Annotated in this window: 66 protein-coding genes and 1 pseudogene (1 of these 67 running past the window's edge); 65 read left to right on the top strand and 2 right to left on the bottom strand. The window is 38.3% G+C overall.

Features of this window, described 5'->3' with window-relative positions; all coding sequences use genetic code 11:
- The 18 genes from PHO70_06105 to PHO70_06190 all read left to right on the top strand — a co-directional run.
- On the top strand, positions 1-1,358 hold a 1,358-nt coding region (locus PHO70_06105), incomplete at its 5' end, for a glutamate synthase subunit beta (GenBank protein ID MDD5432537.1).
- Between the two features lie 87 nt (positions 1,359-1,445).
- Complete coding sequence (locus PHO70_06110; GenBank protein MDD5432538.1) at positions 1,446-4,016, top strand: PEP/pyruvate-binding domain-containing protein; 2,571 nt, start codon at positions 1,446-1,448, stop codon at positions 4,014-4,016.
- Positions 4,017-4,034: 18 nt separating this feature from the next.
- Complete coding sequence (locus tag PHO70_06115) at positions 4,035-5,633, top strand: CTP synthase (protein MDD5432539.1); 1,599 nt, start codon at positions 4,035-4,037, stop codon at positions 5,631-5,633.
- A gap of 4 nt (positions 5,634-5,637) precedes the next feature.
- Positions 5,638-6,723, top strand: coding sequence for a glutamine-hydrolyzing carbamoyl-phosphate synthase small subunit (gene carA / locus PHO70_06120; GenBank protein ID MDD5432540.1), 1,086 nt, complete (start codon positions 5,638-5,640; stop codon positions 6,721-6,723).
- The gene (gene carB / locus PHO70_06125) at positions 6,716-9,934 is read left to right on the top strand and encodes a carbamoyl-phosphate synthase large subunit (GenBank protein ID MDD5432541.1); all 3,219 of its coding nucleotides are present in this window, start codon (positions 6,716-6,718) and stop codon (positions 9,932-9,934) included. Before carA ends, carB begins: the two co-directional genes overlap by 8 nt.
- A 118-nt stretch (positions 9,935-10,052) precedes the next feature.
- The gene (locus PHO70_06130) at positions 10,053-10,610 is read left to right on the top strand and encodes a biotin transporter BioY (protein ID MDD5432542.1); all 558 of its coding nucleotides are present in this window, start codon (positions 10,053-10,055) and stop codon (positions 10,608-10,610) included.
- Between the two features lie 105 nt (positions 10,611-10,715).
- Positions 10,716-11,189 (top strand): hypothetical protein, encoded by a 474-nt coding sequence (locus PHO70_06135; protein ID MDD5432543.1) that lies wholly within the window; start codon positions 10,716-10,718, stop codon positions 11,187-11,189.
- A 62-nt stretch (positions 11,190-11,251) separates the two neighbouring features.
- On the top strand, positions 11,252-11,896 hold the full coding sequence (locus PHO70_06140) for an HAD family hydrolase (GenBank protein MDD5432544.1): 645 nt from the start codon (positions 11,252-11,254) through the stop codon (positions 11,894-11,896).
- A gap of 254 nt (positions 11,897-12,150) precedes the next feature.
- Positions 12,151-12,723 carry a hypothetical protein gene (locus PHO70_06145; protein MDD5432545.1) on the top strand — a complete coding sequence of 191 codons (573 nt, stop codon included), beginning with the start codon at positions 12,151-12,153 and terminating at the stop codon, positions 12,721-12,723.
- A gap of 14 nt (positions 12,724-12,737) precedes the next feature.
- Positions 12,738-13,487, top strand: a complete 750-nt coding sequence (locus tag PHO70_06150; protein MDD5432546.1) for a CsgG/HfaB family protein — start codon at positions 12,738-12,740, stop codon at positions 13,485-13,487.
- A gap of 191 nt (positions 13,488-13,678) precedes the next feature.
- Positions 13,679-14,683 carry a tRNA 4-thiouridine(8) synthase ThiI gene (locus tag PHO70_06155; protein MDD5432547.1) on the top strand — a complete coding sequence of 335 codons (1,005 nt, stop codon included), beginning with the start codon at positions 13,679-13,681 and terminating at the stop codon, positions 14,681-14,683.
- 2 nt (positions 14,684-14,685) lie between these two features.
- Positions 14,686-15,717 carry an AmmeMemoRadiSam system radical SAM enzyme gene (gene amrS / locus PHO70_06160; protein MDD5432548.1) on the top strand — a complete coding sequence of 344 codons (1,032 nt, stop codon included), beginning with the start codon at positions 14,686-14,688 and terminating at the stop codon, positions 15,715-15,717.
- A complete protein-coding gene (locus PHO70_06165; protein ID MDD5432549.1) occupies positions 15,701-16,198 on the top strand; it encodes a hypothetical protein in 498 nt (165 codons plus the stop codon). Before amrS ends, PHO70_06165 begins: the two co-directional genes overlap by 17 nt.
- A 20-nt stretch (positions 16,199-16,218) precedes the next feature.
- Entirely contained in the window at positions 16,219-16,785 is a 567-nt protein-coding gene (locus PHO70_06170) for a TMEM165/GDT1 family protein (GenBank protein MDD5432550.1), read from the top strand.
- A 1-nt stretch (position 16,786) separates the two neighbouring features.
- On the top strand, positions 16,787-17,431 hold the full coding sequence (locus PHO70_06175) for a GNAT family N-acetyltransferase (protein MDD5432551.1): 645 nt from the start codon (positions 16,787-16,789) through the stop codon (positions 17,429-17,431).
- Positions 17,432-17,473: 42 nt separating this feature from the next.
- Positions 17,474-18,142 (top strand): MtnX-like HAD-IB family phosphatase, encoded by a 669-nt coding sequence (locus tag PHO70_06180; protein ID MDD5432552.1) that lies wholly within the window; start codon positions 17,474-17,476, stop codon positions 18,140-18,142.
- Between the two features lies 1 nt (position 18,143).
- Entirely contained in the window at positions 18,144-19,559 is a 1,416-nt protein-coding gene (locus PHO70_06185; GenBank protein MDD5432553.1) for an aspartate aminotransferase family protein, read from the top strand.
- 63 nt (positions 19,560-19,622) lie between these two features.
- The gene (locus PHO70_06190; GenBank protein MDD5432554.1) at positions 19,623-20,552 is read left to right on the top strand and encodes an arginase family protein; all 930 of its coding nucleotides are present in this window, start codon (positions 19,623-19,625) and stop codon (positions 20,550-20,552) included.
- 2 nt (positions 20,553-20,554) lie between these two features.
- Here the strand turns inward: PHO70_06190 and PHO70_06195 are convergent, their stop codons facing one another.
- The gene (locus PHO70_06195; GenBank protein ID MDD5432555.1) at positions 20,555-21,781 is read right to left on the bottom strand and encodes a DegT/DnrJ/EryC1/StrS family aminotransferase; all 1,227 of its coding nucleotides are present in this window, start codon (positions 21,779-21,781) and stop codon (positions 20,555-20,557) included.
- 109 nt (positions 21,782-21,890) lie between these two features.
- Here PHO70_06195 and PHO70_06200 point away from each other — a divergent pair, with 109 nt between their 5' ends.
- Together PHO70_06200 and PHO70_06205 are read left to right on the top strand one after the other, a co-directional pair.
- Positions 21,891-22,301, top strand: a complete 411-nt coding sequence (locus tag PHO70_06200) for an EamA family transporter (protein ID MDD5432556.1) — start codon at positions 21,891-21,893, stop codon at positions 22,299-22,301.
- Between the two features lies 1 nt (position 22,302).
- Positions 22,303-22,686, top strand: a complete 384-nt coding sequence (locus PHO70_06205) for an EamA family transporter (GenBank protein ID MDD5432557.1) — start codon at positions 22,303-22,305, stop codon at positions 22,684-22,686.
- On the opposite strand, the gene PHO70_06210 is transcribed toward PHO70_06205, so the two are convergent.
- On the bottom strand, positions 22,683-23,396 hold the full coding sequence (locus PHO70_06210; GenBank protein MDD5432558.1) for an acyloxyacyl hydrolase: 714 nt from the start codon (positions 23,394-23,396) through the stop codon (positions 22,683-22,685). The genes PHO70_06205 and PHO70_06210 overlap by 4 nt on opposite strands.
- 73 nt (positions 23,397-23,469) lie before the next feature.
- Here PHO70_06210 and PHO70_06215 point away from each other — a divergent pair, with 73 nt between their 5' ends.
- The 45 genes and pseudogenes from PHO70_06215 to PHO70_06435 all read left to right on the top strand — a co-directional run.
- Entirely contained in the window at positions 23,470-25,644 is a 2,175-nt protein-coding gene (locus tag PHO70_06215) for a heavy metal translocating P-type ATPase (GenBank protein MDD5432559.1), read from the top strand.
- A 22-nt stretch (positions 25,645-25,666) separates the two neighbouring features.
- Positions 25,667-26,401, top strand: coding sequence for an RnfABCDGE type electron transport complex subunit D (locus tag PHO70_06220; GenBank protein MDD5432560.1), 735 nt, complete (start codon positions 25,667-25,669; stop codon positions 26,399-26,401).
- Positions 26,402-26,411: 10 nt separating this feature from the next.
- Positions 26,412-26,759, top strand: coding sequence for a hypothetical protein (locus tag PHO70_06225; GenBank protein MDD5432561.1), 348 nt, complete (start codon positions 26,412-26,414; stop codon positions 26,757-26,759).
- A gap of 67 nt (positions 26,760-26,826) precedes the next feature.
- Entirely contained in the window at positions 26,827-27,243 is a 417-nt protein-coding gene (locus PHO70_06230) for a hypothetical protein (protein MDD5432562.1), read from the top strand.
- Positions 27,244-27,276: 33 nt separating this feature from the next.
- On the top strand, positions 27,277-28,047 hold the full coding sequence (locus tag PHO70_06235; GenBank protein MDD5432563.1) for a hypothetical protein: 771 nt from the start codon (positions 27,277-27,279) through the stop codon (positions 28,045-28,047).
- Between the two features lie 214 nt (positions 28,048-28,261).
- The gene (locus PHO70_06240; protein ID MDD5432564.1) at positions 28,262-28,666 is read left to right on the top strand and encodes an Rrf2 family transcriptional regulator; all 405 of its coding nucleotides are present in this window, start codon (positions 28,262-28,264) and stop codon (positions 28,664-28,666) included.
- A complete protein-coding gene (locus PHO70_06245) occupies positions 28,666-28,893 on the top strand; it encodes a phosphohydrolase (protein MDD5432565.1) in 228 nt (75 codons plus the stop codon). Before PHO70_06240 ends, PHO70_06245 begins: the two co-directional genes overlap by 1 nt.
- A gap of 1 nt (position 28,894) precedes the next feature.
- A complete protein-coding gene (gene hcp / locus PHO70_06250) occupies positions 28,895-30,184 on the top strand; it encodes a hydroxylamine reductase (protein ID MDD5432566.1) in 1,290 nt (429 codons plus the stop codon).
- A gap of 263 nt (positions 30,185-30,447) precedes the next feature.
- Entirely contained in the window at positions 30,448-30,837 is a 390-nt protein-coding gene (locus PHO70_06255; protein MDD5432567.1) for a response regulator, read from the top strand.
- A gap of 14 nt (positions 30,838-30,851) precedes the next feature.
- Positions 30,852-31,247 carry a class II SORL domain-containing protein gene (locus tag PHO70_06260; GenBank protein MDD5432568.1) on the top strand — a complete coding sequence of 132 codons (396 nt, stop codon included), beginning with the start codon at positions 30,852-30,854 and terminating at the stop codon, positions 31,245-31,247.
- A gap of 21 nt (positions 31,248-31,268) precedes the next feature.
- Positions 31,269-31,568: a hypothetical protein gene (locus PHO70_06265; GenBank protein ID MDD5432569.1), complete on the top strand. Its 300-nt coding sequence runs from the start codon at positions 31,269-31,271 to the stop codon at positions 31,566-31,568.
- Positions 31,569-31,656: 88 nt separating this feature from the next.
- On the top strand, positions 31,657-33,327 hold the full coding sequence (locus tag PHO70_06270) for a 2-oxoacid:acceptor oxidoreductase subunit alpha (protein ID MDD5432570.1): 1,671 nt from the start codon (positions 31,657-31,659) through the stop codon (positions 33,325-33,327).
- Positions 33,324-34,175 carry a thiamine pyrophosphate-dependent enzyme gene (locus tag PHO70_06275; GenBank protein MDD5432571.1) on the top strand — a complete coding sequence of 284 codons (852 nt, stop codon included), beginning with the start codon at positions 33,324-33,326 and terminating at the stop codon, positions 34,173-34,175. Before PHO70_06270 ends, PHO70_06275 begins: the two co-directional genes overlap by 4 nt.
- A gap of 2 nt (positions 34,176-34,177) precedes the next feature.
- Complete coding sequence (locus PHO70_06280; GenBank protein ID MDD5432572.1) at positions 34,178-34,819, top strand: MBL fold metallo-hydrolase; 642 nt, start codon at positions 34,178-34,180, stop codon at positions 34,817-34,819.
- A 1-nt stretch (position 34,820) separates the two neighbouring features.
- Entirely contained in the window at positions 34,821-34,982 is a 162-nt protein-coding gene (locus PHO70_06285) for a rubredoxin (GenBank protein MDD5432573.1), read from the top strand.
- Between the two features lie 9 nt (positions 34,983-34,991).
- Positions 34,992-35,495, top strand: a pseudogene (tpx, locus tag PHO70_06290) (thiol peroxidase).
- Positions 35,496-35,567: 72 nt separating this feature from the next.
- Positions 35,568-35,843 carry a 4a-hydroxytetrahydrobiopterin dehydratase gene (locus tag PHO70_06295; protein MDD5432574.1) on the top strand — a complete coding sequence of 92 codons (276 nt, stop codon included), beginning with the start codon at positions 35,568-35,570 and terminating at the stop codon, positions 35,841-35,843.
- A gap of 2 nt (positions 35,844-35,845) precedes the next feature.
- Positions 35,846-36,349, top strand: coding sequence for a type 1 glutamine amidotransferase (locus PHO70_06300; GenBank protein ID MDD5432575.1), 504 nt, complete (start codon positions 35,846-35,848; stop codon positions 36,347-36,349).
- 1 nt (position 36,350) lies between these two features.
- Positions 36,351-37,055 (top strand): FAD-binding oxidoreductase, encoded by a 705-nt coding sequence (locus tag PHO70_06305; protein ID MDD5432576.1) that lies wholly within the window; start codon positions 36,351-36,353, stop codon positions 37,053-37,055.
- 87 nt (positions 37,056-37,142) lie between these two features.
- Positions 37,143-38,336: a flavodoxin domain-containing protein gene (locus PHO70_06310; protein ID MDD5432577.1), complete on the top strand. Its 1,194-nt coding sequence runs from the start codon at positions 37,143-37,145 to the stop codon at positions 38,334-38,336.
- 9 nt (positions 38,337-38,345) lie between these two features.
- Complete coding sequence (locus PHO70_06315; GenBank protein MDD5432578.1) at positions 38,346-38,819, top strand: pyridoxamine 5'-phosphate oxidase family protein; 474 nt, start codon at positions 38,346-38,348, stop codon at positions 38,817-38,819.
- 4 nt (positions 38,820-38,823) lie between these two features.
- A complete protein-coding gene (locus PHO70_06320) occupies positions 38,824-39,300 on the top strand; it encodes a ferritin family protein (protein MDD5432579.1) in 477 nt (158 codons plus the stop codon).
- A gap of 33 nt (positions 39,301-39,333) precedes the next feature.
- Positions 39,334-39,570 carry a glutaredoxin family protein gene (locus tag PHO70_06325; GenBank protein MDD5432580.1) on the top strand — a complete coding sequence of 79 codons (237 nt, stop codon included), beginning with the start codon at positions 39,334-39,336 and terminating at the stop codon, positions 39,568-39,570.
- A 5-nt stretch (positions 39,571-39,575) separates the two neighbouring features.
- Positions 39,576-40,487 (top strand): FAD-dependent oxidoreductase, encoded by a 912-nt coding sequence (locus PHO70_06330; protein ID MDD5432581.1) that lies wholly within the window; start codon positions 39,576-39,578, stop codon positions 40,485-40,487.
- An 89-nt stretch (positions 40,488-40,576) separates the two neighbouring features.
- Positions 40,577-40,960, top strand: coding sequence for a response regulator (locus PHO70_06335; GenBank protein ID MDD5432582.1), 384 nt, complete (start codon positions 40,577-40,579; stop codon positions 40,958-40,960).
- Positions 40,961-40,973: 13 nt separating this feature from the next.
- A complete protein-coding gene (locus PHO70_06340; GenBank protein ID MDD5432583.1) occupies positions 40,974-41,387 on the top strand; it encodes a MazG nucleotide pyrophosphohydrolase domain-containing protein in 414 nt (137 codons plus the stop codon).
- Positions 41,388-41,455: 68 nt separating this feature from the next.
- Positions 41,456-41,896 (top strand): Rrf2 family transcriptional regulator, encoded by a 441-nt coding sequence (locus PHO70_06345; protein ID MDD5432584.1) that lies wholly within the window; start codon positions 41,456-41,458, stop codon positions 41,894-41,896.
- Between the two features lie 11 nt (positions 41,897-41,907).
- The gene (cysK, locus tag PHO70_06350) at positions 41,908-42,828 is read left to right on the top strand and encodes a cysteine synthase A (GenBank protein MDD5432585.1); all 921 of its coding nucleotides are present in this window, start codon (positions 41,908-41,910) and stop codon (positions 42,826-42,828) included.
- Positions 42,829-42,844: 16 nt separating this feature from the next.
- Positions 42,845-43,066: a NifU family protein gene (locus PHO70_06355; GenBank protein ID MDD5432586.1), complete on the top strand. Its 222-nt coding sequence runs from the start codon at positions 42,845-42,847 to the stop codon at positions 43,064-43,066.
- Between the two features lie 27 nt (positions 43,067-43,093).
- Positions 43,094-44,296: a homocysteine biosynthesis protein gene (locus PHO70_06360; protein MDD5432587.1), complete on the top strand. Its 1,203-nt coding sequence runs from the start codon at positions 43,094-43,096 to the stop codon at positions 44,294-44,296.
- Positions 44,297-44,317: 21 nt separating this feature from the next.
- Positions 44,318-44,725: an NIL domain-containing protein gene (locus tag PHO70_06365; protein MDD5432588.1), complete on the top strand. Its 408-nt coding sequence runs from the start codon at positions 44,318-44,320 to the stop codon at positions 44,723-44,725.
- A gap of 18 nt (positions 44,726-44,743) precedes the next feature.
- Entirely contained in the window at positions 44,744-45,544 is an 801-nt protein-coding gene (larE, locus tag PHO70_06370; GenBank protein ID MDD5432589.1) for an ATP-dependent sacrificial sulfur transferase LarE, read from the top strand.
- An 8-nt stretch (positions 45,545-45,552) separates the two neighbouring features.
- Positions 45,553-46,713, top strand: a complete 1,161-nt coding sequence (gene nifS / locus PHO70_06375) for a cysteine desulfurase NifS (GenBank protein MDD5432590.1) — start codon at positions 45,553-45,555, stop codon at positions 46,711-46,713.
- A 20-nt stretch (positions 46,714-46,733) separates the two neighbouring features.
- On the top strand, positions 46,734-47,774 hold the full coding sequence (locus tag PHO70_06380; protein ID MDD5432591.1) for an AIR synthase family protein: 1,041 nt from the start codon (positions 46,734-46,736) through the stop codon (positions 47,772-47,774).
- A complete protein-coding gene (locus tag PHO70_06385) occupies positions 47,767-48,723 on the top strand; it encodes a biotin--[acetyl-CoA-carboxylase] ligase (protein ID MDD5432592.1) in 957 nt (318 codons plus the stop codon). The genes PHO70_06380 and PHO70_06385 overlap by 8 nt, the downstream gene beginning before the upstream one ends.
- A 79-nt stretch (positions 48,724-48,802) precedes the next feature.
- A complete protein-coding gene (locus PHO70_06390) occupies positions 48,803-50,590 on the top strand; it encodes a TonB-dependent receptor (GenBank protein MDD5432593.1) in 1,788 nt (595 codons plus the stop codon).
- A gap of 149 nt (positions 50,591-50,739) precedes the next feature.
- Positions 50,740-51,033, top strand: coding sequence for a hypothetical protein (locus tag PHO70_06395; GenBank protein MDD5432594.1), 294 nt, complete (start codon positions 50,740-50,742; stop codon positions 51,031-51,033).
- 87 nt (positions 51,034-51,120) lie between these two features.
- Entirely contained in the window at positions 51,121-51,306 is a 186-nt protein-coding gene (locus PHO70_06400) for a hypothetical protein (GenBank protein MDD5432595.1), read from the top strand.
- A 77-nt stretch (positions 51,307-51,383) separates the two neighbouring features.
- Positions 51,384-52,490: a tRNA 2-thiouridine(34) synthase MnmA gene (gene mnmA / locus PHO70_06405; GenBank protein MDD5432596.1), complete on the top strand. Its 1,107-nt coding sequence runs from the start codon at positions 51,384-51,386 to the stop codon at positions 52,488-52,490.
- A gap of 5 nt (positions 52,491-52,495) precedes the next feature.
- Positions 52,496-53,413 carry a quinolinate synthase NadA gene (nadA, locus tag PHO70_06410; GenBank protein ID MDD5432597.1) on the top strand — a complete coding sequence of 306 codons (918 nt, stop codon included), beginning with the start codon at positions 52,496-52,498 and terminating at the stop codon, positions 53,411-53,413.
- Position 53,414: 1 nt separating this feature from the next.
- Entirely contained in the window at positions 53,415-54,041 is a 627-nt protein-coding gene (locus PHO70_06415) for an RluA family pseudouridine synthase (protein MDD5432598.1), read from the top strand.
- Positions 54,042-54,049: 8 nt separating this feature from the next.
- On the top strand, positions 54,050-54,793 hold the full coding sequence (locus tag PHO70_06420) for an undecaprenyl-diphosphate phosphatase (protein ID MDD5432599.1): 744 nt from the start codon (positions 54,050-54,052) through the stop codon (positions 54,791-54,793).
- A complete protein-coding gene (locus PHO70_06425; protein MDD5432600.1) occupies positions 54,790-55,689 on the top strand; it encodes a PfkB family carbohydrate kinase in 900 nt (299 codons plus the stop codon). The genes PHO70_06420 and PHO70_06425 overlap by 4 nt, the downstream gene beginning before the upstream one ends.
- Positions 55,690-55,702: 13 nt before the next feature.
- Positions 55,703-56,044, top strand: a complete 342-nt coding sequence (locus tag PHO70_06430; GenBank protein ID MDD5432601.1) for an MscL family protein — start codon at positions 55,703-55,705, stop codon at positions 56,042-56,044.
- A 13-nt stretch (positions 56,045-56,057) separates the two neighbouring features.
- Positions 56,058-56,243: the 5' end (the start) of a GatB/YqeY domain-containing protein gene (locus PHO70_06435; GenBank protein MDD5432602.1), read on the top strand. Its footprint extends 261 nt past the window's final position; 186 of the gene's 447 nt are visible here — the first part of the coding sequence; it begins with the start codon at positions 56,058-56,060; the stop codon falls past the right edge of the window.

The following is a 56,243-nucleotide window of genomic DNA, read 5'->3' on the forward strand; positions in this document are numbered from 1 at the left end:
TTTATAAAATGCGTTCAGAGAATCAATCTCAGGAACAGGCGTCACGCTGCATGGATTGTTCAACTCCATTCTGCCATTGGGCTTGCCATTTGGGTAATTATATTCCGGAATGGAATGATTATAGCTTTAATGGAAATTGGAAACAGGCATTTACCCTTTTGGATGCTACAAACAATCTTCCTGAAATAACCGGAAGGGTTTGCCCTGCGTTATGCGAATATGCCTGTGTTTTAGGGCTAAATGACGATCCTGTTACTATACGTGAAAACGAGCTTTCCATTATAGAAGCGGGTTTTAAAGCCGGGTTAATGAAGCCAAATCGCATAGAGCATAGGACAGGGAAGAAAATAGCTGTTGTTGGTTCCGGGCCTGCAGGTTTATCTTGTGCTGCCCAACTTAATAGGGCAGGGCACAATGTAATTGTTTTTGAGCGCGATAATAAGCCGGGGGGAATCCTGCGCTATGGGATTCCTGATTTTAAACTTGAGAAAAATATATTAGACAGGCGTATTAATATTTGGAAAGAAGAAGGGGTGGTTTTTAAAACAAATATAAATGTGGGGGTTGATTATCCGTCTGGAAAACTCTTAGAAGATTTTGACGCAGTTTGTTTAGCAGGCGGAAGCCGTGTGCCGAGGGACCTTAAAATAGAAGGAAGGGATTTGAAAGGGATTCACTTTGCAATGGATTATCTTTCGCAATCAAATAAACGCATAGCAAAAGAGAAATTTACGGAAAAAGATTTAATTGACGCTAAGGGTAAAAATGTGGTAATTATCGGAGGTGGAGATAGTGGAGCTGATTGCGTAGGGACTGCTCATCGCCAGAAAGCCTCATGTGTAGTACAGATTGAAGTTTTGCCTCAGCCTGCCAAATGCAGGATTAAAACGCAACCTTGGCCAAAGTATCCGCTTCTTTTAAAAGTTACCACCAGCCATGAAGAAGGTGGAGAGAGGCATTGGGCTGTACTTACAAAACGATTTATTGGCGAAAAGGGTATGGTAAAAAAGATTTCTTGTGTAAAAGTGGAATTTACTAAAGGAGCAGATAATACATGCTCTGTAATGAAAGAAATTCCCGGAAGTGAATTTGATATTAATGCAGATCTGGTTATCCTTGCAATTGGGTTTTTACATCCTGAGCAAAAAGGATTGCTTAAAGATTTAAATGTTAAGTTTGATTCTCGGGGGAATGTTTTAACAGACGATAAATATGCGACATCGGTTGAAAAGGTATTTTCCGCAGGGGATATGCATCGCGGTCAATCATTGGTAGTTTGGGCTATTTCAGAAGGAAGGCGATGTGCACATTTTATAGATAAATATTTGATAAAGGAAAGTCATTTACCGATTATTTAATACCCCGCGCCGCGGGTACCTCAGCATAAATGAATGCCGAGTATCCCGCTTCTGCGGGATATGCCCTTGTGGGCAAGAGGAGAAAGTATGATAAGCACGGGGATAAAAGGATTGGATAATGTAATTACCGGCTTAAGGCTTGGGGATAATGTGGTTTGGCAGATAGATGATATGAATGACTATATTGATCTTGTAAAGCCTTTTGTTCGCCAGGCCTTAAAAGAGAAAAAGAAAGTTATTTATATGAGGTTTGCAACTCATAAAGAGTTGCTCAAGCCTTCTTCCGAAATAAAAAGATATGAGCTTAACGCGCAAGCAGGTTTTGAATCTTTTACCGCCAAGGTAAATAGTATTATTACCGAGGAAGGCGAAGGTGCATATTACATATTTGATTGTTTATCCGAGCTTCTTTTATCATGGGCAACAGATCTTATGATCGGTAATTTCTTTATGGTCACCTGCCCATATCTTTACGAGCTTAAGACAGTTACTTATTTTTCTATAATGCGCAATAACCATTCTTTTAAATCTATTGCCCGTATACGTGAAACAACGCAGCTTCTTATGGATGTGTATCATTGCGAAGGCAATTATTATGTGCACCCTTTAAAGGTCTGGAATCGTTATACACCGACTATGTTTTTGCCTCATCAGAAAGAAGGCGAGAAGTTCGTCCCCATTACTGATAGTGTTAATGCCGTTGAGATACTTTCATATATCCGTGAGAAAGGTGCACAGAGCGCAAAGAGGAATCTTGATTACTGGGACCGGTTATTCCTTGAGGTAGAGTCATTAGTCAAAAGTAAGGCTACTACGAATCAGAAGAGCGAGATGATAGAGAAGCTTTGCAATCTGATGATCTCAAAAAATAAAAGGATTTTATCTCTTGCTATTAAGAATTTTTCTCTGGAAGAATTAATTGAGATAAAGTCAAGGTTAATCGGGACAGGCTTTATCGGAGGGAAAGCCGTGGGAATGCTTTTGGCGCGTAAGATCATAGAGTCCAAGTTTGCAAATTGGCAAAAGCTTTCCGAGCCGCATGATTCATTTTATATAGGATCCGATATTTTTTACTCTTTTATAGTGCATAACCGCTGGTGGAAATTGCATATGCAGCAAAAAAGCGAAGAAGGCTATTTTAATACCGCCAGGATCCTTAAAGAAAAGATGCTTTACGGGATTTTTCCTGATGAGATCATGGAGCGTTTCCAGCAAATCGTGGAATATTTTGGGTCATCTCCGATTATTGTCCGTTCGAGCTCTCTTCTTGAGGATGATTTCGGGAATGCGTTTGCCGGAAAATATGAGAGCGTTTTCTTGGCTAATCAGGGAAGCCCCGAGCAAAGATACATCCAGTTTGCCGAGGCTGTGAAGAAAATCTACGCAAGCACAATGAATGAAGATGCGCTTGTATATAGGAAGCAAAGAGGTTTAGATAAGCTGGATGAACAGATGGCGCTTTTAGTGCAGCGTGTCTCAGGGTCACATCATAAGCATTATTTCTTTCCTGACCTTGCAGGAGTGGGGGTTTCATATAATACCTATGTTTGGAATAGGGATATTGATCCAAAAGCAGGTATGCTTAGGATTGTCTTTGGCTTAGGGACAAGGGCGGTTAATCGCGTTGAAGGTGATTACCCGAGGATGGCTGCATTAAGTGACCCGTCGCGCAGGCCGTATGCAGAAAAAGATGATTTAAGAAAATATTCACAGCATAAAGTTGATCTTATAAATACAAAAGAAAATATTTTTGAGACTATTTCTTTTGAAAAGTTGGCGAATGAGAAATTTATTACAGATGTTAACAGTATAGCGGTAAGAGATGATGAATCTACGCAGTTTAGGAGAGATAAGGGTTTAGAGGATAAAGATTGCTGGATATTGACACTTGATAAAGCTCTGGAGAAAAAATCACTGGTAGATTCATTAAGAAAAATACTGGAAATTCTTGAAACAAGTTATGATTATCCGGTTGAAATAGAATTTACCATTAATTTTACCAAAAATAATGCTTTTAGGATAAATCTCCTGCAGTGCAGGCCGCTGCAGACTCGTGGTTTGGGGCCTAAGGTTAATATGCCGCAAAAAATAAACAAGAATGATATACTCTTCCAGTCGCAAGGGTATTTCTTGGGAGGGAATATTTCACAGAAAATTAGTTGGGTTATCTATGTTGACCCGCAGGAGTATTGTAAGTTAGGCCTGAATGACAAGTACGAGATTGCGCGTGTTATCGGGAATTTGAATAGGATTATTAAAGATAAGGAAGAGCTCCCTACGCTTCTTATGGGGCCCGGCAGGTGGGGTACAACAACTCCATCTTTGGGTGTTCCTGTTAAATTTGCGGAGATTAATAATGTAGCAGCTCTTGCTGAAATTGCTTTTTCAGCCGGGAATCTTATGCCGGAGTTATCCTTTGGAACGCATTTCTTCCAAGACCTGGTTGAGACAAATATATTCTATTGCGCTTTATTCCCCGAAAAAAAAGAAGTAGTTTTTAATAAAGCTTGGTTTAAAGATACAAAAAATTTATTTACCGAATTAATGCCTGAATCTGCTAAGTATGAAGATTTGATTGGGGTTTATGGTGTAGACAAGAGGGGTTTAAAGATCATGTCAGACGTAATATCGCAGAGGGTAGTATGTTTTTCAGTTTAAAGAGGAGGGGAGTTTAGTATGTCTAAATATATTTTTGTAACCGGCGGAGTTATCTCAAGCTTAGGTAAAGGCATTGCTTCTGCTTCAATAGGGAAAATTCTGGAAAGCCGCGGCCTAAAGATAGCAATCATGAAACTTGATCCCTATATTAATGTTGATCCCGGGACAATGAATCCTTATCAGCATGGAGAAGTTTATGTAACTGAGGATGGGGCAGAGACAGATTTGGACCTTGGGCATTACGAACGTTTTACCAATGCCCAGACTTCTAAATTTAATAATATTACTACAGGGCAAATTTATAATTGGGTGATTTCCAAAGAAAGAAGAGGGGATTATTTAGGTAAGACTATTCAGGTTATACCGCAGATTACCGATGCAATTAAGGAAAGGATTAAGGAATGCTCAGGAGTTTCCAAGGCTGATATTGTGATTGTTGAGGTGGGCGGAACAGTAGGCGATATTGAAAGCCTGCCATTTTTAGAGGCAGCACGGCAATTCAGGTTAGATATGGGGTATGACAATGTGCTATATATTCATCTGACTCTTGTGCCATATATAGAAGCAGCCGGCGAGGTAAAAACAAAACCCACCCAGCATAGCGTAGGCACCTTGCGTGAGATAGGTATTATTCCAGATATATTAATCTGCCGCACAGAAAAGCCGTTATCCGAGAGCGTTAAGGAAAAGATTTCTTTATTTTGCAATGTGAAGAAAGAAGCGGTTATTGAATCTCCTGACATGGAGTCAATCTATCAGATTCCTTTGGTATTTAAGAAACAGATTCTAGATGAGATAATCTTAAGCCATTTTAAATTGATTTGCAAATTCTCAGATTTAAAGGAGTGGGAAGGGGGCGTAGTAAACAGGGTGCTTACTCCCAAGAACAAGGTTACTATTGCCGTCGTGGGAAAATATATTGAGTTGCAAGATGCCTATAAGTCAATATACGAAGCGCTTATTCATGCCGGAATTCATAATGATACGAAAGTAGAGATAAAAAGAATTGATTCCGAGAGCCTTGAGAAATCGGAGATAGGGAAGATAATGCATGGAGTTTCCGGGATTCTTGTCCCCGGAGGATTTGGTTATCGTGGGATTGAGGGTAAGATTAAAGCGATTAAGTTTGCGCGCCAGAATAAAATTCCCTTTTTAGGTATTTGTTTAGGGATGCAATGTGCAGTAATTGAGTTTGCAAGGAATGTGTGTAATTTAAGCGGGGCAAATTCCACTGAATTTAAGAAGACAAAATATCCGGTAATTAGTTTGCTGGCAGAGCAGGAGGATATTGAAGATTTAGGCGGGACTATGCGTTTAGGCGCGTATCCCTGTAAAATTAAAAAAAATTCACTTGTTTTCAAAGCTTATGGTAGAATGCTCATCCAAGAGCGCCACCGCCACCGCTATGAATTTAATAATAAATACCGTAAAGCCTTTGAGAGTAAAGGCATGGTTTTCTCAGGAGTATACCCTAAGAAGAATTTGGTAGAGATAGTTGAGGTTAAGGGGCATCCTTATTTTATTGCAGTGCAGTTTCATCCGGAGTTCAAATCTAAGCCGGATAAGGCGCATCCTTTATTTAGGGATTTTATTAAGGCAGCATTAAATAAACTATAAGCATATGGAAATAATACTCGCATTAGAAGACGGGAGAATTTTTAGAGGCAAGTCCTTTGGCTCAACCGGTGAAAGATATGGGGAGGTGGTATTTAATACCAGCATGACCGGTTATCAGGAGATTATTACCGATCCATCTTATAAGGGGCAGATTGTGGCAATGACTTATCCTCTTATAGGTAATTATGGCGTTAACAAAGAAGATATTGAGTCGCGTAAGCCATTCTTGGAAGGTTTTGTGGTCAAAGAGTGCAGTAAAATTGCAAGTAATTGGCGTAGCAGCCAGTCTTTGCCCGATTACCTTAAAGAAAATAATATTTTAGGGATTGAAGGCATAGATACGCGTGCGCTTACTTTACATATTAGAAAAGCCGGGGCGATGAAAGCAGTGCTTTCAACCATAGATTTGGATGAGAAGAGTTTAATTAAGAAAGCTAAGAATTCCCCGGGGTTAGTAGGTATTGATTTAGTGCAGAAGGTAGCAGTAGAAAAAAAATATATCTGGCGGGGTGTTAAACAGGGAAGATACAAAGTCGTAGTGCTTGATTGCGGTTTAAAATATAACAGCTTACGGGAATTATCTAAACATAATTGCCAGGTTATTGTTTTACCGGCAAAGGCATCTGCTGAAGAAATCTTAAGCCTTAAGCCCGATGGGTTGCTTTTATCAAATGGCCCGGGAGACCCGGCTGCAGTTGAATATGTTATTAAAACCACGCGCAAGCTAATCGGGAAATTGCCGATTTTCGGTATTTGCTTGGGGCATCAGATGCTCGGGCTTGCGTTAGGCGGCAAGACTTATAAGCTCAAATTCGGCCATCACGGCGCAAATCATCCGGTTAAAGACTTAAAAACCGGGAAGGTTTCTATCACGGTGCAAAATCACGGATTTTGTGTAGATATAGATTCATTGGATAAAAGAGAAGTAGAGATTACCCATATAAATTTGAATGACCAGACTTTAGAGGGAATGCGGCTTAAAAAATTTCCGGTATTTTCCGTGCAGTTCCACCCGGAAGCTGCTGCCGGTCCGCATGACGCAGAATATTTATTTGGTAACTTTATCGCTTTAATGGAGAAACATGCCTAAAAGAAAAGATATTAAAACAATTTTGATTATTGGCTCTGGGCCCATTGTCATAGGGCAAGCCTGTGAATTTGATTATTCCGGAAGCCAGGCCTGCAAAGTATTAAGAGAAGATGGTTACAGGGTAGTTTTGGTAAATTCAAATCCTGCTACAATCATGACTGATCCCGAGCTTGCCGATAGGACATATATTGAACCTTTAACCGTTGAGGTGCTGGAAAAAATCATTGCTAAAGAAAGGCCTGACGCCCTTCTTCCTACATTAGGGGGCCAGACTGCTTTAAACCTTACTGTGGAATTGGCGGAGAAAGAGATTCTGAAAAAATATAAAGTTGAAACTATCGGAGCGAATATCAAGGCGATTAAAAAAGGCGAAGATAGGTTATTGTTTAAAGAAGCAATGCAGAAGATAGGCTTGGATTTACCTAAAAGCGATAAGGCCTATAATTTAAAACAAGCTGTTAAGGTTGCAAAAAAAATAGGTTTTCCTTTAATTATCCGTCCAAGTTTTACCTTAGGGGGGACCGGAGGAAGTATCGCTTATTCATTAAATGAATTTAAAGACTTAGCCCGGCGCGGCCTTGAGTCAAGCATGATTAGTGAGATTTTAATTGAGGAGTCGGCAATCGGCTGGAAAGAATTTGAGTTGGAGGTAATGCGCGACTTAAAAGATAATGTAGTGGTTATTTGTTCTATTGAAAATCTTGACCCGATGGGGATTCATACAGGAGATAGTATTACCGTAGCTCCCATCCAGACCTTAACTGATAGAGAATATCAGAAGATGCGGGATGCGGCAATTGCCTGCATAAGAGAAATCGGCGTTGAGACGGGCGGTTCAAATGTCCAATTTGCCGTTCATCCTAAAACCGGACGGATGGTAATCATTGAAATGAATCCAAGGGTATCTCGGAGTTCGGCATTAGCTTCCAAGGCAACAGGTTTTCCTATTGCTAAAATTGCAGCCAAACTCGCCGTAGGCTATACCTTGGATGAAATATCCAATGATATTACCAAAGAAACACCTGCCTGTTTTGAGCCGGCAATTGATTATTGTGTTGTGAAAATCCCCAGGTTTACCTTTGAAAAATTCCCGGAGGCGAAAGATATTTTAGGCGTGTCCATGAAATCAGTCGGAGAAACCATGGCAATCGGCCGCACATTTAAAGAAGCCCTGCAAAAAGGACTAAGGGGATTAGAAATCGGCCACAGCGGGCTGGATACTAAGTTAAAATATATGGAAATCTCCGATAAAAAAATAAACCACAGGTTAAAAGAAGCGAATGCATCAAGGATCTTTTATATTAAATATGCTTTACAAAAAGGTTATAGCGCCAAAAAAATAAATTCTCTTACCAAGATCGATCCTTGGTTTATTGAGAATATCAAACAGGTTGTTGATTTAGAGAATTCCTTGATAAAAGAATATTCTAAGGATAGAAAATTAAGTTTGGAATCATTACGTAAAGCAAAAGAGTTTGGTTTCAGCGACCGGCAGATTGCTGGGTTTACACATAGCGATGAAATTGCCGTGAGGAATTTACGTAAGAGAAGTAACATTAATGCTACTTTTAAATTAGTAGATACTTGTGCGGCAGAGTTTATTGCCCATACGCCGTATTACTATTCAACATACGAAGAGCAGGATGAGGTAGAGGTTACCAAAAAGAAGAAAATTATGATTTTAGGAGGCGGCCCAAATCGGATCGGCCAGGGTATTGAATTTGATTATTGTTGTTGTCATGCCTCCTTTGCCCTTAAAGAACTGGGTTATGAGACGATTATGGTAAATTCTAATCCAGAAACCGTTTCTACGGATTATGATACTTCGGATAAACTTTATTTTGAGCCGCTTACTTTTGAAGATGTGATGAATATCATTGATAAAGAAAAACCCGACGGGGTGATTGTGCAATTAGGCGGGCAGACCCCTTTAAACTTAGCCAGGCAGCTGGAAAAAGCAGGCGCAAAGATTATTGGGACTAGCGTTGGTTCCATTGACCGGGCGGAAAATAGGGATAAGTTTGCTAAAGTCCTTAATAAATTAAAGATTAGCCAGCCGGAAAATGGCTCAGCAATTTCAAAACAAGAAATAATAGAGACTGCTAATAGAATCGGCTTTCCAGTATTAGTCAGGCCTTCCTATGTTTTAGGCGGCCGGGCAATGAAGATAGTATATGATGCAAAAACTCTCTTAGGTTTTATCAAAGAAGCCCAAGAAGCATCGGCAGGGCATCCAGTTTTAATAGATAAGTTTTTAGAGGATGCGGTCGAAGTAGATGTGGATGCAATCTCCGATGGGAAGGCTACGATTATCGGCGGAATTATGGAGCATATTGAAGAGGCAGGGGTGCATTCAGGGGACTCAGCATGCGTTATCCCCGCCCATACTTTGGGAGATGAGATTATTGAGGAGATTAGAAAAGATACTTATGCTTTAGCAAAAGAATTGGGAGTCAGGGGTTTAATAAATATCCAATTTGCCATTAAGGGCGAGCAGGTCTATGTATTAGAGGTAAATCCTCGTGCCTCAAGGACTATCCCTTTTGTGAGTAAAGCCACGGGTGTGCCATTAGCTAAATTAGCGGCTAAAGTAATGGCAGGTAAGACTCTTAAGCAGTTAGGTTTAACTTCAGAGAAGAAAGTTGAGCATATTTCAGTCAAAGAGTCGGTTTTGCCATTTTCGCGTTTTTCCGGGGTGGATATATTATTGGGCCCGGAGATGAAGTCAACCGGAGAGGTAATGGGGATAGATTCTTCTTTTGGCAGGGCTTTTTATAAATCTCAGCTTGCTGCAAATCAAAATCTCCCCTTAAAAGGAAAGATTTTTATCAGTGTCAAGAATAGCGATAAGAGAGGTATTGTCTTTATCGCCAAGAAACTCTCGGATATGAATTTTGAGCTTATTGCTACGAGGGGTACATACAAGGCGCTAACTTCCAATAATATTAGAGTGCAGCTCGTTGGTAAAATTAACGAAGGCGATAGGCATATATTAGAGTTGATCAAAAAAGGAGATTTAAAATTAGTAATTAATACTCCATCAGGCCAGCGCGGCCAATCGGATATGAAGCCTATCAGAAGTTTAGCAGTTACTTATGGCGTGCCTTGCATTACTACAATCCAAGGGGCGCAGGCAGCTGTGAATGGTATAGAGGCTATATTAAAAGGCAGCTTCAAGGTAAAGTCTATTCAAGAATATCATAAAAGATAAGATTAAAGTGGCTTCTTCCTGGGTTATGTAAGGTTTACTAAGGGCATTCCCTTTTTGGCTATTTACTTCTGTTTTATTTTACGGTATAATCAAGTCCTAATAAAAGGAGAAATAAATTATGGAAAGTATCTTAAAGAAAGAAATTATTACTAATAAAATAATTTGTAAGACGTTGGGGGTTTTGTTTTTTGTGATTTTGACTGCTCTTGGTGCTTTTGTGCGCATACCTTTGCCTTTTACTCCTGTCCCTGTAACTTTACAGACATTGTTTGTATTATTAAGCGGTGCTTTTTTAGGAAGCTCACTTGGTTTTACCTCTCAAATAAGTTATCTCTTTTTGGGTGTTTTGGGTTTTCCTGTATTTACTCTGGCAGGAAGCAGCCTGCTTTATTTTCTTGGTCCGACCGGAGGGTATATTTTGGGTTTTATTCTAGCTAGTTACATGGTAGGAAGGTTGCTAAAGAAGCCTGGGAATATTACTAAAACTTTAATGGTATTTTCTTTCTGCAGTATTTGTATTTTGCTATGCGGTAGCCTTTGGATCAAATATTTATTAGGGGTTAGCTTTGCAAAAGCTCTTTATCTGGGTTTCGCTCCTTTTATTATCGGGGATTTATGCAAAGCTTGTATTGCCGCTCTTATTTATTCCGGTTTAAAGGGCCGTGTTGGTGCTTAAGTTTTCTGTGGACAAAAGCCTTAATTTATGTTAACTTATTTATAATTTTAACCCCCAATCCTATTGGATGGATTGAGGAGGGTTTGTGCCCAGAGGGAGGTGTACATGAAAAAGAATTCATTGTTTGTTTTAGGACTTGTGATTTTTTTCTTAGCTAGCGGAATTTCTTTTGCTCTTGCCCAAGAACAAGGGGGAGCAGTTGTGCCATCTCAAATTGAGCCGGAGATACAATGGATCTATGGGGATGTAGTGACGTTGGATGCTCAAAACAAGGCAATGACAATTAAATATCTTGATTATGAATCAAATCAGGAGAAAGAGATAGGTATCGTTGTTGATGATAAGACCACTTTTGAAAATGTAAAAACCTTTGATGAAATTAAGCCTAAGGATACAGTTAGCGTAGATTATCTTGCTAATCCCGACGGAAAGAATATCGCAAAAAATATAAATGTTGAGAAAGTAGATGCTTCTATGCAAAAAGAAGCTCCAGTTGAAACAACTCCTCAAGCACTCCCGCAGGAGACAGTTAAGCCAGAGGCTGCAAGCCCGGTAGCTCCTGATTCAACACAACAATAAATATTTATTCAAAGTTATTTTAATATCTAGGCAGGGGAGAAAAGCCCCTGCCTAAAATTTATATGCGGCCAAAAAATATTAAGTTAATTATTTTTGATTTAGACGGCACTCTTGTTGACGCGTATGGCGCTATAGTAGAGAGTTTTAATCATACGATGAAGTCGCTTGGGCTTCCAAAACAGAATCCTAAGACGATACGCCGTGCAGTTGGCTGGGGCGATGCTTTGCTTCTGAAGCCTTTTTTACCCGCTGATGAATTAGATAAGGGGGTTGCTATTTATCGCGCACACCATAAAAGGGCATTATTAAGGCACGCTCATTTATTCCCTTACGCTGAGAAATTACTAAGGTATCTTAAGAAAAAAGGTTATAAATTAGCAGTGGCAAGTAATAGGCCTACGAAATTTTCACGCATTCTGGTTCGCAGCCTGAAAATTGATGTGTTTTTTGATTATCTTCTTTGCGCCGATACTATTAATAATAGAAAACCGCATCCCGAGATTATTAACAGGATAAGAGAGAAATTTAAAGTTGGAGCAAAAGAGGCTGTGTTTGTTGGTGATATGACAATTGATGCCCAGGCAGGCAGGAGGGCAAAAGTTTTTTCCATAATCGTAACTACCGGTTCAAGCAGCCTTGCTGAAATTAAGAAAGAGAAGCCGCAGCTAATAATTAAAAAGATAAGTAGACTCTTTGAAGTTTTATAATTTTTGCGTCTGCCTTGTCTTGTTTCTCGCAGGGACGTTCGCTAAGCCCCAGCGTGGTTGGCTCACTCTCGAAAATTCTCGCTCTGCCTACATTCTATTTAGCGGGGCAACCTTGCCCGCTCGAATTTCCGGAAGCCCTGCTGCGAACCAAGCCAAGTCATCCGCTCTAAGGCTATCGATTATCTTTCGTTCGAAAAGGTTTGCTTGACGGTTTGCTCAGGTTTTGATAGAATACATTAATAAGAGGAGTGATTATGAAGAAGATTCTTTTAACATTGGTGGTATTTTTAGCTTTTGGTTTAACTTTCTCTTTTGCTCAAGAGAAAAAAGATGTAAAACCAGTTAAGGTTATTCTTTTAGTCTCAGAACAAAATATAGAAGGCCCTCAAAAAGCCTGGTGGGCAAGTGAAATTGATTTGTCTACAACCGAAGCAAAGGTGGCGACTAAACTTATTGAAGCGGGATTTGAAGTTTTAGAGCCCTCTATGTTAACAAAGGTTATTAAGCAAGATAAGGCATTTAGGCTGCTTAATTTCCCTCAGGAAAAATCTGTAAAATTAGGGAATCTTTCCAAGGCCGATTATGTAATATTAGGTAAGGCTATTGCCTCAAGCGGTGGAAATGTTCCTCAATCAAAAATGATTTCTTGTTTTGCGAATATTTCAGCGAAATTAATCCGGGTAAAAGATGGTAAGGTAGTTGCTTATCTTGATGCGTCTGGGAATTCCGCGCATATGGATGTAATTACCGGTGGAAGGGAAGCCTTGGCTAACGCCGGAGAAGATTTGGCAGCAAAAATTATTTCAGCTATTGGCAAGCAATCGTAAGGAGAAATACATAGATGAGAAAAATAATTTTATTTACAACACTGGTTTTAACAATTTCATTTTTTTCCGGTTGCGCTTCACTTGATTCTATGATGCAGCCGACAGCCCAAGTTGACAATAATGCGGGGGCAGCTCCTCTTCCGCCTTATTCCGGGCCGAAAGCAAGAGTAGCAATTGCTGATTTTGATGTTAAGGCAGCAAAAGCAGGCAGAGAAATAGGCACGGGCCTACGCGAAATGTTAGTAACCGCGTTAATTAATAGCAGCCGTTTTTCGGTTGTTGAACGACAGGCGCTGAATGCTATTATGCAGGAGCAGGAATTATCTGCTTCCGGGGCAGCTCAGGCAGGTGCGGGTGGCCCTCAAAGAGGGAAAATCAAAACTGCTGATTTGATTATTACTGCTGCAGTGACTGAATTTGAGCCAAATGCATCCGGTGGCGGTGCTGGCATTGGCGGCGGCGGCGGAGTTGGAAGCGGAGTTTTAGGCGGATTATTAGGAGCTTCTTTAAATAAATCTCACATGGCTTTGGATATCCGGATTATTGATGCGTCTACTTCGGAAGTCCTAGCATCTACACGTGTTCAAGGCCAGGCTTCGGATGTGGCAGGTGGTTTCATGGGTGGTTTCATGGGTGGTTGGGCTTTAGGTGGCGGGTTAGGCGCATATGCTAATACTCCAATGGAAAAAGCAATCCGTGTTTGTATTATTGAGGCAGTAAGGTATATATCGCAGACAATCCCGGCAAACTATTATAAATATTAACCTTATAATTATAGGATTAGACAATGGGAAAACGTAAACGTAGGGGAAAGTTGAACTGGCGCTCTAAAAAAGCCAACAAGGGAAGAAGGCCTAACTTAGGTTAGGTTTATTCGTTGGTTTTTAAGTTTAAATTGAGGGCTTTCAAAAAGAAAGCTCTCTTTTTATTTCTTTTTTAGCTGTCAAAACCAATTATGAAAGCAATTGCATTAATTTCAGGCGGGCTTGATAGTATCTTGTCTGCAAAGTTGATTAAAGAACAGGGTGTTGAGATTATCCCGGTAATCTTTAAGATTCCTTTTTGCCATCTTCAGAAGGCTCCTTCTAACGGAGTTAAAGATATTTCTTCTCTGATTTTTGAATGTTTAGGGGTTAAATTAAAATCCTTTGATATCAGTGAGGATTTCTTAAAATTACTTAAAGATCCAAGATATGGCTTTGGTTCAAATATGAATCCTTGTATTGATTGCAAAATACTTATGCTCAAGACAGCAAAAGAGTTGATGAAAGAGTTAGGAGCGGAATTCTTAATTACAGGGGAAGTCCTGGCGCAGCGGCCAATGTCGCAACACAGGCAGGCATTGGAGCTCATACCAAGGAAAGCAGGGGTTCATGATTTGGTGTTAAGGCCGCTTTCTGCGAAAAACTTTCCTCCGACAATCCCTGAATTAAAAGGTTGGGTCAACCGTGAAAAATTACTTAAATTCTCAGGGCGGGGAAGAAGGCCGCAATTGGAATTAGCAGATACTTTGGGTATCAGTGGGTTTAGCTGGCCGGGAGGAGGCTGCCTTTTAACCGACCCTCATTTCTCCTTAAGGCTTAAAGAATTAATTAATCATAGTGAATTAACCGTAGTTAATGCGGCTCTATTAAAATTTGGCCGGCACTTTAGGATTTCAGAAAAAACAAAGTTGGTAGTTGGAAGAGATGAAAAAGAAAACCTGGAGTTAGAAAAATTAGTTGAATCAAACGATTATCTGTTTTATCCTAATGAGAGCCTGGCAGGGCCAACTTCTTTAGCAAGGGGTTTGCTTAATGAAGAGTTGATTAAATTAAGCTGTCAGATAACCTGCTATCATTGTGATTTGGCAGGAAATGCTCAAGCGGAAATTTTATACCGTAAGGGTGCCAAAGGAGAAATCAAGAGTTTAGTTGTTGAACGGATTAGCAAAGATAAATTAGAGGCTTTAAGAATTTAGCTATGAAAAAAGAAGCGCTTCTCTATGAAACGCTGGAAAAAAATATCGTTCATTGTTTTTTATGTGCGCATCAATGCCGGATTGCAGAAGATAAATTTGGTTTCTGCGGGGTAAGGCAAAACCTCGCAGGCAAGCTTTTTACCTTTGCTTACGGAGAAGTAATTACGGCTCATGTTGACCCGATTGAGAAAAAACCCCTGTATCATTTTTTGCCCGGGACCAAAAGTTTTTCCGTTGCAACCATAGGATGCAATTTCCGCTGTAGTTTCTGCCAGAACTGGCAGATTTCTCAGCAGTCTTTCCGCGATGGAAATTTAGGAGGAGAGAAAATATTTCCTCAGGGGATTGTAGAACTTGCTTTAAAGAATAAATGTAGGAGTATTTCTTATACATATACCGAGCCGACAATATTCTTTGAGTACGCTTTTGAAACCGCAAAACTTGCCCACGAAAAAGGCCTTTATAATATCTTTGTTACAAATGGGTTTATGACAAGAGAATGTATTGAGTTAGCCCAGCCTTATCTGGATGCTGCTAATATTGATCTAAAGTTTTTTAAGCAAGATTCTTATAAGAGGGTTTGTTCGGGTTCGCTGCAGCCTGTGCTTGATTCCATCAAGCTAATGCATAAATTGGGCATTTGGGTTGAAGTTACAACTTTAGTTATCCCGGGTGAGAATGATTCTGAAGAAGAGTTATCGGGAATTGCAAAATTCATATCCGGAGTAAGCAAAGATATGCCTTGGCATATTTCCGCTTTTCATCCGGATTATAAATTCTCAGAATATAATCCTACCCCGCAAGCAACTCTTAAAAAAGCTTATGATTTGGGTAAGAATGCGGGCTTAAATTTTGTCTATGTCGGAAATGTTTTAGGTTGGGATGATAATACGTATTGCCCAAGCTGTAAAAAGGTTGTAGTTGAGAGGGAAGGATTTAGCGTTCTGGGTAAAAATATAAAACAGGATAAATGTGGAAGTTGTGGAATAATAATTCCCGGGCTATTTGGAGATATGGATGTTAAAACAAATTAAGAGGATTCACAGGCTCTATGAAACTAGGTTTAGTTTTGGAGCCAGTGCTGCCATAATAACTAATCTTGGTTTAATTGTCGGGCTTAGGACAGGCAGTCACGCTAAATTTAGTATTATCGGTAGTATGTTGGTGATTGCTCTTGCTGATAATGTTTCGGATTCCGTTGGTATTCATATTTATCAGGAATCAGAATGCCTTGAACAAAAAGAAGTTTGGTTATCTACTTTTACCAATTTTTTTAGCAGGCTCTTGGTTTCTCTTACTTTTATTGCTTTGGTTTATTTTTTACCTATCGGCATAGGCGTTGTCAGTTCTTTGATTTGGGGATTATCATTGTTATCTTTTATGAGTTATATGATTGCAAAAGATAGGGGTATCAATCCTTATTGGGCGATATGTGAACATCTATGTATTGCACTTTTAGTAATCATTGTTAGCAATTTTGTTGGTGGAATCATTTTAAGCAGGATTAAATTCTGAATTCATTAAGGAGCTGCCAGATGTTAAGTTTCATCACGTCGTTTTTTATGATTGCAATTGCTGAAATTGGGGATAAAACTCAATTAATTGCCCTATCTTTCTCCACAAAATACAAGCCTTTGAAGGTTTTAGCTGGAGTATTTATCGGAGCGCTTGCAGTGCTTCTTTTGTCTGTGTTGATTGGCGGCCACTTAAGCGCTTTCATTCCTATGAATATTTTAAAGATTATTGTCGGGTTTACTTTTATAGGTTTTGGTATTCTAACTTTAAAAGGCGAACATTGCGATAAGGAAGGCATTAATAAAGTAAATAAATTTGGGCCCATATTAACAGTAGCTATTGCTTTTTTCTTGGCAGAGCTAGGAGACAAAACTCAGCTTGCAACAATTTCTCTGGCTGCGCAATACCAGTCTTTTTTTGGAGTCTGGCTTGGTTCAGCATTGGGTATTGTAGCAGCTGATGCAGTTGCAATTGCAGTTGGAGTTATAGCAGGAAAGAAGCTTCCGCAAAAAACTATTAAGTTTATTTCAGCGGGAATTTTTATCCTCTTTGGAATCTTGATTTTTGTTGAGGTGTTTACAAAATAATATGGAAGAGCTGATTATCAGGAAATATCAGAAGGAGGACAGGGATTCGGTTAGGAAAATCTCATGGGAAACCGCTTTTATGGGCCAGTCAGCTGAAATTTTTTGTCATGAAGAAGAGATTTTTGCATCTTTCCTTACGGAATATTTTACTGATTATGAGCCGGAATCATGTTTTATCGCTCAAGTCAAAGGCAAAGTTGTTGGCTATATCATCGGTGCAAAGGATGCAAAGGTTTTAGAAAAGACTTTTACGGAAAAAATCCTCCCAAAGTTATTAAAAAAGGTTTTTTTCGGGAAGGTTCTGTTAAAACCAAAGAATCTACATTTTCTTTTTCAGCTTTTAATTAGTTCTTTGCGCGGAGAAGTATTTGCTCCTTCGTTTTATAAGCAATACCCTGCTACTTTACATATAAATTTATTGAAAGAATGGCGAGGAAATGGCGCAGGCTCAAGATTGATTTTAGCTTACCTGGATTATTTGAAGCAACTTAAAGTCCCGGGAGTTTGCCTTGCTACAATGTCTGATAAAGGGGGCTTATTTTTTGAGAAACAGGGTTTTAAACTTCTGCATAAAGGCCAAAGGTCGTATTTCTACCATATTCTACACAAAAAAATTCCAGTCTATATTTACGGGAAGTTATTGTAAAATCTCTTGTTTTCCCGAATAAATTCTGGCAAAATATACGCTATGAAAAAAACCGATATTAAACTTCAAAGAAGATATAGCGTTTTTGTGGATTTTGATAACACTATTGCTAAATGCGATACTTTCGATGGTTTGTTACCAAAATTCTCAAGGGACGATAAGTGGATATCTATAGAAGAATCATGGAAGCAAGGTAAGATTGGTTCTCTTGAGTGTTTATCCGGCCAGCTGGCAGGGATGGATTTAACAAAGAAGGATTTGGATAACTATTTGTTAGGCATTGAATTAGACCCCTACTTTAAAAAGTTAGCCGAGTTTTTGTCTTATAAGAAGAATAAAGTTACGATTTTAACCGACAACTTCGATTATATCCTTAAAAGCGTATTGAAGAATAATAAAATTAACAATGTAAAGGTTTATTCAAACAAGCTTGTATTTTCTAAAGGCAGGCCTAGCCCAAGCTTCCCGTTTAAAGATAAAAAGTGCCATATTTGTGCTCATTGCAAGAAAAAAAACCTCTTGGCAAATACCCTTAAAGATTCTATAATAGTGTATATTGGCGATGGCCAGTCAGATATCTGTCCGGCTAAATACGCTGATATTGTATTTGCCAAAGACGGCCTACTTAAACATTTTAAAGAAAAAAAACTAGAATATAGGCCGTTTAGAAACCTAAAAGAAGTATATAGTTATTTTAAAGGAGTTTTGTAAGATGAATGAGAAACAAGCGACTAAACAAGCAAGGCCCGAAGAATTGGTTTCTTCGGACGAGCTTTTAGAACTAGAATCTAAATATTGTTCATGGGGAGATACGGTCCATTATGTAAAAACCCCAACCATTTTTAAAGAAGCGGAAGGGAGTTTTCTTTATGACCGCGATGGGGTTGAATATTTAGATCTTCAGATGTGGTATTCTGCGGCAAATTTTGGCTATAAGAATAAAAGGCTGAATGCTGCCTTAAAAAAACAGATTGATACCCTTCCTCAATTAGCTTGCCAATATTTACATGAAGAAAAGATTCGTTTAGCTTCAAAACTTTCCCAAAGGATTGAGAGGACATTTGAAGAAAAGGGGAGAGTGCACTTTAATGTGGGTGGTTCAAGCGCACTTGAAGATTCGCTTAAGCTGGTAAGGAATCATACAGGTAGAAGTTTGGTATTTGCATTTATGGGTGGCTATCACGGAAGGACTCTGGCCGCCTCTGCGATTACCTCAAGCTTCCGTTACAGGGAGCGCTTCGGGCATTTTGGAGATAGGGCACTTTTTGTTCCTTATCCGTATTGCTATCGCTGTCCTTATGACAAGAAGAAAGATTTCTGCGATTTCTATTGTTTAAAACAATTTGAACGGCTTTTTGAAACAGAATATTATTCAGTTGTGAATAAAAGAAATAATAAATGTGAGTTTGCTGCTTTTTATGTGGAAGCAGTACAGGGGACAGGTGGATATATTGTTCCTCCTCAGGAATATTACGCAGGGCTTAAAGAGGTATTAGATAAATATAATATTCTTTTGGTAGTTGATGAAATCCAGATGGGTTTCTTCAGGACAGGAAAATTCTGGGCGATTGAACATTTTAATGTTACGCCCGATATAATTGTTTTTGGAAAAGCCTTGACCAATGGGCTTAATCCAATTTCCGGAGTATGGGCAAAAGAAAAGCTAATTTCTCCTCAAGTCTTTCCTCCGGGATCAACCCACTCAACTTTTTCAGCTAATCCTTTGGGTACAGCAGCCGGTTTAGAGGTTATGAAGTTGATTGAGGAGTCTAATTTTGCCCAGGAAGTTCCTAAGAAAGGCCAGTATTTCCTTTCAAGGCTTAAGAAGCTGCAGAAAAAATATCCTCAAATCGGGGATGTCAATGGGTTAGGCCTGGCTTTACGAATTGAAATGTGCGAAAAAGACGGCTATACTCCAAACAAAGAGCTAACAGATGATATAGTTGATATCGGGCTTGCCGGAAAATTGTCTGTTGGGGGCAAGAAACGCGGATTAGTGCTTGATGTAGGTGGATACTATAAGAATGTTTTCACCTTAGCACCTTCTTTTTACATAACAGAGAAAGAGATTGATTTAGGTTGCGACCTCTTTGAAGAGGCACTTTGTAAGGCATTAAAGAAGTCTTAAATCCCCGAGTTATTTTTCCGGGATTTTCCAAAAGACGCCTTCCTTATTATCGAGTTTTTAAATATGCTGGATAAGTCTATCCAAATACTTAATTTCGATAATTCTATAATTAAACAAAAAAACTTAATCTCTAAATTTGACCATCAGATTATTGATTTAACCGACCTTGGGCCATCAGTAAGATTATGGATGGATAAGAAAACGCACAAAGCAGTTAATAATCGCTTGGCTGATTTAAGAGGAAATGGCGTAAGATTTATAGGCTCCGGGGATTTTCATAACGTAAGTAGTATTTTGGCAAGGCGCATAAGCAAACCCTTTTCGTTAATCGTCTTTGATTTCCATCCTGATTGGGATATCTTCCCTCCGCGTTTTGGCTGTGGTTCTTGGATTACAGAAAGCCTGAAGTATAAGAATATTGTAAAGGTGGTCCTTATCGGGGTTTCCTCTGATGATATATCAACAGGGGGCATCCAAAGCGGGAATTTAAAATCGCTTAGAAATAATCGCCTAGAAATCTATCCGTATCAACATAACGCAACCTCTGTTTTCTTCAGGAAGATCCCTGAGAATAAATCTATCAGTGTTAAACGGTATTTTTTGTCAGGGAAAATAAATTGGAATCAGTTGCGGGAAGTTAACATCTCAGAGTTTATGACTTCTTTACTCCGTGATTTGCCTACAGGCGATGTCTACATTTCAATAGATAAAGATTGTTTAATGAAGGAGTACGCGGTTACTAATTGGGAAGAGGGATTCCTTTCTTTGGAACAGTTGTTATGTATGCTTAGATTGATAAAAGAAAAAAAAGATATTGTTGGTGTGGATATAACCGGGGATTATTCAGAAATAAATATTAAAGGCAAGGTTAAGAGTTTTTTTTCCAGGCTGGACCATCCTAAAGATTGCCCGCAGAAGCATTTTTCTCCCATTGATGCAACATCAATAAACGAGTCAACCAACCTTAAGATTCTGGAAGTTTTATTTTCTTAAAATTACCTTTCTAAAACAGAGATCAGCTTATCAGTAATAACATTGATATCTCTATCGGTTAGAAATAAGCTTGTGGAAAGAGTGATGTGGTTTTTTGCGATAAGCTTGGCATTAGGACAGGGTGTTTCTTCAATTATATTTTTTAAATAGTCATATTCTGTTATTGCAGATAGATAAATCTGGGAAGCTCCAAGCCCGGAATCGTTAAATTCTTTCTTTGCTGCAATACATTTTTCAGGGTTGCTGAAGATTATAGCCAGAAAAGGATAACTTGCCTGTGTGTCGTATGGCTCAGTAATAATTTTTATATCACCTCTTGCCCCTAATTTCTCAATATACCTTAATGCTATTGCTCTTTGTTGGAGAGTTTTTTTCTCTATTTCTTTAAAACAGGAATGCCCGACAGCCCTTCTAAATTTTGAAACATTATGGATCGGGAAGTTGGTATCAAAATATTCAATCATTGCCTTTTCTTTATTGCCAAGCATTTCCCAAAATTTCTGAGGGAAAGAGAAGATAAACCAGAAGAGAAGGGGGCGGTAGAAAATCCAGTATCCAAATAACTCTATAATCTTAAGGCCTTCTGAAAAGTAGTTGTTCTTCCCGAAAATAAAGACAGTGTCTTTTAATAATTCCCGGTATCCCTGGATTTTAGAGGCAAGGATTCCTCCTTCGTAGATAGTTAATCCTTTACCGCGGCAAAGGCTAAAGAATGAGAATTCGCCAAGCGTACCGACTTTTTGTCTATGGTAAGTTGCTCCTTGGGCCTGCGCGCAGTCTTCAATAATGGATATCTCTTTATCTTTTATTAATTCTTTAATTGCATCAATGTTAAGGGGAATTCCTGCTAAATGCACTGCTACAATCGCTGCAATATCGGTATTCTCCGTGCAAAGTTTTTGCAATCTGATAAGATCAAAATTAAAATTATCCTTTTGGATATCGCAAACAATTACTTTAAGCCCTGCGCGGGCAATGGCAAGGGGGATAAGGGGGCAGATGAAGGCAGGGATAACCACGGATTTTTTTGAAGAAATTCTTTTTAAGGCTTCCAAGATAAAATAAAAAGCAGCTGTCCCGGAATAGGTTGTGCTGGAAAAGGAAAAGTTAAAGTAATCTTTGAAATCCTCTTCTAGTAATCTCCTATGCTTATCAAAAAAAGGAGACAGAAGGTCTTTAATGTGCAGCGGGAATCCGGCGGTAGGGGGAATTTCTCTAAATATACTCATTTTTATTATTTGTTAAAGAAGAAAATCTTTTATTTAAACTTATCTACATTTTATGATAGAATACATTATCTTTCAAGGTTATAAATTAAAATTTAAAGGATAAGCCAATATGCCTAAGGGCAAGTTAACTTTAAAAATAATCCTATTTCTGATTTTTTCGGATTTGCTGGAAACCTTTACTCAGTTTTGTTTTAAAAAAAGCGCTTTGTCCGGAATAAGCCCTGACATAAAAGACTTATCCGCGATTTTTTTGTTTATAAAGACTGCCGCCTTTTCTCCATTTTTGTGGATGGCATTGGTTTCGGTATTCATAACGCTTATTGTCTGGTCAACTATCCTTTCTAAAATAGACTTAAGCGTTGCAGTACCTGTAGCAAGTTCTAGCTACATTCTCATTCCTTTGGTTTCAATAATCTTTCTACATGAAAAGATAAGTTTGTTTAGGTGGTCAGGGATTATCTTTATTCTTATTGGAGTAATTTTTGTTTCATTGAGCACAAAAAAGAAGGAAACTATTTAAAATGAAAAACGGCCTTTTTATCGTTCTATTATTAATTACGTTAACTAGTATTTGTGATACGTTCAGCCAATTGTGTTTGAAGTCTTCAATAAACTCCCTTAATTTTTCTGTGGGAAGCAGTATTGTAAAAATCTTTAAGTTGGTTTTCAAAATAATCAGGATTCCTCGTGTTTGGATAGGGTTCTCGTTTAGCACCTTGTCGGTATGTATATGGTTATTGGTCCTTTCAAAGGCAGACCTCAATTTCGCTTTTTCCGCAGACAGCATGCACTATATTTTTATCGCACTCGCCTCAAGCATATTCCTAAAAGAAAAAGTTGGATTTAAGCGTTGGGTAGGAACAATTTTTATTGTGTTGGGAATTGTGATTATAAGTGTAAGTTAGAACTGGTAAGAAACCCCGACTAACCCAAAAGCAGTATTAATACCCGAATTTGGGTCTCCGATGCTGGCATTGGAAAGATGACGGTAACGGCCTTCTATAGTTAACGCCGTATTTTTAGCAAAGAAATAATGAACTCCTATCCCGCCGTATTCAATAAAATTAAATTGTGTTCCTTGTTCTACGGTGTGTAATGTCATATAAGACATCCCTGCCCCGATTTTAAGGTAAGGTTGGATTTTTGAAGTTTCAGGCAATACTCCCCATTTGAATGCCAATAAACCTGAACCAAGCTCAACATTTGATTTAGGAGAAAATATAAATGAAGCATAAGGCTCAAGCTGGAATTGCAAAAGCCCGGGAGGATTGATGTGAATTTTTCTCGTGATGGGTTTTAAATCAAAATTAAAATCAACTACAAAAGGGATTAGATTATAATTACGTGTAGTGCGAAGTTTCCCCCAGCCGAAGCCGGTTAAGAATTCTACTCCATCCAAAATTTTACATTTCCCTTCTTCAGGAGCAACTGCTTTGGGGGTAGCTACTTCAGGGGCAGTTGCTAAAGTAGCGACTGCCTCAGGAGGAACTGTTTCTGAAACAACCTCAGGAGCAATGTTTTCAGCTTTGGGGTTTGTTTCTTCTGCTGCAGCAAGATTAAGGAAAGCACAAGTTGTTATTGTTAAAGCTATTAGAAGAATCTGTGTTTTCTTCATATAAAGGAATTATATTAAAAATAAAAAAAAATGCAAGATTTATTTTAAGAATTTTGTGGTAGAATAATAACAGATGAGCGAAAGATTAGTTTTAAATATTTCTGGGATGCACTGTGCATCCTGCGCACTTAATATAGAAGAGGCCTTAGAAAATGCAGAAGGCGTTGTTAGCGCTCAGGTTAATTTTGCATTAAATAAAGCATACATAGAGTTTGAGCCCGAGAAATTAAAAGCAGAAAAAATCATTTCCATTATTTCTTCCTCAGGTTACAAGGCAAGAATCCCATCAAAATCATTTGATAAAGAAAAAGAAATACGAGACAAAGAATTAAAAGCGCAGAAAATAAAATTTATCACTGCATTTGTTTTTTCTGCAGCATTAATGTTTATCCCATCTTCGCAAACCTTTTTGCAATTTCTCTTTGCAACTATTGTTTTATTCTGCGGCAGGGAATTCTTCGTGCGCGGCTTTCTTGCGGTTTGGAAGAATCATCGCTCTGGGATGGATACACTTGTTTCTTTAGGAGTTGGGAGTGCTTACCTATATAGCTTATCCATAAGCATATTTGGGCAACAGCATAACAAGGGGCATCTTTATTATGAGACAGCGGCATTTCTTCTTAGTTTTATTTTGTTGGGAAAATACCTTGAAGCATTAAGCAAGTCTAAAACCTCCGAAGCCATAAAGAAACTTTGGGATTTAAGGCCTAAGATCGCATTTTTAGTCCGTGATGGAAAAGTAGTTGAGATTTCAGCCAGTGATCTGGTTGAAAATGATATTATCCTGGTTAAGCCCGGAGAAAGGATACCGGTTGACGGAATTATTGTTGAAGGGCATTCCAGCGTAGATGAATCAATGATTTCCGGAGAAAGCGTCCCGGTTGAAAAAGTAATCAAAGATAGTGTAATCGGAGGCACAATAAATAAAAGCGGTTCTTTTAAGTTTAGGGCAACGAAAGTCGGTTTTGATACTGTTTTAGCGCAGATTATTAAGCTTGTTGAAGAGGCACAAGGTTCCAAGGCCCCTATCCAAGTAATGGCGGATAAAGTTTCAGCTTATTTTGTTCCGGGTGTTTTATTAATAGGTATTGCAACATTCGCTCTCTGGTTCTTTTTAGGCTTTGGTTTTATTTTCGCACTTACGAATTTTATCTCCGTATTGATTATTGCCTGTCCTTGTGCGTTGGGGCTTGCAACTCCAACTGCGGTTGTAGTTGCAACTGGCATAGGGGCAAAGAATGGAATTTTAATCAAGAATGCCAAAAGCTTGGAGGTTGCCCATAAGATTAACACGGTTGTTTTTGATAAGACTGGGACATTGACTAAAGGCAAGCCTTCAGTAACCGATGTAATTAGTTTGGATTTTCGTGATGCCAGGGAAGTTTTAACTTATGCTGCGATTGCCGAAAAACATTCTGAACATCCGTTGGCAGAAGCGGTTCTAAAGGCGGCGGAAGAAGAAAAGCTGGAAATCCCCGAGCCCGAGGGTTTCAATTCTCTGACCGGAAAAGGAGTTATCGCAAGATACAAAAACGAGATTATTCTTTTGGGGAATAGGAGGTTATTCTTTGAAAGGAAAGTGGACATTTCTGGAATTGAAGAAAAGCTGGTTGCTTTGGAAAGCCAGTCTAAAACAGCAATGGTCGTTGTATATAAGGATCAGATTCTGGGTATCCTTGGCGTCAGGGATACTTTAAAGGAATTTTCTAAGGAAGCAGTTGCGTCGTTGAAAGGTTTAGGGAAAAACGTTTTAATGATTACCGGGGATAATAAGACTACTGCGGAAGCCATAGCCAAAGAGCTTAATATAGAAAGAGTCCTCGCAGAGGTTTTGCCGCAGGATAAGTCAACACAGATAAAGAAACTGCAGGAAGAAGGCTTGGTTGTTGCTATGGTTGGAGACGGTATTAATGACGCTCCGGCTTTAGCGCAGGCCGATATAGGCCTTGCAATTGGTGCGGGAACCGATGTGGCAATGGAATCAGCAGATATAGTTTTAGTGAAAGATGATTTAAGGGATGTTGTTATGGCAATGGATTTATCCCGTTACGCGATAAAAAAAATTAAGCAGAATTTATTCTGGGCGTTTTTTTATAATGTAATTAGTATCCCGATTGCAGCAGGCCTGTTGTATCCTTTCTTTAAGTTACAGTTAAATCCTGCGATTGCTGGCCTTGCAATGGCTTTTAGTTCGGTGTCAGTGGTTGGTAATTCGCTTTTGATGAAAAGATACAGAAGAAAAATATAAATAAAAAGGAGAAAACTTAATAATGCTTAAGAATATTTCTCTAAAAACACAGTTAATCCTGTTTTTAAGTTTCTTTGCTATCTATCTTGCTATCCAACAAAATGATTTTCTGTTCCTTCTAACTTTATTTATTGCCGTAATTTCTTGCGTTGGTTTAGAATTGATTTTTTCCTACTTTAAAAACAAGAAATTCTCGTTTAGTGAGAGCGCGGTAATATCCGGTTTAATTATTGCTTTTGTTGTTGATTCTGAAGAGCCGCTCTGGGTATTTATCTTAATTCCATTCCTTGCGATTATTTCTAAATATTTGTTTAGGATAAAAGGAAGGCATGTTTTTAATCCTGCTGCATTCGGAATCTTTCTGGCAAGCGTTGCATTTGGAGTTACTACGCAATGGAGAGGGACTTATTTATGGTACATTTTAGCTCCTTTTGGCATATATTTTATCTATAAGATTAGAAAACTCGAGATCATAATTAGTTATGGCATTACTGCTCTGTTGCTCTTTGGTTTTTCGGCCTTAAGGCAGAATATCCCTCTGGTGCATATTTTTGGATACTTAAGTTATTTTTTTATTTTCATTATGCTTATTGAGCCAAAGACTACGCCGGTTAAATTTAAAGGAAAAGTTATTTTTGGAAGTGCTGTTGCATTATTAATCTTCATCCTGACAAGTACAGGTGTCAGGTTTGACGCTGAACTTTGCGCATTGTTAGTTTTGAATATAACGGTACCTTTGTTAAATAAAATACCATAACAGGAGGGGAATGATGAATAGGGTAATTTTGGGCGTTTTATTTATTCTTGTGTTTGGTTTTTCTTTGGCTTTTGCGCATCCGCCATCAGACATTATCATTACTTTTGATCCGGCAACTAAAATCCTAAAAGCAGTAATTATGCATGATGTTTTGGATCCAAAAAACCATTTTATCAAAAAAGTTGATGTTGGAAAAAACGGCAAGGAAATTTTAAGCCAGCAACTCTCAAGGCAGGATAATACCGATAGCCAAACCGTGAGTTATTTAATCCCCGATGCAAATATTTCTGATGTTTTATCGGTTGAAGCATATTGCAGTATCAGTGGAAAACTGGAGAAAGAAATCAAGGTAGAATAATAACCTTGATTTGTCTTTTGAATAAATTTATAATAAAGACAATATCCAAATTAAAACTGGAGGGTAAATGAAAAAATTTCTGGAATCATTTAATCCGATTGCCTGCTTTCTTATCGTGCCTTTGATTTTATTGGGTGTTCCTTTCCCATGTTTTGCCCAGGAAGATGTAACTGTTACCACTTATTATCCTTCTCCCACAGGAAATTTTACTAATTTAACCGCTACCAATTTACGCGCCACCAATATCACCGCAGACAGTATCATTGTAAATAACCAATTAATTGTTAATGGCAGAGATATAGGCCAGAGCATAAATGATCTTATCGCATATGACAATGTATTATATTGGAATCAGCAGGGGCAGAGTATCAGTATGGGGCTTATTTGTGTAGCTGTTGCTGCCGGGCCATTGGGATGGGCTATGGCTGCTGGAATGATTGCTAGCGTTGCGCTGTTGGTAACCTTGCCTCTGCCGCCGCAATAATAAATATTAAATTTTCATAAATCAGGAGGATGAATGGAAAAGCGACCTTTTATTATTTGTATTCTTTCTTTTGCCATGTCTTTATACGTTTTTTCTTATGCGTTGGCAGAACCGGAATCAGCGCTTCGTTTGAAAAAGATGTATAATATTCAGGATAATGAGATTTCCGGTTTCCTTGAAAAAAACAAAATAAGCAACCCAAAGTCTTATGAATATTTTATGGGTTTAAAGAAAGACAACCCTGAACTTTATTTTTCAAGTATTATAATGGCGGTAGCGGCTTCTCGTTTGCCTGATATCCAAAAGAAAACAGCAACGTTAGGCAGTAATTTTGAAGACTACAAGAGATTGTTAAATATCCCAGATGAAGAGATTGAAAAATTCTTGATTAAACTCTCAAAGGAAAACCCGAAAGTTTATACAGAGTTAGTTGCTTTAAAGAGCAGAGATGTAAAAGCTTACAATAATGCATTGCTTGGAGCGTTAACGCAAGAGCGACTAAAAAGCTTGAAAAGCGCTTCCGTTGATATCTTTAGCGAAATTTCAAATATTGGTTTTCAAATTGAAGATGAGCGCAAAGCTTATTTCAACGCAAAGAGCAAGAATGAAAAAGAACTTATCATTAATAAGTTACGCAGGCTTTTAGTAAAACAGCAGGACTTATACGCGGAAAACGCAGAAATGCAGCTTAAAAGGATTAAATTACAATTAGAGGCGGCAGAAAAAGCAAAAAATGAGGCTATCGCAAAAAAAGAAAAAATTGTAGAAGATGAAATAAACCGGCTTATAAAAAGCGGGTCGTAGGTTCGTTCCCTCTTTATTGATAATAGAGAGGGAATTTTTTCTTGACAAATGATACTGTTATGGTATCATTTATATATGAAAGGAGGCTTGTATGGATATAACTATTAAATTCATGCTTCGTCCGGTTGCTCATTGCAAAGAGGGCTGCAGTAACTTGTCCTGGGCAAGACGATAAACTGCCCCCGCGTATTCATTCTAAAATATTGGAGAAAAAATGAAATTAATTACCCGCGACACGGATTATGCTTTAAGGGCAGTTTGTTTTATCGAAAAAAATAGCAATAAACTAGTTACGGTCCCTGAGTTAGTTCAGGCCATCAGGATCCCAAGGCCATTTTTACGGAAGATACTTCAAACCTTGACAAAGAAAAGAATTCTTAAATCCTATAAGGGAGCTGGAGGGGGGTTTGAATTGGCATTGCCACCAAATAAAATATCTTTAATCGCCTTGATTAAGATTTTTCAAGGTTCTTTAAAATTAAATGAGTGTTTCTTAAGAAAGAAAGCATGCCCTAATCAGAAGACTTGTGCTTTAAAGAAAAAGATTGATAAAATTGAAGGTTTGGTTGTTAGAGAGTTAAGTTCAATTACCATAGGCAGTTTGCTTAAGGGAGAGTAATGATTAATAAATGCCCGGGGCAGGATGATAGGAATATTAAGTCAGAATCTATTAAATGTCCAGATTGTGGATATGAAATTGAGATATTTTCTGATGAAATAAAGGTAAGGTGTCCCAAATGTAAGCATATGGCTTGCCGGGTAAGGCTGCCGGCTTGCATTGATTGGTGTAAGCACGCAAAAAAATGTATCGGCGAAGAAAAATGGAAGGAGTTAAGAGGAGGGTAGTATGTTTTGTTATCAATGCGAACAAACTGCAGGTGGCAGCGGATGCACTAAGATAGGGGTTTGCGGAAAGAACGAAGATATCCAAAGCCTCCAAGATTTACTCTTGTTTGGTTTAAAAGGGATAGCAGCCTATGCATTCCATGCGCGCGAATTAGGAGCAAAAGATGAAGAAGTAGATGCATTTATGCATGAAGCGTTGTTTAAGACTGTTACCAATGTTGACTTTGATATCAATGATTATCTGGAAATTGTTTTAAAATGCGGAGCGATGAATTTAAGGGTGATGGAATTGCTTGATAAAGCGCATACCCAAAGGTTTGGAAATCCGGTTCCAACTGAAGTTGAGACCGGAACAAAGGCTGGCCCGGGCATACTTATCACAGGCCATGATTTGTTAGACCTTTATGAATTGCTTAAACAAACAGAAGGCACAGGAATAAATATCTATACCCACAGCGAGATGCTTCCCGCGCACGGTTATCCTGCCTTAAAGAAATTCAAACATTTAGCCGGTAATTATGGAGGCGCTTGGCAGGAACAAAAGAAAGAGTTTAGCCAATTTAGCGGGGCACTCCTAGCTACTACTAATTGTGTTTTGATTCCTCCGGAAAATACTTATCTTGATCGCTTGTTTACAGTGGGAATTACTGGTATCTCCGGAGCAGCTCACATTAAGAATCGTGATTTTACTCCGCTTATAAATAAAGCAAAATCGTTACCTTTTTTGCCCGAAGCACCTGGTAAGAAGATCATGACTGGTTTTCATCACACTGCAATTTTGGGGTTAGCGGAGAAAATTATCAGTTTAGTTAAATCCGGAAAGATTAAAAGATTTTTTCTTATCGGTGGTTGCGATGGAGCAAAGCCGGGCCGTAATTATTACACTGAGTTTGCAGAAAAAGTGCCGAAAGACTGTATTATTTTAACGCTTGCCTGTGGAAAATACCGGTTTAACAAGCTAGACTTTGGTGAAATCGAAGGGATCCCTCGCTTAATCGATATCGGCCAGTGCAATAATGCGTATTCTGCGATTCAGGTTGCTGTCAGTTTGGCTAAGGCATTCAATTGTTCGGTTAATGAGCTTCCGCTTTCAATAATTCTATCTTGGTTTGAACAGAAGGCAGTTGCAATTTTATTAACATTGTTATATCTTGATATTAAAGGAATACGTATTGGCCCAATGGCTCCGGCATTTTTATCGCCAAATGTATTAAAAGTTGTTCAAGATAAGTATGGTTTAAAATTAATTACTTCGCCAGATAATGACCTTGCTCAGATTTTGAAGAAATGACCTTGTTAGTAAAATTTAATATTTGCAAATATTTGGATTGTAGTATAATGGAATTGCAGATTATTGCTCTAATAATATATCGCTCTAAAGTTTATAATTATTAACAAGGAGGTGGTATAATGAGTTGTGGAGCCTGCGGAGCTAGGAAAAAAGCAAAGAAAAAGACAGCTAAGAAAAAGAAGAAGAGATAGTTTTTTAGGCGGGTATTGTTTATAATAACAATACCCGCCTTATTATTAAATGTCTTTATACCTGGTATAATAATGGATAAAAAGAAGATTTTATTGATTGATGATGAGGCTATGTTCTGCCGTTTAATAAAGCGGCATCTTGAAGCAATTGCTGACTTTGAAGTTGAAGTAGCATTAGATGGAAGAGAGGGTTTAACACTTGCTAAATTGAAAAGGCCGGATTTAATTGTTCTTGATATTATCATGCCGGGTTTGACCGGTTTTCAAGTATTGGAAAAGTTAAAGCAGGATGAAAAAACCATGTTGATCCCGGTTGTTATGCTTAGCGGCAAAGATGACCCGATTTATAAAGATAGGGCTTCTCGGTTGTATGACGAGATGTATTTAACAAAGCCGGTTGATGCCTATTTATTAAGAGATAAAATAAATGAGGTTTTAAGAATTAGAGAGAAAAATGAATAGGAAGGAGATGGTTTATGGCAGATTTAAAGGATTTGTTGCAAACAGCTGATTGGAAACAAGAAAAACATGTGCCGGTAATTGAGGCAGAAGAAAAAATAAAAAAAGGGGAGGCCCTAAAAATAACATTAACAGTAGGAAAGGAGATTGCGCATCCGAATACTACTGAACACCACATTGCTTGGATTGCTGTATATTTTTTGCCTAAAGGTGAGAAGTTCCCTTATCAAGTTGGAAAGTTTGAATTTAGTGCGCATGGTGCTTCGGTCCAGGGACCGAATACCAGCACTGTCTATGCTAACCCACAAGTAACAGCTCATTTAAAGACAGAAAAATCAGGAACGATTTTGGCTGTTTCTTATTGTAATATTCACGGGCTTTGGCAGAATGCAAAAGAATTGAATGTTGAATAGATATTAAAAATGGAGGTGTTTATGGGAATGTCAAGGTTAATGGGTTTGTTCGCGGTTATTCCTGCATCGGTGTTGCTAACGATTAGTTTTTTTGTATTATTTGCTATCCGTAAGGTTGAATCGCAGGGGCTAAAGGCATTTGGTTATGTTGTTTCCGCTTTTTTGTGGATTGCCGTATCTTTGATTCTTTCTGCGGGGCTTTTTACGCTTTCTACGGGACGCTGCCCTATGATGAAAATGATGGGTAAGATGCAAGGAAACATGTGCGGACAGATGCAGGGTATGCAGATGCAAATGCCAATGATGCAGCATAATAAATAATGATTAACGCCCTTTCTCTGCTTAAAAAGCAGAGAAAGGGTAACCTCATTTAACTCCTCAGGCGCGTTCATTATTAATTAAATAATTTATGAATAATTTTTCTATTCTAATTGGCGGGAAGGCTGGATTTGGCATTGATAAATCCGGTACTTCCATTGCAAAAATAATAAACCGGCTTTGTTATAGGATATATGTTTATCGGGATTATCCCTCTTTGATTAGGGGCGGGCATACATTTTCAATTATCCGCGCCAATAAAGAAAGAATCTCCTCTGGAGAAGAAAGGCTAGATTTTATCCTTGCTTTGAATCAGGATACAATTAATCTGCACAAATGGCGCTTAAAAGAAAACTCCATAGTTATTTACGATTCTGATTCTGTACAGATAGACGGATTAGCGGTTAGGAATTCTATAAGGCTACCTATAAGCAAAATCATTAAAGAAGAAAATGCCCCTGAAATCTTGCGCAATAGCTGCATGCTTGGCGCGTTTGTAAAAGCTTCAGGTATTAGCTGGGAGATATTGGATGCGGTTTTTAGAAAAGAATATGCCAAGGAATTGGATTTAAACCTTAAGGTGGCAAGAAGGGCTTTTGATGAGGCTAAAGAATTAATTAAGATTCCAGTTTTAGAGCAGAAACTGTTTCCAATCTTATCGGGAAACGAAGCAACTGGATTAGGATTGATCAAGGCAGGCTTAAAGAATTACGTTTCTTATCCCATGACTCCCACCTCGCCAATATTGCATTTTCTTGCTGACGAAGCAAAAGATTTCGGCCTTAAAGTAATCCATCCTGAAAGTGAAATCGGTGTAATTTTAATGGCGTTGGGGTTTTCTTATATAGGAGAAAAGACTGCGGTAGGAACTTCTGGCGGCGGATTTTGTTTAATGACAGAAGGGCTAAGCTTCTCCGGTATGGCTGAATTGCCTGTAGTAATAATAGTAGGCCAGCGTCCTGGGCCAAGCACGGGTTTGCCTACTTATTCTACTCAAACAGAATTACATTTTGTTTTAAGCGCAGGACAAGGAGAGTTCTTAAGGTTTGTGGTTGCCCCTGGAGACGCGGAAGAAGCGTATTTCTGGTCCGCAGTTGCTTTAAATACTTGTTTTAAATTTCAGATTCCTTCATTTATTCTTACCGATAAGAATTTAGGTGAAGGGCTTTTTAATTTTGATATTGATTGCATAGGTGAAATAACAGATGAAAACCCTTCTGTTTGGGATAGGAGTTCTATTTATAAGAGATACCTTGATACCGAAACGGGAATTTCTCCGCTTGCTTTTCCTCCCGAGAAAGATCAGGTTATCAAAGTTAATAGTTATGAACATGATGAAGCCGGGATAACTACGGAAGAAGCTGTTTTGAGTATAAAAATGCAGGATAAACGTTTACGCAAAGAAAAATATCTTTTAGAGGAATTAGAAAAGTATAGGCCTGTGAATGTTTACGGAAATTCTTTATCAGAAACTGCAATCCTTTGCTGGGGTTCAAATAAAGGAGTTTGTGTTGAAATAGCAGAAAAGTTAAATCTAAAGGTTATCCAGCCGCTTGTGTTGTCGCCATTTCCGCTAAAACAATTTTCTGAAGCTGTTTCGGGCGTTAAGAGATTAATCTGTGTTGAGAATAATGCTACTGGCCAGTTAGTAAAATTGATAAAGATGTATGGATTTAATGTTGATGGAAAGATTTTAAAATATGATGGCAGGCCTTTTTCTCTGGAAGAGTTGGAGATGGCTTTAAAGAAGGAAATTAAATGAGCCAGGTAAACTTAAGCACTAATGCGCAAAACACTTGGTGCCCGGGTTGCGGGAACTTTGCTATTATGAATGCAATAAAGTCTGTGCTATTAGAATTGAATCAGGAAGGTTTCCCTTTAGAGAAATTCGTCATAGTCTCTGGTATCGGCTGCCATGCAAAGATTGTGGATTATTTGAATGTTAACAGTTTTTATTCTCTGCATGGAAGGGTTGTCCCGGTTGCAGAGGCAATAAAGATTGCGAGGCCAGACATCAAAGTAATAGGGTTTGCCGGAGACGGGGACTGTTATGGGGAAGGCTTGGAGCATTTGATTTTCTCCGCAAAGCGGAATATTGACATTACTATGATTATTCATAATAACCGTGTTTATGGTTTGACAACCGGGCAATATACCCCGACTTCTCCATTAGGTTACCGTGGGCGATCAACTCCTCAGGGCACAAAAGAATCTCCTATAAATCCTTTAGAGCTTATGCTTGCAAGCGGGGCAACATTTTTAGGCCGGGGGACTTCGCATGGTTTGGAATTATTGAAGAAATTATTTAAAGATGCAATCCTGCATAAAGGTTTTTCTCTGGTGGATGTTTTGCAGGTTTGTGTAACTTTTTATAATATGTATGAATATTATGATAAAAGAGTTTATGAATTAGAGGGGCATGATGCTTTAGATTATCTTAAAGCGCAGGAAAAAATCAGAGAATGGGATTATAATTCTGATAAAGCTATCGCTTTAGGTTTGTTCTATAAAAAAGAAGCTCCTACTTTTGAAGAGAGTTTTAACAGGGATATTCTATCAGTACAGGAAAAAGATTCAAAACTAAAAGCATATTTGCAATTATTAATGTAATAATGGAATTAAAGAATTTGCATTGGTTAGGTCATGACAGTTTTCGGCTAGGGTCGGAAAAGATAATTTACTTTGATCCTTATAGATTACCTAAGAATTCTCCCAAGGCCGATATTATCTTGATAACTCATGACCATTATGATCATTGTTCGGAAACAGACGTCAAATCAATTAGCACAAAAGATGCTGTTATCCTGGCTAGTTTAGGGGCAGGAGAGAAATTAAAAGAATCAGGTGTTCTTTGTAAAGAAATAATGTTTTTAGAGCCTTTCAAAAATGCCGAGATTGGCGGGGTAAAGGTTTTTGCAGTACCCAGCTATAATATAGGTAAGCCTTATCATCCTAAATCTGCAAAAAATCTGGGATTTATTGTTGAAGCTGAGGGATCAAAGATTTATCATGCAGGGGATACAGATAAAATACCCGAGATGGAAGATTTTCATTGTGATATTGCGCTTTTGCCTGTTGGCGGAACTTTTACAATGAATGCTCAAGAAGCATCAGAGGCAGCTTTAGTGATTAAACCTAAAGTTGCTATTCCAATGCATTATGGCAGCGGCACAGGTTCTAAAGAAGACGGGGAGAGATTTGCAGAATTATTAAAAGGGAAGATTGAAGTTAAAATTTTAACAAAGGAGAGTTAAGATGAGTAAATACAAGTGTTTAGTTTGCGGCTACATTTATGACCCTGCAGTAGGAGACGCAACGCAAGGAGTTAAGCCCGGTACTTCTTTTGAAAATCTTCCGGATTCATGGGTTTGCCCTGAATGCGGCGTAGGCAAAGACCAGTTTGAGAAGATAAGTTAGGAGTAAACAATGGCAGGAAATATAACTTTTAAGGGTAATCCTTTAAATCTAGTTGGAAGGAATATAAAAACTGGAAGCTTAGCGCCAAATTTTAAGGTTACTTCCCAGGATCTAAAAGAAGTTTCGCTTTGGGATTTTAAGGGAAAGATAAAAATAGTGACATCTTTCCCTTCCCTTGATACTCCGGTGTGCGACCTTCAGGTGAAAGAATTTAATAAGAAAGCAACTGAATTATCGTCTAATGTTGTAATCATAGGTATCAGTAAGGATTTGCCTTTTGCGCAAAGCCGTTTTTGCGAATCGTTTGAAATAAAAAACATAAAAGTCCTGTCAGATTATAAGACTTCTTCTTTTGGGATTAATTACGGTTTATTAATCAAAGAATTGAATCTTTTAGCCAGATCGGTAATCATAATAGATGAATTTGATACAATAAGATATTCCCAGTTGGTTAAAGAATTGACAAGGCCTCCGGATTATGAAGATTGTTTGAGCAATTTGGAAGAAATTATAAGAAATCCCGGACAAGAAAAGAAAGAAGGGTTGCCTTCTTCATGTAAACCTTGTGAAGGGGGCACACCTCCTATGCCGAAGGAAAGAATTAATCAATTAATCGCTAAATACCGCGGTTGGGAAGTTATAGAAGATAAGAAAATAGTAAAGGAATTTAAATTTAAGGATTTTATTGAGGCAAAATATTTCTTAGATTTAATTTCGGTTATTGCCGAGGAAGAGGGGCATCATCCGACAATGACTATTATATATAATAAATTGAAGGTTACGCTTTCTACTCATGCCATAGGCGGCTTATCAGATAATGATTTTATTATGGCAAAAATTATCGATGAATTAGGGGGATGATGATGAAAAGAATAGCGGTTTTAGTAGAAGATCATTATCAGGTGCTGGAAGTTTGGTATCCATATTTACGACTGCGCGAGGATGGTTTCAAAACAACTCTTGTAGGAACCGGGAAGAAAGAGTATAAAAGCAAGGAAGGTTATATTGCTCACGAAGAGCTTTCCATCAAACAAGTAAAAGCCGCTGATTTTGATGCCGTAGTCATCCCCGGAGGATGGGCACCGGATATCTTAAGAAGGCATAGCGAAATAAATAACTTTGTAAGACAGATGGATGAGGAAAAGAAGGTTATTGCCTGCATTTGCCATGGAGGCTGGGTTTTAATTTCTGCAGGTATTCTAAAGGGAAGAAAAGTTACAGGGTTTTCCGCGATTATGGATGATCTTGTGAACGCGGGTGCCGAGTATTTTGATCAGGAAGTGGTTGTTGACGGAAATTTGATTACTTCACGCAATCCTTATGATTTACCGGTTTTTTGCCTGGAGATGGTAAAACAATTAAAATAAGATGCCCATAGAGAAAGTATTGCAAATCAAAGAAATAATTCAAAGGGCTCCCGGGGTAAAAAGTTTTCGCCTGGAAGTAAAAGATTGGATTGACTTCTCAGCAGGGCAGTTTCTTTGCGCAAGTTTAATTTCCGATAATGAATCCAAGAGGTATCTTTCTATCTCAAGTTCACCAACGGAAAGATGCTATATTGAGTTTACCAAAAGGATTACTCAGAGCGATTTCTCCAAGGCGTTAGATAATTTAAAGCCCGGAGACTCGCTTAAAATACAATACCCTTTCGGTAAGTTTATTCTGCAGGATACTTCATCAAAAATCGCATTTCTTTCAGGGGGGATAGGGATAACTCCTATTAGAAGTATCTGCAAATATGTCGTTGATAAGAATTTAGGCATAGATATGGTTTTGGTTTATGCTAACCAATCTATTAAAGGCATAATCTTTAGGGAAGATTTTGATGCGATGCAGAAACAGTATACGAGATTAAAAGTTTCCCATGTTCTTTGCGAGCCTGCACCGGACTTTAAGTGTAGTATCGGATTAATTAACAGTAGTATTATTAAAAATGAAATTCCGGATTATCTACTAAGGAAATTTTATTTGTGCGGGCCTCCGGCGATGGTGGAGGCGATGAAAAAAATATTAACAGAAGAATTAAGCCTACCAAAAGAAAACATTATTACTGAGAACTTTGTAGGGTATTGATTTAAGTTTCTAATATATCGCACCTTGGCATAAAGGATTGCCAAGTGCGCCCTTGGTAGGGCGAATTGGTATTCAGGGAGGCATAAAATGTCAATTCAAGAGATTCTACCTAATATTTATTCAGTTGGAGTGGTTGATTGGAATGTGCGCACTTTTCACGGGCATACTTATTCCACAAACAGAGGCACTACCTATAATGCCTATCTTATTATTGATGAGAAGAATGCTTTGGTAGATACAGTTTTAGGCACTTTTTCCAAGGAATTAATTGAAAACATAAAGAAAATTATTCCTGTTGAGAAAATTGACTATATTATCGCTAATCATGTGGAGACCGATCATTCGGGTGCGCTTCCAGAGATATTAAAACTTTGCCCTCAAGCAAAGATATTTTGTACGCAAAAGTGTAAAGAAGGCTTGTATAAGAATTATTACGGAAATTGGGATTTTCAAATAGTTAAAACCGGGGATAAACTGAATTTAGGGAAAAGAAATTTAAGTTTCATCGAAGCCCCGATGATCCACTGGCCGGATAGTATGTTTACTTATTGCCCGGAAGAAGAATTACTTCTGCCCAATGATGCTTTTGGGCAGCATTATGCTACAGTCGAGCGTTTCGCGGACGAAGTTGACCAATGTGCTTTAATGGATGAAGCGGCAAAATACTACGCGAATATCCTCTGGCCTTTGGGAGCGATAATATTAAAGAAGATTGAAGAAATACAGAGAATGAATATCCCGATAAAAATTATTGCTCCCAGCCACGGATTGATTTGGCGCAAAGAAGCTTTAAAAATAATTAATTCATATGTTTCGTGGGCAAAGAATGAAACTAAGCAAAAAATAATAGTTGCGTATGAGACTATGTGGGGAGCAACAGAAAAAATTGCACGATCGATTATTGAAGGGATAGTTGATTCCGGGGTAAGTGTTAAACTTTATGATGTTGCAACAGCTGACCGGACGGAAATTATCAAAGACATGCTTGATGCTAAAGGATTTTTATTCGGATCATCTACTCATGATAATGATATGCTCCCAAGTATGGCAGGATTTCTGGAATTCGTTAAAGGATTAAAGGCCAAAAATAGGGTTGCCGGAGCATTCGGTTCCTGCGGTTGGGCAGGGGGAGCTGTAAAGGAAATAGAGGCAGTTTTGAAAGAAGGTGGCATTGATTTGGCTCTATCAGGGATAGAATTTAAGTACGTCCCGGATGATTCTGAATTGAAGCTTTGTTATGAGTTTGGAAAGAGTTTTTCCGCAAAAATAAAAGAGGGTTAAGAAAAGTTTATGAAGAAGTTGAATAATGATTTGCTTCATTTCTTCCGCGAACAGGGCTGTGTTGTAGTTGTAAGTATTGATAAGAATGGGTTTCCTCACGGATCATGCAAGGGTATTGTGCATGTAAATCGTAACGGAAAAGTCTATTTATTTGATCTGTATAGGGGCAAGACTCACGAGAATCTGTTGCGTAACCATCATGTTAGCATCATCGCTTTTGATGAGCATAAATTTATCGGGTATTGCCTTAAAGGAAAAGCAAAGGTTTCTCCGGAAATAAAACTTAATTCAAAGATTGTTAAAGCCTGGGAAGAGAGAATTGCAACCAGGATTACGCACAGGCTTTTAAAGAATATTAAAGAAGACAAGGGGCTTGCGGCTCATCCGGAGCTTGCGTTACCGAAGCCAAAACACCTTATTATTATGGACGTAGAGGAGGTAGTTAACCTATCTCCGGCACCAATTAAAACAAATAAAGGATAAGAAAATGGGTAATATTTTTGCTGTAAGCGAGATTGTGGAGATTGGAATCCAGATTGAAAAGAACGGAAAGGATTTTTATAATGCTTTATCCAACCGTTTGGATAATGCAAAAATAAGAGACGTATTTAAATACCTCGCCGGAGAAGAAGAAAAGCATATTGTTGTTTTTCAAAAGATTCTCGGTGGAATTGAGAAGTATGAACCTGTTGAGAGCTTCCCCGGAGAAAATCTCAGCTATATTAATGCTTTGGCTTCAGAGTATATTTTTACAAAGAAAGACAAGGGGGTAGAAGCTGCTAAAAACCTGAAAACAGATAAAGAGGCTGTTGATAAAGGTGTAGAGTTTGAAAAAGATTCTATTGTTTTTTATGAAGGAATGAAGAAATTGATTCCTGATTACGATATAAAGGTTATAGAGGAATTGATTAAACAAGAACAGTCTCATTTATTGCAGCTACTTGAGCTAAAAAGCAAATTATAAACCTAAGGGTCAGTACAAAAAAGAGAGGTTAATATGGGGAAAAGTGTTAAGGTTTACTCAACTCCGACTTGCCCGTGGTGTATAAGGACAAAACAATTCTTAAAAGACAATAATATTAATTTTGAGGACATTGACGTTTCTTCCAACCAATCCTCTGGTGAAGAGATGATTAAAAAATCGGGTCAGATGGGGGTTCCGGTTTTGGATATTGATGGCGAAATTATTATCGGCTTTGATAAAGAAAAGATTAAACAGGCTTTGGGGTTATAGCAATTATGCATGAATTAATTATTATCGGAGCTGGGCCGGCAGGGATTACTGCTAGCGTATATGCCGCACGCAAGAATATGGATTTTATTCTAATTAGCAAAGATATCGGTGGCCAGGCAGCTTGGAGCGGGGATGTTGAGAATTATACAGGGTATCAATTTATTACCGGCCCTGAGTTGGCAAAGAAGTTTGAAGAACACATGCGTAAGTATGAGATTAATTTAAAAGAAAATGAAGCTGTGTTAGAATTAAATAAGGAGAATGATAAATTTATCGTTAAAACTAATAAAGCAGTTTATGAATCAAGGACAGTTATTATTGCTGCCGGGAAAAGAAGCAGAGAGTTAAATGCTTTAGGAGAAAATGAGTTTAAAAATAAGGGGTTGACTTATTGCGCGACTTGCGATGCACCTTTGTTTAAAGGCAAGACTGTTGCAGTTATCGGGGGAGGGAATTCTGCCCTAGACGCAGCTTTGCAATTAACAAAGATTGCAAAGCATGTGTTTGTGATAAATATCTCTTCCGGCCTTGGTGGAGACGCGATAATGCGCTCGAAATTGGAAGAAGCCAGCAATGTTTCTATTCTAAATAATTCTAAGGTAACGGAAATCTTAGGGGGAAATTTTGTTTCGGGGATTAAAGTAGGAAATGAATCTGGGGAAAAAATCTTGGATGTAGAAGGGGTGTTTGTAGAGATCGGATTGTTGCCAAATTCTGAATTTACCAAAGATATTGAAAAAAACAGTCTTGGCGAGATAAAAGTAAATTACCATAATGAAACAAATATTCCCGGGATATTTGCTGCGGGTGATGTTACTGATGTTCCTGAGAAACAGATTATTATCGCTGCCGGGGAAGGTTCAAAAGCCACGCTTAGTGCATTTAGATATCTTGCCCAAAACAGGTTTAAAACTTAAAAATAACGAATTAAATTAAGTTTCTATTCCATATAAACATATTTTGTGATAGAATTTAAGAAAAGAGGTTAGATTTTCCTAAAATACATATGGATAAAAAAAGAATATTGATAGTTGATGACGAGCCTGATTTCGGCAATATGGTGAAGATGATTCTTGAGCATACCAATGAATATAAGGTATTAGCTCTGCAAGATGCCAAGAATCTTATTTACCATGTTCATGCTTTTAATCCTCAATGCGTGCTTTTAGATCTTTTGATGCCTGGTATCGGCGGCATGGAAGCCATAGAAATATTAAATAATGATCCTGTTGGAAAAATAACTCCCATAATTGTCCTTTCAGCACTGGATAAGAAAACTGATAAGGTAAAAGCTTTTAGTTTGGGGGTTGTTGATTATCTGGTTAAGCCGGTAGAAAACAGCCAGATAATTGCCTCGATTGAAAGAGCCATTAAGTCCAAGTCTGTATAAACAATCTTTCCTTATGTCCCACAGAACAAAATTTAACGAATTAAAAAAAATCTTTCAAATATTGCATGGGCCTAAGGGTTGCCTTTGGGATAAGAAGCAAACTCATAAATCACTTTTGCCTTATCTTAAAGAAGAATCGGAGGAATTTATCCATGAGGTAAAAAGAGGAAGCCCCCTTCATATGAAAGAAGAGTTGGGGGATATATTACTTCAAGTTATGTTTCATGCGCAGATTGCGTCAAAGGAAAATAAGTTTGACATAGAAGACGTAATAGATGTATTGATTAAAAAATTGAAAAGACGGCATCCACATGTGTTTGGCAATGTAAAAGTAAAATCCAGCCGGCAAATCACCCGTAATTGGAATAAGATTAAGGCCTTAGAAAGAATGCAAAGTCATGTTAAGGCACAAAAAACTAAAAAATAAAAAATAAACTTGACAAAGTAGGAAAATATTGTATACTCTACTATTATGATAGAGATAATAGGTGAGAGATGCGGTTAACTTATAAGGGTGATTACGCCTTAAAGACAATTTTAGACTTGGCTTTGCACTATGGAGAAAAACCGGTGACTATCCATCAGCTTGCAAAAAGGGCGGATATCCCGATTAAATTCTTAGAGCAAATTCTTTTGCAATTAAAAAGAGCGGGTTTTGTCGAGAGCAGGCGCGGTAAAGTAGGCGGGTACCTGCTTTTCAAACATCCATCAAAGATAACCCTAGGAGAGGTGGTTAGATTTATTGATGGGCCGGTAGAGCCTATTATCTGTGTGCAACATAATTACAAAGGCTGCCGGGATTTAAACAAATGTGTTTTTAGAAAAATCTGGCAGAAGGTTTCAGAATCAACTTCAAAAATAATTGATAACATAACTTTTGATGATCTTGTGAAAGAAAATAAAAAAGGAAACTCAAGTTTTATCTATCAAATTTAAGAAGGGAAAGAATGAAGATCGCTAAGGATATAACAGAATTAATTGGGAACACTCCATTAGTAAAATTAAATAGGCTAACCAAGGATTGCCAGGCAACTATTTTGGGGAAATTGGAATTTTTTAATCCTTGCTCATCAGTAAAAGACAGGATTGGATTAAGCATGATTGAGCAGGCTGAAAAAGAAGGCAAGATTAAGAAGGATACAGTTATTATTGAACCAACCTCCGGAAATACCGGTATTGCATTGGCTTTTGTTTGTGCTGTAAAAGGCTATAAGTTAATTTTAACCATGCCGGAGACCATGAGTATGGAACGAAGGCAGCTCTTAACTGCTTTTGGCGCTACGATTATCCTTACTCCCGGAGAAGAAGGCATGCGCGGAGCGGTAAAAAAAGCGGAGGAGTTAGCTGATTCTAACAAAAATTATTTTATACCTCAGCAATTTAATAATCCTGCCAATGTCCAGGCGCACAGGCTTACTACTGCGCAGGAGATTTGGCGTGATACCGAAGGAAAGGTTGATTTTTTAGTTGCAGGAGTAGGTACTGGTGGTACAATTACAGGTATAGGCGAGGTTATCAAGAAAAAGAAGAGTAGTTTTAAAGTAATCGCTGTTGAGCCGCAAGATTCTCCTGTTTTATCGGGTGGTAAACCCGGATTGCATAGAATACAGGGAATCGGAGCAGGTTTTGTCCCGCAAGTTCTAAATACCAAGATTATTGATGAGATAATCCAGGTTTCTAATGATGAAGCCTATGAAACAGCAAGAAGATTGGCAAAAGAAGAAGGCCTTTTAGCCGGGATTTCCTCCGGAGCTGCAGTGTTTGCGGCATTAGAAGTTGCGAGAAGGAAAGAAAATAAAGGCAAGGTTATTGTGGTAATTTTGCCAGATACCGGTGAGCGGTATCTGAGCATGGAGCTGTTTGTATAATAAAAAGGGAGATAAAATGAGAGAAAAAGTAGAGAAGGCTTTAGAGAAGATTAGGCCGATGCTTGCAGCAGATGGCGGCAATATAGAATTAGTAGAAGTTACTGCAGACGGCATAGTAAAGGTAAAATTGACTGGCAGCTGCGGATGTTGTCCGATGAGCCAGCTTACTCTTAAAATGGGAGTAGAAAAAATCTTAAAACAGGAAGTCCCCGAAGTAAAAGAGGTAGTTGCTTTATAGAATTTTTTTCGCGGAGAAATTAATACCATGAGAACGATTAAAGAAATAAATGAAAAGATTAAAAAAGGTGAAGTTGTAGTAGTTACTGCCGAAGAAGTAATTGATTTGGTTAAAGAAAAAGGCATAAAGAAGGTAGCAACGGAAGTAGATGTTGTTACTACAGGCACCTTTGGCCCTATGTGTTCGTCCGGAGCATATTTTAATATCGGGCACTCAAAGCCAAGGATAAAAATTGGCGGAGGCACATGCAATATCAATGATGTGCCTTGTTATACCGGTTTTGCCGCTGTAGATATTTATCTGGGAGCAACTGCTGTGCCTGACGACGATCCTCGTAATAAAGTTTTCCCCGGAGAATTTAAGTATGGAGGAGCCCATGTAATACATGAGCTAGTTGCGGGTAAAGATGTCCGTCTTGACGCTACAGCATATGGGACTGATTGTTATCCGCGCAAGAAGTTAGAAACATTGCTTAATATTAAAGATTTGAATGAGGCGGTTTTGTTTAATATACGCAATTGCTATCAGAATTATAATGTTGCGGTTAATTTATCCGATAAAGCAATCTATACCTACATGGGAATGCTTAAACCGAATTTAGGCAATGCTAATTATTGTTCAGCGGGGCAACTTTCGCCGCTCTTGAAAGACCCGTATTATAAAACTATTGGCATTGGGACAAAGATTTTTTTAGGTGGTGGGATTGGCTATGTTGCTTGGCATGGGACGCAACATAATCCTTTAGCTGCCCGTAAGGAAAACGGCATTCCTCAAGCACCTGCAGGGACTCTTGCAGTAATTGGAGATTTAAAAGGGATGAAGCAAGAGTGGTTAGTCGGAGTTAGCATGTTAGGCTATGGCGTAAGTTTGGCTGTCGGAATAGGCGTGCCAATACCTATATTAAATGAAGATATCTTAAAATATGCTTCTGCTAAAGATGAGGATATTTATGCGCAGGTTGTTGATTATAGCAATAATTATCCGCAGGTCATTTCAGGAAGCTTAGCTGAGGTGAACTATGCGCAATTAAAATCAGGAAAGATTAATTTACGCAGTAAAGATGTTCCTACGGGAAACCTTTCCAGTTATTCAAAAGCGCGTAAAATCGCCGAATCCCTTAAGGAATGGATTAAAAAGGGAGAGTTTTCTTTAACAGAAGCTGTGGCGCCTTTGCCGCAAGTTGAGTCAGGCTATACTTGTAAATTGTTAAAAGAGCGACCCGTAGTATAAAATTTGACAGGGAGAAATTAAATGGTAACTAAGCGGATAGTGCTTCATTTCCCTCGCAGGCTTGTTGACCAGCCGATTGTTTACAAGCTTGTTAAGGAATACGACCTTAGATTCAATATCTTAAAAGCCTCGGTTACCCCTCAGGAAGAGGGGCTTATGGTTTTGGAGTTAAGCGGGAAAAAAGAGAGTTTTGAAGAAGCGATGAAATACTTGGCTTCTTGCGGAGTAAACGTTCAGCCCCTAAGCCAGGATGTTATCCGTAATGAAGATAAATGTACAAATTGCGGAGTTTGTGTCCCGATTTGTCCAGTAAGTGCGCTTGTGGTTGATCCAAAAACACGCAAAGTAGTCTTTGATAATAAAAAATGCATTGCCTGTGAACTTTGCGTTAAGATTTGCCCGCCCCGCGCAATGGAAGTGCGCTTTTAATCTATTCTTAATTTTGCAATGAACAAATTAGATAAATTAAAATCCATATTACAAACGATGGACTCCGTATTAATTGCTTTCTCAGGAGGGTTGGATAGCACGTTTCTTTTAAAAGCAGCCACTCTTTCTTTATCTAAGTCAAAAATACTTGCCGTTACTGCGGATTCTGCAACATATCCAAGAGAAGAGTTACGATTAGCCAAGGAAATTGCCGATAGCTTAGGAGTTAAGCATAAAATTATCAAGACGAACGAATTAGAGAGTAGTAAATTTGTTTCTAATCCTGTTAACCGCTGCTATTTTTGTAAGAAAGAGCTTTTTATAAAACTAAAGGCTATTGCTAAGAAATCCAAATTAAATTTTGTGGCAGATGCCAGCAATGCTTCTGATAAATTAGATTTTAGGCCAGGCAATGCCGCTAAAAAGGAATTAAAGATCCGTTCTCCGCTTCAAGAAGCAGGATTTACGAAAGAAGATATCCGGAAGTTTAGCAGAAAATTAAAACTTGTTACTTGGGATAAGCCAAGCCTTGCTTGTCTTGCTTCAAGAATTCCTTATGGGGTTAAGATTACGCCTAAAGCTTTAAATAAAATTGACAATGCTGAATTGGAAATAAAGAAATTAGGTTTCCGGCAGGTTAGGGTAAGGCATTATAACGATCTTTGCCGTATTGAGGTCGAGAAAAATCAGCTTAGCCGTCTTCTTGATAAGCGCAATCTTCTGGTCGACAAGCTAAAAAAATTGGGCTATAATTATATCACTGTAGATTTGGAAGGATACCGTACGGGAAGCCTTAATGAAGCATTTCTAAAAAAATAGGTGAGAAAATGAGAAGAATATACTTGGATTACGCTGGAACAGCGCCAACCGATCCTCTGGTTGTTGAAGCAATGGCGCCGTATTTTTTTGATAAATTTGGCAATGCTTCAAGCATACATTCTTTCGGGCAGGAAGCAAAAAAAGGAATTGAAGACGCGCGCGAGGCTGTTGCCAAATTCTTAGGCGCAAAACCTCAAGAGATTATTTTCACCTCCGGAGGGACAGAATCAAATAATTTCGTTATTAAAGGCGTTGCTCACGCTTTAGAGAAAAAAGGCAACCATATTATTACTTCTGTTATTGAGCATCACGCGATAAGCGAGCCGTGCAAGTTTCTTGAAAAAAGAGGATTTGAGGTTACCTATGTTAGAGTAGATAAAGATGGCTTGGTTGACCCTGAAGACATAAAAAAGGCAATCACCGATAAAACAATCCTTATCTCAATAATGCATGCGAATAATGAGATTGGGGTAATCCAGCCGATAGCTGAAATCGGAAAAATTGCCAAATCTAAGGGGATTTATTTTCACACCGATGCTGTGCAGACTGTAGGCCACATCCCGGTGAATGTGGATGATTTGAATGTTGATTTGTTATCCATCTCCGGGCATAAATTTTACGGCCCTAAAGGCGTAGGGGTTTTGTATGTAAGGCAGGGAACGCGTATTGAGGCTTTTCTTCTTGGCGGAGACCAGGAGAAGGGCAAGCGCGCTTCCACCTATAATACTCCCGGGATAGTGGGTATTGGGAAAGCAATTGAACTTTGCTCGCAGAAAATGGATGAAGAGGCTAAATTCCAGATGAAACTGCGGGATAGGTTAATTAATGAGATTAATGAGAAGATCCCCGATGTCAGGCTTAATGGCCATGCAACTAAAAGGCTTCCAAACAATGTTAATTTCTCTTTTAGGTATATTGAAGGGGAATCAATGCTTCTAAATTTAGACATGCTTGGGATTGCTGTTTCAACCGGCTCTGCTTGTACCTCGGCTTCATTAGAGCCTTCGCATGTTTTGCTGGCTATCGGCCTTCCGCATGAAATCGCGCACGGGTCTTTAAGGTTTACTTTAGGCAGGTGGACAAAAGAAGAAGACCTGAATTATCTGATGGATCATTTACCTAAAATTATCCAGAAGCTTCGCGCGATGTCGCCACTCTACGATAAGTAGAAAACTTAAGGTTTAACATAATGAGTAAATTGCCGAAATTAGGGAAAATTCATTCGGATTTTTTTAATAAGCACATCTACCATAAGCTTGGAGCATTTGATTCAAGTGTAATTGTTAAACCTTGCTATGGAGTGGACTTCGGGGTAGTTGATTTAGGCAGCAAGGTGATGGTTTTATCAACGGACCCATTTTATATTGCCCGGGATTTAGGCATTGAAAAAGCCGCATGGTTTGCCGTGAATATTATCGCAAGCGATGTTGCGGTTTCCGGAATTGCCCCAAAGTATTTATCTATTGATTTAAATTTACCTCCTGAAATCAGCGAAAAAGAATTAATAAGATTATGGGATGTTGTTGACCGCGAATGCAAAGCCCTTGGCATTAACGTGGTGACGGGCCACACTGCCCGTTACGCAGGATGCAATTATCCAATGGTTGGCGGCGCAACTATGATCGGCATTGATAGTAAAAAGAAACTTATTAAGCCGAAAGCTAAAGTAGGCGATGCGGTTATCGTAACCAAGGGCCCTGCTATTGAAACCACTGGTTTAATGGCAGCATACTTCCCAAAATTTATTGAGAGAAAATTTGGCAAAGTATTCTTAAAGCGCGCTCAGGATGTGTATTATAAAATGTCAGTGGTTAAAGATGCTTTAACTGCTGCTAAAGTCGGCGGAGTAAGTGCTATGCATGATGCAACTGAATGCGGGGTTTTTGGCGGGCTATACGAAATTGCCGTATCAAGCAAAGTAGGTATGCATATTTATTTAGATAAGATGGTTATCTTAGAAGAAGTTGAAAAGACCTGCCAGTGTTTTGGAATTGATCCTTATAAATCAATCAGCGAAGGCACACTTCTTGCTACGGTTAGAAAAGATAAAGCTGCGCAAGTTGTGGATGCATTGGAAGATGAAGGCATTGCCGCAAGCATTGCCGGAGAAGTTGTTTCGCAAAAAGAAGGTTTGTGGGTTTTTGATAAAAATAGGAAATCCAAGTTAGAACATCCCAAAATAGACCCTTTCTGGGCTAAATTTGAGGAATACTTAAAGAAAAATGCGTGAAAGAATCCTGGAATTATTGAGGAAAAAGGACGATTATGTTTCTGGTGACCAAATCAGCCACCGTTTAGGCATCACCCGGCAGGGTTTATGGAAGCATATTCAGGAATTAAAAGAAGTTGGGTATGATATTGTTGCTGTTCCGCATTTGGGCTATCGTTTCCAGTCCGCTCCCGACAGGCTTTTTGATTTTGAAGTAACAAAAGATTTAAATACTAAATTATTAGGCAAGAAAATCCATTATTTTGATAGCGTTGATTCAACGATGAATGTTGCGATGCAGCTTGGGCTTAAGGGTGCGCAAGAGGGGACAATAGTATTAGCGGAAACCCAAGTTAAAGGAAAAGGCAGGCAAGGGAGGATTTGGTCTTCTCCTAAATATAAGGGGATATATCTGTCATTAATATTGCGGCCCAAATTACTGCCAACACAAGCTTCTATATTGACTTTTGTAAGTGCGGTGGGGATTTGTGAGGGAATAAAAGAGGCGACAGGCATAGACGTGCAGATAAAGTGGCCCAACGACATCTTTTTACAAAATAAGAAATTAGGCGGGCTTCTTACTGAGCTCGACGCCGAAACAGATAAAATAAATTTTCTGGTTGTTGGAATGGGTTTAAACGTGAATAATGACAAGAAATCTTTAATAGCGCAGGCAATATCGCTTAAAGAATTTAGGAAGGAACAGGTCAACCGTGTAGTTTTATTGCAGGAAATATTACGTAAAATAGAATCAAATTACCTTGCTTTCCAATTAAAGGGCGCGCATTTTATTACAGAAAAATGGCGCCAGCATAGTATTACTTTAGGCAAGAGGGTAAAGGTTTACTGCCAGAAGGAGCATATTGAAGGAGAGGCGGTTGATATTGATGTTGACGGAGGCCTTCTGGTTAGAAATGATACCGGGTTTACTCAGAAGGTTATGGCAGGAGATGTAGTACACTGCAGGTAATGTAAACTAATATTATCAATCTGGTTGACAATTGCCCCCGTATTATTATAATAATACGGGGGTTTTATTTTTAATCCAAATGTCAATCATACTGAATCTATTTATTGTTTTTATTGCTTTCTCCTCCTGTTTTGCACAAGAGGAGTGTTCTCTTGAGAAAATTGTTGTCCGGCAGGAAAGAGGGTATAGTGATAACTTAAGTTCCCAAGAGATAAGAGAGTTCCAGCCCGATTATTTAACCAATCCATTAAATTTAGTTACTGGCCTTGATGTGCGCAGCAGAGCAGGTTTTGGTATCCAGGGGGATCTTTCTCTGAGAGGTTCTACCTACGAACAGGTAGCTGTTGCAATTGACGGAATAAATGTAATGGACCCTCAAACAGGGCATTACAATCTAGATTTGCCTCTTACAATTTTTGATCTTGAAAAAATTGATATAAAAAAATCAGGGGACTCTTCATTCTATGGCGCAGGAGCACTTGCAGGGAGTGCCAATTTTATTACAAAAAAAGTAGTAAAGAAAGAACTAAACTTAAATACCGAGTTTGGAGAAAACGCGCTTTTTGGGCAAACCTTTTCTTTTAGCCTTCCTTCTGATACTATCTCAAGCCGGGTTTCTTTTGACCATGTTGTATCCAAAGCTGCACGGCCGAATACCGATTTTGAATACAAAACAGCTTCTTTTTATTTAGAAAGAGATTTTAAAACAGCGCGCCTGGATACGTTATTTGGTTATCAAAAGAAAGATTATGGAGCTGCAAATTTCTACTCTAATCTTTTCCCCGAAGAAGAAGAGCATACCGAAACAATATTTGTAAAAACCGGTTATAATCAGGATTTTGGTTTGGGAGAATTAAATAACAATGTTTTCTTAAAAAAGCACCGCGATAAATTTATACTGCAAAGAAATAACCCGCAGTCTGTTAATTATCATACGACTTATGTTTATGGCATGCATTCGGATTACGCCCTGCCAATAAAATTCGGCGAGTTTTCTGTAGGAGCTGGCCTCGGAGAAGACCAGATAAATTCTTCAAATTTAGGAAAACATTCAAGGTTGCATGAATCTTTTAACATCGGAGCCAATGTTTTCCCGAAAGGTAGATTATCTGGCGAGGCCCGGCTAAGGATGGATTATTATCAAGATTGGTCTTGGCAGGAATCCTTTAACTTTAATTCCAGTTATGATTTAATCGGTAATTTCCTTAAATTAAAGGCGGCCTTCTCCCGGGCATTTCGCATCCCGACCTTTACGGAATTATACTATTCAGATGCGGCAAATAAAGGAAACTCTGACTTAAAAATTGAAAGGTCGGATAATTTTACTCTAGGCGTAGATTCTTCTTACAAACAGGTAAGCTTAGGGATAGAAGCTTTCTTAAGGCGTGGCTTTAATCTTATTGATTGGACTCGTAAGACTAATCAAGTCCCCTGGCAGGCGAAGAATCTGGGAAGAATAGACTATAAAGGATTAACATTTAACTCAATATTATATGCTAACTGGGATAACAGGGCTTTTAAAATAAAAGAGTTAAAATTTTCATATAATTATAACTATGCTGATAAAAAAGAGGAAGGACTGCTGTCCAAATATGCGCTTGATATCTTAAAGCACCAGTTTCTTTGCGGTATAGATACGCAAGTTCTTGGTTTGACTGTTAACTGGCAACTTGCATATAACCAAAGGTATTTTGGGCCGAGTTATTTTCTGGGTAATTTTTATATGAGTAAGAAATTTTACAATAAATCATTAAGTATTGAGCCTTTTGTAAAGATAGATAACTTTACTGATGTTAAATATTGCGAAGTTCAAGATGTGCTTATGCCGGGTAGGTGGATTAAATCTGGTTTAAAATTTGAGTGGTAATAGTGGCGCTTCCTGCCGCCGAGTCACCCGCTCAATTAGAATTCAAGTAATTTTCGTTATATTCTAGAAATAAAACCATTTCCTATTTACTCTTTCTTCTACTATAATAATTAAAAACAACATAGTTAATCTTTACAGAAGGGAGAGAAATGTTTATTCATTCAGTTTTATTTGAGATTCAGCCTAAAGAGGTCAAAAAATACCGTAAAGATAGCTTAATGTGGGCAAGTTACACTAAAAAAGCAAAAGGTTTCATTGCTTACTATACAATGAAGCGTTATGGTTACTTAAATCAATACGCTTCTGTTTATGAGTGGGAGAAAAAACAAAATCATGACAGCTTTATGAAGAAATTCCATGATTATCTGGTATCTAAGTCTAAAGCAAAGGTTAAAGTCTTAGGCTACTATAACCTTAAGGCAATTGACAAGGATAGAAAGTAGCTTTTCATTCTCCAAAGAATCAGCTTTTTTTGTTGAAATTCACAGGATTTTATAATATAATACCTTTAATTAAGCGAGGAGGCTAAAATGAAAGCATTGGCAAATATCTTTGTGGCAATTGGTTTGGTTCTTACGATTATTGCTATAGCTGGAAGGATCAGCGGGCAACCGGGGATAATTAAAGGCTATAAGGTGATGAGTATACTATTGGTAGCTAATACCTGTTTTTTAATCGCATTGGTTTCTAAAGTATTTAGTTCCTGTAAAAAATAAGCTAAAAATATAGTTTTTTAAAAAAGAACAGAGGGGACAACTCTTAATTAGCTGTCCCCTTTTCTATTATAGAATATATGTTTACAAGAAAAAAACTGGTAAGAGTAGTAGTGGCAATGAGCGGAGGAGTGGATTCTTCGGTAGCCGCAGCCCTCTTAAAACAAAAAGGCTATGAAGTCATTGGGATTACTATGTGCTTTAACCTTATTGATTCTCTTGGGAAGAAGCCAAATTGTTGTGGCCTGCAGGGAATAGAAGATGCAAGAAGAGTTGCTCACAAATTAGGTATTAAACATTATGTAGTTAATATGCAAAAAACTTTACAGGATAAAGTTATTAAAGATTTCTGTACGGAATATGCAAGCGCAAGGACTCCGAATCCTTGCGTAAGGTGTAATCAGTATGTAAAATTTGGTGCATTGTTGGATAAAGCACTTTCTCTTGATGCTAAGTATCTTGCAACCGGGCATTTCGCGTCCATAGGAAAGCTTTATCCAGGTAAGAAAAATCCAGCCGCGTTCGTTCTTAAGAAAGCAAAGGATAAGAAGAAGGATCAGTCTTATTTTTTATACCGCCTTAATCAAAGACAGCTTAAACATATTATCTTTCCTTTGGAGAAATTTACTAAACAAGAAGTGCGAAATATCGCCCGGGATTTTAACTTGCCTGTTGCAGATAAGAAAGAAAGCCAGGAGATATGTTTTGTCCCCGGGATGGATTACAGGGCATTTTTGAAGAAAAACTTTTCATCAAAAAGTAACGAGTTCAAATGCGCAGAGATTGTAGATAAGAATAACAAGGTTGTAGGAGAACATAAGGGCATAGCATTTTATACAATCGGGCAAAGAGAGGGGATAGGAGTTGCGTTGGGCTATCCTGCTTATGTTACAGAAATCAATAAATTTAGCAATCGCATTACTTTAGGGCCTAAAGAGGATTGTTTAAGAAAAGAGTTTTTAGTTAATGATCTTCATTTTGCTTTTAAGCCCATAAAAAATGAAATTGTGTTAAAGGTAAAGATACGATATAATCATAAAGAAGCTGCTGCTTTAATCAAGCCCTATTCTGGCAAACTCAAGGTTTGTTTTAAGAAAGCTCAATTCGCTATCACCCCGGGTCAATCTGCTGTGTTTTATAATCGGGATAAAGTTATCGGCGGCGGGATAATTGATGAGGTATTATAAAAATCATGATAAAACCATTAAAAGATGTAGAGAATAAAATTAAAGAACTTAAAAAGAAACGGGATGCGGTAATCCTAGCGCATAATTATCAACTCCCGGAAGTCCAGGATATTGCTGATTATCACGGGGACTCGCTTGAGCTTTCCCGTTTGGCTGCAAAAACCGATGCTAAGGTTATTGTTTTCTGCGGGGTGTATTTTATGGCTGAAACAGCCTCAATTATTTGCCCTGAAAAGAAAATAATTGTTCCGGATCATCTCGCAGGTTGCCCGATGGCAAATATGATTAAAGCAAAAGACGTCGTGGAATTGCGTTTAAAACATCCCGATGCCGCTGTCGTCGGGTATGTAAACACTCCGGCAGAAGTGAAAGCGGAATTAGATTATTGCTGTACTTCAACAAATGCCGTAGCAGTCGTTAACGCGCTTAAAGACAGAAAAGAAATCATTTTCGTCCCAGATAAATATTTAGCGGACTACGTTTCAAAGAAAACCGGAAGAAAGCTGATTTCTTGGAATGGATTTTGTCCGACTCATGTAAAGATATTGCCGGAAGATATTAAGCGGGAGAAGAAGTTTCATCCCAAAGCCAAAGTCGTTGCGCATCCGGAATGTTTGCCTTCTGTCTTAGCATTAGCTGACGAAGTGATTTCTACGAGTGCAATGTGTAAATTTGCCAAAGAAACCACAGCCAAAGAAATTATTGTTGCAACAGAGGTAGGGCTTATTTACCGGTTAAAGAAAGATAATCCGGATAAAGAATTTTACCCAGCTTCCGAAGCGGCAGTTTGCCCGAATATGAAACGCACGACTCAGGAAAAAGTGCTTTGGGCGTTAGAGGAGTTAAAAGAAGAAGTCAGAGTAACGAATGACGTCCGTAAGCGTGCAAAGAAAGCAATTGATGCGATGCTAAGCATTATTTAACATGAATATCCCGGTTGTGTATGAAGACGACTGGCTTTTGGTTGTAGATAAGCCGGCGGGCTTACTTACAATACCTACGCCTAAAAATGAATCCCGTACATTGACAAGTATTTTAAATGATGATTTGGAGGCGCGGCATTTAACTTATCGCCTTCATCCCTGCCATCGCCTTGACAGGGATACTTCTGGATTAATTATTTATGCTAAAGGTAAATCTTTTGAGAAGAAAATGGCGGAATTGTTCCGCCTTAGGAAGATAAAAAAGACTTATATCGCTTTTGTGCAGGGGAATCTTAAACAGCCCGTTGGCCGGATAAATAGCCCGATAGAAGGATTAACTTCCGAGACCAAGTATAAAGTTATTGAAAAAAGAAAAATTTTTGATATTGTAGAAGTTCACCCTTTGACAGGAAGGACTAACCAGATCAGGATCCATTTTAAGAATTTGGGGCATCCTATTTTAGGGGATACAAAATTTGCCTTCCGCAGGGACTTTTTATTAAAGTCAAAAAGATTGTGTTTACACGCAGAGAGGTTAGAGTTTGTTCATCCGGAAACTAATAGGCCGGTAATCCTAAAGTCTGCTTTACCCAAAGAATTAAAAGATTTTTTAATTAAGAATTCTTAATTAAGGATATGGAAAAATATATTATTCTAGGGATTGTCCAGGGTTTAACCGAGTTTTTCCCTGTCAGTAGTTCAGCCCATCTTGTGATCCTGCAAAAGATATTCTGCATAAATGGGAAAGACGTGGTTTTACCGGTTGTCCTGCATCTGGGGACGGCTTTATCTTTAATTATTTTCTTTTTTAAAGATTTAGTCGGTTTATTTAAGAATCTAAAACTTCTTTATTTTATTCTTATCGTAAGTTTAATTACCGGTGTCATTGGTTTCTTGGGAAAAGATTTTTTTGAAAGCCTTTTTAGCTCGGTAAAGTTTGTTGCAGTTGCACTGGTAATAACCTCAGTAGTATTATTCTTAACTAAGAAGTTTATGGATGGTAAAAGGCAAAGCGCTAATCTAAAAGATGCTTTGATTCTAGGTTTTACCCAGGCGATAGCAATTGTGCCCGGGATTTCCCGCTCAGGCATTACTGTTTCAACACTTTTATTCCGAGGTATAAAAAGAGAAGAGGCTTTTAAATTATCTTTTATTGTTTCTATCCCGGTAATTTTGGGTGCTGCACTTTTGGAATTTAAGAAAATAGGTTTGGAGCTTAAGGCAGATTTTTTTAATCTATCCGTTGGCTTTATTTCTAGCTTTATCGCGGGCTTACTTTCTCTTTGGCTGTTAAGATTATTGATTGCCAAGGCGAAATTGTATTATTTTGGTTATTATTGTATAATTGTTGCTATCATTACACTAATATTTATAAAATGAGTATAATTGTCTTAGGAACTGTAGCTTTAGATACTGTTAAAACGCCTTTTGGCATAAGAGAACATATGCTGGGAGGTTCTGCTGTGCATTTTTCAATGTCTGCAAGGCTTTTTACGGATGTAAATTTAGTTGCGATTATTGGGAAAGATTTTCCTAAGAAGCACATTGATTTTCTGCGCAATAAAGGCATTATCCTTTCTTCTTTAATTAAAGATTCAGGGAAAACTTTCCGTTGGGAAGGGGAATATAAAGGAGATTTAAATACAGCGCTTACTTTGGATACTCAATTAGGCGTTCTTTCTGTATTTAGGCCGAGTGTTTCTAATGAACAAAAAAGGATTAAGAATATATTTCTTGCAAATGTCGATCCAGATATACAAAGGCATTTGTTAAAGAGTATGCATTGCCCTGAATTTGTCGGCCTTGATAGTATGAATTTCTGGATTAACAATAAACGCGCCTCTCTTTTAAAATTGCTTAAAGAAGTGGATATCTATGTTGCCAATGACCAGGAAGCAAGGGCGCTTTCCGGGGAAAGTAATTTAATCCGCGCAGCAAAAACATTAGTTTCATATGGCCCAAAGATGGTTTTGATAAAAAAGGGCGAACACGGGCTTCTTTTTTATAGTAAAGAATTCCTTTTTTTGCTTCCCGCGTTCCCTACGGACAAAGTGATTGATCCTACCGGGGCAGGGGATACTTTTGCCGGAGGATTTATGGGGTATCTGGCAAAGGCGAGAAAGATAAATCACCTTAATATTAAAAATGCTCTTGCCTATGGGACAGTTGCCGCGTCTTTTAATGTGGAAGGCTTTGGCGTTGAAAAAACCAGCAAACTTAAAGTAACTGATTTAAACAAGAGGTTAAAGCAGCTTAGGAACCACGTTATATTTTAAGGAATTTAAAGCTATGAAAGAGCTAACAGACTTTAAAGAATTAAAGAAAATTAAAAACCTTAATGAAGAATTCTTTAGCTTCATCAAAAGTTACGGAGTTATTGGCGTAGCCGTTGGTATTGTAATGGGCCAGGCAGTGGCAAAGGTTATTAATGTTATCGTTGAAGCTTTGGTTATGCCAATATTAGAAGTTATCCTACCCGGGTCTAAATGGCAAGAGGCTGTTTTTCATTTGGGAAGAGTAAATATTAAGATTGGTTTAGTAATTGCTGCTTTTATTGATTTCTTGGCGATATCTTTGGTTATGTTTTTTGTGGTTAGGTATATTTTAAAAGTTGAGCATCATAAGGAATAAAAGAGAGGCTTAAATGTTAGAAGAAAAAATCCTGAATGATTACAAGGAAGCAATGAAGAGCAGGGATACTATTAAAAGCTCAGTCTTAAATTTCTTACGCGCAGACTTAAAATACGCAGCTCTTAATAAAAAGAAAGATACTCTGGAAGATGCGGATGTGGTCACGGTATTAAAAAAACACATTAAACAGCACCAGGAT

It is taken from the genome of Candidatus Omnitrophota bacterium, assembly GCA_028715415.1.
GTDB lineage: Bacteria > Omnitrophota > Gorgyraeia > Gygaellales > Profunditerraquicolaceae > JAQURX01.

Bases quoted from the DNA above. Each gene is read 5' to 3' on its own strand.
- PHO70_06110 (MDD5432538.1), top strand. From the start codon at position 1,446: ATGATAAGCACGGGGATAAAAGGATTGGATAATGTAATTACCGGCTTA.
- PHO70_06115 (MDD5432539.1), top strand. From the start codon at position 4,035: ATGTCTAAATATATTTTTGTAACCGGCGGAGTTATCTCAAGCTTAGGT.
- carA (MDD5432540.1), top strand. From the start codon at position 5,638: ATGGAAATAATACTCGCATTAGAAGACGGGAGAATTTTTAGAGGCAAG.
- carB (MDD5432541.1), top strand. From the start codon at position 6,716: ATGCCTAAAAGAAAAGATATTAAAACAATTTTGATTATTGGCTCTGGG.
- PHO70_06130 (MDD5432542.1), top strand. From the start codon at position 10,053: ATGGAAAGTATCTTAAAGAAAGAAATTATTACTAATAAAATAATTTGT.
- PHO70_06135 (MDD5432543.1), top strand. From the start codon at position 10,716: ATGAAAAAGAATTCATTGTTTGTTTTAGGACTTGTGATTTTTTTCTTA.
- PHO70_06140 (MDD5432544.1), top strand. From the start codon at position 11,252: ATGCGGCCAAAAAATATTAAGTTAATTATTTTTGATTTAGACGGCACT.
- PHO70_06145 (MDD5432545.1), top strand. From the start codon at position 12,151: ATGAAGAAGATTCTTTTAACATTGGTGGTATTTTTAGCTTTTGGTTTA.
- PHO70_06150 (MDD5432546.1), top strand. From the start codon at position 12,738: ATGAGAAAAATAATTTTATTTACAACACTGGTTTTAACAATTTCATTT.
- PHO70_06155 (MDD5432547.1), top strand. From the start codon at position 13,679: ATGAAAGCAATTGCATTAATTTCAGGCGGGCTTGATAGTATCTTGTCT.
- amrS (MDD5432548.1), top strand. From the start codon at position 14,686: ATGAAAAAAGAAGCGCTTCTCTATGAAACGCTGGAAAAAAATATCGTT.
- PHO70_06165 (MDD5432549.1), top strand. From the start codon at position 15,701: ATGTTAAAACAAATTAAGAGGATTCACAGGCTCTATGAAACTAGGTTT.
- PHO70_06170 (MDD5432550.1), top strand. From the start codon at position 16,219: ATGTTAAGTTTCATCACGTCGTTTTTTATGATTGCAATTGCTGAAATT.
- PHO70_06175 (MDD5432551.1), top strand. From the start codon at position 16,787: ATGGAAGAGCTGATTATCAGGAAATATCAGAAGGAGGACAGGGATTCG.
- PHO70_06180 (MDD5432552.1), top strand. From the start codon at position 17,474: ATGAAAAAAACCGATATTAAACTTCAAAGAAGATATAGCGTTTTTGTG.
- PHO70_06185 (MDD5432553.1), top strand. From the start codon at position 18,144: ATGAATGAGAAACAAGCGACTAAACAAGCAAGGCCCGAAGAATTGGTT.
- PHO70_06190 (MDD5432554.1), top strand. From the start codon at position 19,623: ATGCTGGATAAGTCTATCCAAATACTTAATTTCGATAATTCTATAATT.
- PHO70_06195 (MDD5432555.1), bottom strand. From the start codon at position 21,781: ATGAGTATATTTAGAGAAATTCCCCCTACCGCCGGATTCCCGCTGCAC.
- PHO70_06200 (MDD5432556.1), top strand. From the start codon at position 21,891: ATGCCTAAGGGCAAGTTAACTTTAAAAATAATCCTATTTCTGATTTTT.
- PHO70_06205 (MDD5432557.1), top strand. From the start codon at position 22,303: ATGAAAAACGGCCTTTTTATCGTTCTATTATTAATTACGTTAACTAGT.
- PHO70_06210 (MDD5432558.1), bottom strand. From the start codon at position 23,396: ATGAAGAAAACACAGATTCTTCTAATAGCTTTAACAATAACAACTTGT.
- PHO70_06215 (MDD5432559.1), top strand. From the start codon at position 23,470: ATGAGCGAAAGATTAGTTTTAAATATTTCTGGGATGCACTGTGCATCC.
- PHO70_06220 (MDD5432560.1), top strand. From the start codon at position 25,667: ATGCTTAAGAATATTTCTCTAAAAACACAGTTAATCCTGTTTTTAAGT.
- PHO70_06225 (MDD5432561.1), top strand. From the start codon at position 26,412: ATGATGAATAGGGTAATTTTGGGCGTTTTATTTATTCTTGTGTTTGGT.
- PHO70_06230 (MDD5432562.1), top strand. From the start codon at position 26,827: ATGAAAAAATTTCTGGAATCATTTAATCCGATTGCCTGCTTTCTTATC.
- PHO70_06235 (MDD5432563.1), top strand. From the start codon at position 27,277: ATGGAAAAGCGACCTTTTATTATTTGTATTCTTTCTTTTGCCATGTCT.
- PHO70_06240 (MDD5432564.1), top strand. From the start codon at position 28,262: ATGAAATTAATTACCCGCGACACGGATTATGCTTTAAGGGCAGTTTGT.
- PHO70_06245 (MDD5432565.1), top strand. From the start codon at position 28,666: ATGATTAATAAATGCCCGGGGCAGGATGATAGGAATATTAAGTCAGAA.
- hcp (MDD5432566.1), top strand. From the start codon at position 28,895: ATGTTTTGTTATCAATGCGAACAAACTGCAGGTGGCAGCGGATGCACT.
- PHO70_06255 (MDD5432567.1), top strand. From the start codon at position 30,448: ATGGATAAAAAGAAGATTTTATTGATTGATGATGAGGCTATGTTCTGC.
- PHO70_06260 (MDD5432568.1), top strand. From the start codon at position 30,852: ATGGCAGATTTAAAGGATTTGTTGCAAACAGCTGATTGGAAACAAGAA.
- PHO70_06265 (MDD5432569.1), top strand. From the start codon at position 31,269: ATGGGAATGTCAAGGTTAATGGGTTTGTTCGCGGTTATTCCTGCATCG.
- PHO70_06270 (MDD5432570.1), top strand. From the start codon at position 31,657: ATGAATAATTTTTCTATTCTAATTGGCGGGAAGGCTGGATTTGGCATT.
- PHO70_06275 (MDD5432571.1), top strand. From the start codon at position 33,324: ATGAGCCAGGTAAACTTAAGCACTAATGCGCAAAACACTTGGTGCCCG.
- PHO70_06280 (MDD5432572.1), top strand. From the start codon at position 34,178: ATGGAATTAAAGAATTTGCATTGGTTAGGTCATGACAGTTTTCGGCTA.
- PHO70_06285 (MDD5432573.1), top strand. From the start codon at position 34,821: ATGAGTAAATACAAGTGTTTAGTTTGCGGCTACATTTATGACCCTGCA.
- PHO70_06295 (MDD5432574.1), top strand. From the start codon at position 35,568: ATGCCGAAGGAAAGAATTAATCAATTAATCGCTAAATACCGCGGTTGG.
- PHO70_06300 (MDD5432575.1), top strand. From the start codon at position 35,846: ATGAAAAGAATAGCGGTTTTAGTAGAAGATCATTATCAGGTGCTGGAA.
- PHO70_06305 (MDD5432576.1), top strand. From the start codon at position 36,351: ATGCCCATAGAGAAAGTATTGCAAATCAAAGAAATAATTCAAAGGGCT.
- PHO70_06310 (MDD5432577.1), top strand. From the start codon at position 37,143: ATGTCAATTCAAGAGATTCTACCTAATATTTATTCAGTTGGAGTGGTT.
- PHO70_06315 (MDD5432578.1), top strand. From the start codon at position 38,346: ATGAAGAAGTTGAATAATGATTTGCTTCATTTCTTCCGCGAACAGGGC.
- PHO70_06320 (MDD5432579.1), top strand. From the start codon at position 38,824: ATGGGTAATATTTTTGCTGTAAGCGAGATTGTGGAGATTGGAATCCAG.
- PHO70_06325 (MDD5432580.1), top strand. From the start codon at position 39,334: ATGGGGAAAAGTGTTAAGGTTTACTCAACTCCGACTTGCCCGTGGTGT.
- PHO70_06330 (MDD5432581.1), top strand. From the start codon at position 39,576: ATGCATGAATTAATTATTATCGGAGCTGGGCCGGCAGGGATTACTGCT.
- PHO70_06335 (MDD5432582.1), top strand. From the start codon at position 40,577: ATGGATAAAAAAAGAATATTGATAGTTGATGACGAGCCTGATTTCGGC.
- PHO70_06340 (MDD5432583.1), top strand. From the start codon at position 40,974: ATGTCCCACAGAACAAAATTTAACGAATTAAAAAAAATCTTTCAAATA.
- PHO70_06345 (MDD5432584.1), top strand. From the start codon at position 41,456: ATGCGGTTAACTTATAAGGGTGATTACGCCTTAAAGACAATTTTAGAC.
- cysK (MDD5432585.1), top strand. From the start codon at position 41,908: ATGAAGATCGCTAAGGATATAACAGAATTAATTGGGAACACTCCATTA.
- PHO70_06355 (MDD5432586.1), top strand. From the start codon at position 42,845: ATGAGAGAAAAAGTAGAGAAGGCTTTAGAGAAGATTAGGCCGATGCTT.
- PHO70_06360 (MDD5432587.1), top strand. From the start codon at position 43,094: ATGAGAACGATTAAAGAAATAAATGAAAAGATTAAAAAAGGTGAAGTT.
- PHO70_06365 (MDD5432588.1), top strand. From the start codon at position 44,318: ATGGTAACTAAGCGGATAGTGCTTCATTTCCCTCGCAGGCTTGTTGAC.
- larE (MDD5432589.1), top strand. From the start codon at position 44,744: ATGAACAAATTAGATAAATTAAAATCCATATTACAAACGATGGACTCC.
- nifS (MDD5432590.1), top strand. From the start codon at position 45,553: ATGAGAAGAATATACTTGGATTACGCTGGAACAGCGCCAACCGATCCT.
- PHO70_06380 (MDD5432591.1), top strand. From the start codon at position 46,734: ATGAGTAAATTGCCGAAATTAGGGAAAATTCATTCGGATTTTTTTAAT.
- PHO70_06385 (MDD5432592.1), top strand. From the start codon at position 47,767: ATGCGTGAAAGAATCCTGGAATTATTGAGGAAAAAGGACGATTATGTT.
- PHO70_06390 (MDD5432593.1), top strand. From the start codon at position 48,803: ATGTCAATCATACTGAATCTATTTATTGTTTTTATTGCTTTCTCCTCC.
- PHO70_06395 (MDD5432594.1), top strand. From the start codon at position 50,740: ATGTTTATTCATTCAGTTTTATTTGAGATTCAGCCTAAAGAGGTCAAA.
- PHO70_06400 (MDD5432595.1), top strand. From the start codon at position 51,121: ATGAAAGCATTGGCAAATATCTTTGTGGCAATTGGTTTGGTTCTTACG.
- mnmA (MDD5432596.1), top strand. From the start codon at position 51,384: ATGTTTACAAGAAAAAAACTGGTAAGAGTAGTAGTGGCAATGAGCGGA.
- nadA (MDD5432597.1), top strand. From the start codon at position 52,496: ATGATAAAACCATTAAAAGATGTAGAGAATAAAATTAAAGAACTTAAA.
- PHO70_06415 (MDD5432598.1), top strand. From the start codon at position 53,415: ATGAATATCCCGGTTGTGTATGAAGACGACTGGCTTTTGGTTGTAGAT.
- PHO70_06420 (MDD5432599.1), top strand. From the start codon at position 54,050: ATGGAAAAATATATTATTCTAGGGATTGTCCAGGGTTTAACCGAGTTT.
- PHO70_06425 (MDD5432600.1), top strand. From the start codon at position 54,790: ATGAGTATAATTGTCTTAGGAACTGTAGCTTTAGATACTGTTAAAACG.
- PHO70_06430 (MDD5432601.1), top strand. From the start codon at position 55,703: ATGAAAGAGCTAACAGACTTTAAAGAATTAAAGAAAATTAAAAACCTT.